Raw genomic sequence first — 54,243 nt, forward strand, 5'->3', positions numbered from 1 at the left:
CTTTCAATAAATCAGCTGAAGCCGTTCGTAATATGAATTCAGTATTAGCGACTTTGTCTATCTAATCTAGTATTCAAAAGTGTAAAAGGGCCATTTGTCAACCGACAGATGGCCCTTTTTTTATTTAGAGCGGATGGCAATAACTGGATCCATCTTAGCCGCTACCCAGGCAGGAATAATTCCGGATAAAATCCCAATAAAACTCGAAATTAATAAACCACTAAATATATTATTTGCGGTCAGTGTTAATGGTAGTGCATCTTGCGGTATGTAGGTAATCCCTACGACGAGTGTGATGCCAACAATCCCACCAATTAAACTCAAAAATACCGCCTCAAATAGAAACTGGAACAAAATAAAATAATTTTTTGCTCCTAAAGACTTTTGAATTCCAATGATATTGGTTCGCTCTTTGACCGAAACAAACATGATATTGGCAATTCCAAAACCGCCAACTAACAGTGAAAATCCAGCAATTAATGCACCAGCAATATTCAAAGCCGCAAAAATTCCGTCAAAAAACTGGTTCAAGCCATCCAGGCGATTAACCGTAAAACTATCTTCCTGCTTTGGTTTAATTGAACGCAAGCTACGCATCATGCCGGTAACCTCCCCCTCCAACTCCACTTGGCCTATATCTGAATCAAAAGCCTTAATGGCTATGTCGGGTGCTGGCTTATCCTTCTGAAAAATTGCCGAATAAGTCGTATACGGGATAATAACTTTTTCATCAGGCGATCCTCCAAAACTCAACATATCATTTCCCTTCTTCTCGATAACACCAATCACAGAAAATTTAATGCCATTAATTTTGATGATTTCACCTACGGCCGACTTCCCATCAACTAAGGCTTCAGCTACTTGGGAGCCAATAATACATACATAAATACCATTATCGGATTCGATTGGTAGGAAATAACGTCCATCGGAAATCGGAGTACTCGTAATTTGATTATACTCGTAACTAGCACCAGTCATACTCGCATCAATACTATTACTTCCACGCGTAATTGAAGCGGTACGTCCACCATCCATAATGGCAACAGTCTGAGCCATTTTTAAATTTTCTTTTAAATATTTATACTCAGCATATTTCATTTCTGGACGATTCAGATATTTCCACCACGGATAACTACTAGACATAACCCAAGGCCACTTACCTACATACATCACACCTGAACCAGCAAATGAATCAATCTCCGTACGAATTTTACCTTTCAAGGAATCTACTGCGGTAAAAACAGCTACGATAGCAAATATCCCGACACTCACGCCAAGAAGCGATAAAGTTGTGCGCAGTAAATTAGAGCGCAATGCTTGATAAGCAAACACCAAACTCTCAAAAACTTGACGTAGAAAAATCATAAATTTTAAATAGATGTCGAATTTACTAGTTAATTGTGAAAGTTCCAGATATGAAAGGATGAATAGAAAATATAAACTTTTGAATGGTCATATGGCATTAAGATTGGATTTCGTAAATTTAAAACTCAATAGCATAAATCATGTCTTGGAGTAAACACGATGCCGAAAATCTAGCCATTCATTTTGAAGGAGAATTGCATTTTAAAAATGACCTTCAATCAGACATAGCTAGAAAAATATATGCCACTGACGCATCTGTATACGAAGTACAGCCCATTGCCGTAGCCAAACCCGCTAGCTCAAAAGATATCAAAAGACTTGTTCAATTCGCCGAAAACCACCGAACAAGCGTCATACCAAGAGGAGCCGGAACGTCACTCGCCGGCCAAGTAGTAGGCGATGGAATTATCATGGAAATTGCGGCACCCATGTCCAAAGTGATTCAATTAAATATTAAAGAGAAGACGGCCTGGATTGAACCAGGTATCATTCGGGATGATTTAAACAAACAAATAGAGCCATCTGGTTTGTTTTTTGGCCCTGAAACTTCGACTGCAAACCGTGCACTATTGGGAGGTATGCTGGGAAATAATTCATGCGGATTACATTCTATTGTTTGGGGAAATGTTCGCGATCACCTGTTGGAAACACGAGCGATTCTTTCAGATGGTTCTGAGATTTACACCCATCCGTTAAGCACAGAAGAGTTTTATAAAAAAACGTCCCTACCGAATCTAGAAGGAAAAATTTATACGGAAATTCATCGCATGTTGAATAATCCTGCGGTCCAACAACTCATTCAGGATAATTTCCCAAATCCTTCAATCACCCGCAGAAACACGGGGTATGCGCTAGATGCACTGATAAGCATGCAGCCATTCAATCCTGCAGGAAAACCATTTAACCTTTCAGCCTTACTTGCGGGCTCAGAAGGAACGCTAGCTGTAGTGCATGGTATGAAAATCAACCTACTTGACCAACCAAGTAGGCACGTTGGCCTTATTTGCATACACTGCCACACGTTACAAGAATCACTTCAGGCGAATCTAATTGCCTTATCGTGTCAGCCAACTGCCTCGGAATTAGTTGACAATTTCATTTTATCATTTACTGAAAATCATCCAAATTTCATCGAAGATCGAAAATTTATTGAAGGTAAACCCGAGGCAATTTTGATGGTTGAATTCCGTGCTGATACAGAAGAACTACTACATGAAAAAGTAGACAACTGCATTCAAAAATTAAAAGAAGCGCACCTTGGTTATGCATATCCTACGTTAGTAAACGAAGATATTTCGAAAGGTTGGGATATTCGTAAAGCTGGATTAGGGTTAATTCGCAACCTACCGGGTAAGAAACAGCCCGTAAATTTGATTGAGGATTGTGCGGTGGCACCGTCAGATTTACCTGCTTATGTGGCTGAAATTCAAGCTTTGTTAGCAAAAAACCACGTCCAAGCTGCATATTATGCACATGCTGGTGCAGGAGAATTACATATTGAGCCCTTTATCGACATCCATACCCCCGAAGGTAAATCTTTATTTAGGTCTCTTTTAACGGAAACAGTTGAGATTCTGAAAAAATACCGAGGCTCCCTAAGTGGTGAACATGGTGATGGACGGCTTCGAGGTGAATTTATTCCTGCCTTGATGGGCCAAGAAATATATCAATTGTTTAAAGAGATAAAGCATGTTTTTGACCCACATAACCTATTAAATCCGGGTAAAATTGTCAATACACCGCCGATGGATGAAGCATTTCGACCACGTGTTTCACAGACAAATTTACCAACGTTCTTTCATTACGGGGATTTAACGGGCCCTTTGGCACTGGCTGAAAAATGTTCAGGCTCAGGTGATTGCAAAAAATCATCGATAAGCGGAGGTACGATGTGCCCAAGTTTCATGGCGACGCAAAATGAAAAAGACAGCACACGTGCGCGGGCAAACATGCTGCGTCAATTAATTACTTCAGAAGGTGATCAAGCCTATAACAATCCTGAATTACTCGAAGTCTTAGACTTGTGCCTTTCTTGTAAAGGATGCCAAACAGAATGCCCGTCCGGTTTAGACATGAGTAAGCTAAAAGCAGAGACATTACAACAACATTACCTCCAAAAAGGAACTCCATTTCGCACGCAATTAATTGGGCATTTTCCCAAGCTACAAGCATTAGCAAGTTACATCGCACCAGTGTACAATATGCTTGTCGCATTTCCTGGGACAAGTATTATTATCAAGACACTAATGGGTTTCTCTTGGAATCGCAGCATTCCAGAAGTACATTTCACATCACTTGAAAGTTGGTTTAAACGCTACAGTAAGCGTATTAACCAAGACGAATTCAAGCAAGGAAAAGTTTATCTATTTGCTGATGAATTTACCAATTACAACGATGTAGAGCTTGGTAAAAAAACGATCCTACTCTTAAATGAACTAGGATACGGTGTAGAAATCCCTTCTGATATCATCAGCGGACGAAGTTATATCTCCAAAGGGATGTTGGCCATTGCGCAAAACTTGGCCAACAAAAACGTCCGTAAACTCGCACCAATCATCACAAAATCAAAACCGTTGATCGGTATTGAACCAAGTGCCTTATTGAGTTTTCGTGATGAGATACCGCAGCTAGTTTCAGCAGATTTACGGGAACAAGCAAATGAGCTAAAAGAAAATTGTTTACTGATTGATGAATTTATAGCCCAAGAAATTAAAGCTAAGCGGATTGGTAAAAATGCATTTACAGCGATTAAACAAAAAATCGTTTTACACGGCCATTGTCACCAAAAATCAATCGCAGGGTTAAGTAGCACACGTCAGGTTTTAAGCTTTCCAGAAAACTATGAAGTAGAATTATTGCCAACGGGCTGTTGTGGCATGGCAGGGTCATTTGGCTATGAAAATAAGCACTACGAATTATCCCAACAAATTGCCAAATTAGTTCTTTTCCCTCGCCTACTCAGCACCAAAAGCAGCACCATTATCGCTAGTAATGGCACTTCTTGTCGGCATCAAATAAAAGATGGCATCGATAAAGAAGGAAAGCACCTTGCTGAAATCATGTATGATGCTTTAGCCAAAAAATCAATCAAGTTATGATCCAATTCAATATTTCCATTTTTGTCGAAAATGCCATTGAGACACAAGCCATAAAGGCATTGACACTGCATATTATTCCAGAATTAAATGAATGGGATTTTATTGAGCAGGCGCATGTATTTGAAATTAGTTCACATCAAGAACCTGATTCCAAGGGTTTTTCGATTCAATGCCTTATTCCTACCACGGAAGAACAACGTAAAGAGGCCATTGAAACATTGATTTCCGAATTTTTTGCACAGGAATTTCCGAATCAATTCGTCTATTTCCCGAGCCAGTTAAAGCGAATCTAGGTCCACTTTATCGCTTCAGAGCCTGTTTTCTTTAAAAAATCATTCGCACGGGAAAAGGGTTTTGTTCCAAACCATCCGCCACGATTTGCAGAAAGCGGAGAAGGGTGCGCACAGCGAATGACGAGGTGTTTTGTTTCATCTATGTGCTTGCCAACTTGTTGGGCATAATTACCCCACAGCATAAAAACCAATGGTTTTTCTCGCGAGTTTAAGGAGGCTAGAATCAAAGAGGTAAACGTTTGCCAACCGATATTTACGTGGGAGCCTGGTTGATTCGCGCGGACCGTAAGCACGGAATTCAATAACAAAACACCTTGATTGGCCCAATCTGTTAGATCGGTTTGAGTTCTTGGAACACCTACATCGGCAGTTAATTCTTTAAAAATATTTCGCAAAGAGGGTGGGATTTTAATCCCATTGGGTACAGAAAAACTAAATCCTTGCGCCTCCCCTTCTCCATGGTACGGATCTTGGCCCAAAATCACAACGCTAACATCAGAATAGGCTGTTAGTTCCAAAGCCCGAAATACTTTTGAAAACTCCGGAAAAACTTGTTGGTTCTCATATTCATCCCTAAGCCTAGCCGCCAATGTATCCATCCAAGCTTGATCGAAATGAGATTTCAAGATTAAATTCCAATCATTTTGTATTAAATCCCGTAAATTTAGGTCCTTAGTCATTAAATAAATTTTGATATGCCTCAATCCACTGAAAAAGGATTTAAGATAACTGTAAAAGTGACTCATATGCCGGATTATGAATTACAGGCACCCTATAAACACTTTTTCTCGTACCAAATTACAATCAAAAATACTGGAAATCAACCCGCTCAATTGGTAAGCCGATTTTGGAAAATCATCGACGGAAGCCAAGCGCCTGAATATGTAAAGGGATTAGGCGTCGTGGGCCTGCAACCTATTATTGAATCAGGAGAATCATTTACATATACATCTGCTTGTCCCATTGTCTCAGAGATTGGACAAATGAGTGGCTATTTTACCTTCTTAAATTTAGTTGACCAACAAACATTTCAGGTAAATACACCCGCATTTGAATTAGTTACTAATTACAGTTTAAATTAATGTTCGAACGACTACGTTTTAATTGGAAAGCACAAACGGCACATGGACTACACTCACCATTTGTCTATGATTTATACGTGTCGGTAATTAATCCGATCTACCAACAATCCAATGTAAACTTGGTAGAAAAACTTATTCATGGGGTAGGAAGCCATTTAAAGTTAGCGAAAGGAAAAATGCACGTCATCGATTTAAGTCGAATTCAAGAGATCGAATTGGAAGCAATCGAAAGCTTGTTTGAAAATACGGATAACGTAATAATTTGCTTAAATCCACATGCAAATGCGCAAACGTATTTAAAATGGCAAAGATTTTACCAAAACAAATTAGTTATTCATTCAATCGAACTATTCGAAATGGGAATTATTAGTTTAAATCCGACTGCTCCGAAACAACACTTTTGGCTCAAAAAGTCATAAAAAAAAGGAGCAACCTTTCGGCTGCCCCTCAAAAAAAAAAAAAAATACGATTAAACTGGCTTAGCGATTTCGACTAAAACGCGTTTGCCTTTAATTTGCGCACCTACCATCTTGTCGATGACCTGGTTTGCATATTCCTTTGGAACATCCACATAGGTATGCTTATTCTCAATTTGAATTTGACCTAATACATTTCCTGGAATTCCTGTTTCGCCAGCAAAAGCACCTACGATATTGGAAGGAGAAATTTTCTCATTAAAGCCAATGTTCACGAACATACGTACCATGTTTTCGTCAGTTTTGTATGGTTTTCCTTCTCGGTCAACGCGTGGTCCACGTGGGCCACTGCCGCGATCAGAACCACGTTCAAAACGACCGCCTCGATCTCCACCACGGTCTCCATAACCACCACGTGATTCACGATCAAAACGACCACCACCACGACGTTCACCACCACGCGAATCACGATCACGGAAACCTCCGCCACGCTCCTCACGACCAAACTTTCGTGATTGACGTTCGAATTCGCCTTCTAAATTTTCATCACCAAATTCATTCTTTTGGATACCCATGTTCATTTTCACCAAAGCAGCAACAATTTGCTCCGTTGAAAAACCTGCATGCTGTAAACTCTCTAATGAATCAGCAAATACCTCCAAGTCACCCTCATTGATGGTAGCAGCGACACGTTCGATAAACATGCCTTTTTTAATGCCTACTACATCAGTGAATGAAGGAATCACTCCTTTGTCAATTTTAACTTTGGTGAAATTCATAATTTCACGCAAACGATTGCGCTCAGAACCTACTACCAAGGTAAATGCTTTACCGAATTTTCCGGCACGACCTGTACGACCGATACGGTGTACGTAATATTCTTCATCTAATGGGATATCGTAATTAATTACAGCGTCCACATTATCAACATCCAAACCACGCGCAGCTACATCCGTAGCAACCAAAATACTAACATTTCCATTACGGAAACGATTCATTACTTGGGTCCGTTGGCTTTGACGTAAATCACCATGCAAACCTTCTGCAGAATAGCCACGTGCAACTAAATCTTCAACAACCTCGTCGACACGTTTCTTTTGATTACAAAAAATTAGCATCAATTTCAAAGCGTAAAAATCAATCAAACGGGTTGTTACTTCCATTTTAGCGCGACCCTTAACATCAAAATACAATTGCTCGATGTTCACATTCGTCATCTCATTCTTAACGACCTTAACTAATTTGGGATCCGTTAAATAACGACTAGTTAACGCCAAAATAGGCTTAGACATCGTCGCAGAGAATAAAACAGTTTGGCGCTCATTAGGCATTTCTTGTAAGATACTTTCAATATCCTCGCGGAATCCCATATCTAACATTTCGTCTGCCTCATCTAAAACGATCATAGATGCTTGCTGCAACTTCAAAGCGCGACGCTCGATTAGGTCAATCACACGACCAGGCGTGCCTACAACGATGTTTGCTCCCGCTTTCAATGATTTAATTTGACGATCAATTGAATCCCCGCCATAAACAGTAGTCACCCAAACACCTTTTGTGAATTTGGCCAATTTCTTCATTTCTTCAGAAACCTGAACAGCCAACTCACGCGTTGGACATAAAATTATTGCTTGTACGAATTTTTCAAAAGGAACAATGTGCTCAATCATCGGAATACCGAAGGCTGCGGTTTTACCCGTACCTGTTTGCGCTTGTCCAATGACATCGCGACCTTCTAAAACGAAGGGAATAGCTTCTGATTGGATGGGAGAAGCGAATTCAAACCCCATTTCTTTTACTGCTTCTTGGATACCTTCCGACAAAGGAAGACTATCAAAGCGAATTTTTTCACTCATGATTTTTTTGTTTAACTATGATGCCCTCACACATCCGTAATTAAACCTAATAGCCCTCTAGTCATGTAAGACAGGGTTTTACAATCTCTTGTAATCGATTTATGCGGATGCATTTGTACTAATAAGCCACAAAAGTACGCATACTTACTACAGAAAGCAAATGAATTGCACTATTTTAATAAAGGCTTTTTGGTGATCACCATGTAAACTTCAGAATCACTATCCGAAAAAGTAACGGAAGGATCATCCGATTTGACCTCTATGCGCACAGGAACTACCCCCTCACCTACCAATCGATTTTTCAAGACAAAGCCTCTTTTCAGGGACGAGCGTTCATTTTTCCCTGAGTTAACTACCAATTTCACATGCACATCTTTGAACGCATATAAGCCTTCAGCTAACCGCTTAAAAACAAGGTCATTAGAAGCTAAAAGTAGATCAGTTTGATTATCAAATTGCAATTCTTTCAAACTAAATTCAGCAGATTCAAGTTGAGTTGAATCGATTAAATACTGATGTATGGACACAAGAACTGACGATTTAGATATATCGAATGGCTTACCACTTGGCCATACTAGCGTAATTAAAGAATCGGATTTTAACCGATTCGAATCTAAAACGGCCTGAGTTAAACTGTCGTTTAATTTACTTAAACTGTCTAAGGGAATAATTTCTTCCGTTTCTGTTACATTTTCTGCATCAGTATCACTTCGAAATGTCGTATACCAAATTGCGAAAGCGCCCACTAAAACGACAGCCACCACTGAAAGTAACATGGGTAAGGTAATCCGCTGCATTAAACCCGTTGACCTATCTGCATGCGTTTCACTTTCATCCGAATACGCTAATACAATCATGGGATCGACCTTCAATATGTCTGAAAGCAATAAAATATCTGAAATTGCATATTGAATTTTACCTGAACACAAGGCATTAAAATCTGACTTCATCGCCAAAAAGAAGGCGCTATATGCTTTCCAATCTTTTAATGCTGGATAATCAGTTTGCTTTAATTTATACCCATACAAACCAAAAAATAAGGTTAACCCTTTTAGCACAGATGAACTCTTGCAACCAAGATCACGCGATAACAACATCGCAATCGCACTTTTTTTATCTGGAATCAAAATACTCATCATGCCTTCGCCAAAATGCATAATTTCATCTAAATCAAACTTAGCTTCAGAATCGCCAACATACCCCTCTATCGATTCAATAGGGATTGGTTTTTGTAAAATGAAATTATACAATGCATTGTATCGTATGCGATTGCGTACCAATTTCAATAATCCTCCCAGAATAATTGCCTCCCAAACCGGAAATAATTCAGCGACTTTTTCTTCGGTCTCTTGTAACATGACTGCAACCCTTTTCTGGATTCGCAGTTTTTCTTCCGCCGACAGTACACTAAATAATTGGGTCATATGATTAATTTCAGATGCGAAATTACCTTATTTTTATTTTTTATCCTCGTAAATAAGTACAATCATTTACCTTTGCGTTATGAAAAAAGTTTTATTTATCGATCGCGATGGAACATTGATCGTTGAACCCGTGATAGACCAACAAGTTGACAGTTTTGAAAAACTCGAATTTCTACCACATGCTATTTCGAATTTGAAGAAAATCAATGATGAATTTGATTTCGAATTGGTCATGGTGACAAATCAAGATGGTTTAGGAACTGCTTCATTTCCGGAGGAAACATTTTGGCCAGTACACAATAAAATGTTGGCAATTCTTGCGGGCGAAGGCATTAATTTTTCAAACATACACATCGACCGTAGTTTTCAAGCAGATAATCTACCTACCCGTAAACCCGGAATAGGGATGTTGTCAAACTATTTCACTTCCGAATACGACTTAGCAAATTCCTATGTATTGGGTGATCGTGAAACAGATATTCAATTAGCTAAAAATCTAGGTGCCCAAGCCATATATATTGGAAATGGCACATTGAAGGATTCGGTAGCCTTGCAATGTACGCATTGGGATGACATTTATACATTTTTAAAATTACCAGCGCGCAGCGTTACACACGAACGCAATACGCATGAAACTAAAATTGCCATCGAGTTAAATTTAGATGGATCAGGGAAAGCAAATAACCAAACTGGACTTGGATTTTTTGATCACATGTTAGACCAAATCGCAAAACATGCTAATGTGGATCTCGCTGTCCGTGTTCAAGGTGATTTACACATAGACGAACACCATACCATTGAAGACACAGGAATAGCCTTAGGTGAAGCTTTTGCTATGGCATTAGGGGATAAAAAAGGTATAAACCGGTATGGATTCTTGTTACCCATGGATGAATGTTTAGCTCAGGTAGCCATTGATTTCTCAGGAAGAAATTGGCTTGTTTGGGAAGCTTCATTCAAACGAGAAATGATTGGCGAAATGCCCACGGAGATGTTTTCGCATTTTTTCAAATCATTTTCAGATGCTGCCAAATGCAACATAAATATTCAAGCATCCGGAGAAAATGAGCACCACAAAATTGAAGCCATTTTCAAAGCCTTTGCGAAAACGATTCGCATGGCCGTGGAGCGTGACGTGAAAAATTTAAATTCTTTACCAAGTACAAAGGGATTACTTTAAACAAATTGATTATTTTTGCATAAATATTAAAAACACTATGGGATATTCAGGAGCAGCATTTTTTATCATTTTGTTCGCGATTTCAGTATTTGTGGGATCGAAACTTCAAAAAATCTATAAGGAAAGAGGCAAATAATCGCCTCTTTTTTTACATCCATCCTTCATCAGCAAAGCTGACGTACGTGTTGCCGGCCATGATCAAATGATCAGCAACCGCAATTTCAAAGAGCCTTCCCGCCTCTACTATTTTTTTCGTGATATCTCGATCGGCCTGACTTGGCTTCTTCTGCCCAGAAGGATGATTATGCGCTAAAATCAACGAAGATGCTTGTTGGCCTATTGCCGACTTAAATATCATTTTAACATCAACAACCGTTCCAGCGATTCCTCCCGTACTTATTCGCTCTATTTTAAGTAAACGAGCAGCTCGATTTAAATGGATCACCCAAAATTCCTCATGCCCCAAGTCTAAAAATTTAGGCTGAAATAAGTCAAATGCATCTTTAGAACTTCGAACAAAAGGTATGTCGTTTGGTAAATGAAATGCAGCACGCCTACGTCCAAGTTCGAGTGCAGCTATTAAAATAGAAGCCCGCGCCACACCAATACCTCGAAAATTCATAAAATCAGACGTGGTAAATTGGCCCAATCGATTTAAATCAAAATCAATCGTCTCAAGAATTGATTGCGCAATACCTAAAGCAGAAAGGCTTGGAATGCCAGAACCAATTAAAATAGCAAGCAACTCCTCCAAACGAAGAAATTCTTTGCCTTGGCTAGCTAATATTTCGCGGGGACGATCCTCCACACGCAATGCAGAAATTTTGGTTGAATACATGCCCGAAGGTAACAGGCATAAATAAGAAAACCCCGCGAGTTGCGAGGTTTTCCAAGTACTTGATAATAAAGTCTTAGGCGGCTAATTTGTTTGCCAACTTAGCTAATTTAGATTTTTGATTAGCTGCTTTATTCTTATGAATGATATTCTTCTTTGCTAACTTATCTAATGCAGAAGATACTTGCTTGAATAAGTCTGAAACCAACGCTTTATCCGTTGTAAGTCTTAATTTCTTCACCAACGTACGTGTTGATTTGTGTTGATAACGGTTACGCAAACGCTTTGATTCATTTGCACGGATACGCTTTAATGCTGATTTATGATTTGCCATCTTCTAAAAAATTCTCTTTTCTGTAAAATTGAATTGCAAAATTAAACAAAATGATTAGAAATCACAATATATCATTCAAAAAATTATTAGATAGGGTACTCCTGCTTCAAATATGCCTATTTTATACTACAAATGCCCTTTCATGGGGATTTTATGCCCATAAACGCATTAATCACCTCGCGGTATTTACCCTTCCACCCGAAATGAATCGCCTTTATAAACGGCACATACGAGAGATTGAAAATTTGGCTGTATTGCCAGATCAACGAAGACATTCGATGGATGAGGAAGCCGCCCGCCATTACATTGATTTAGACAAATATGAGCTTAAAGTCATAGCCTATCTACATTATGATAAAGCAATTCTAATGTATACCCAAGATAGTTTACAACAGCATGGCATCGTTCCATGGATTATACCGATGATGCAAAAAAGGCTAAAACAGGCCTTTTTGAACCGAGACACCCTTCAAATAATTAAAATTTCCGCTGAACTTGGCCATTATATTGCGGATGCACATGTCCCCTTACACACTACATCCAATTACGATGGCCAACAAACAAATCAAGTGGGCATCCATGCTTTTTGGGAATCCAGAATTCCCGAGATGCTACAGGCAGATCTAGAAGCGTGGGCCATGCCGGCGACTTACATCATAGATTTACAAAAAAATACGTGGGAATGGATACTAGAAGCGCATACATATGTAGGCACCTTACTACAAGTTGAGACTAAATTGAACGCGCGAACAAAGCCAGTCAATAAATATGTATTTCTAAAAAAGGGATCTATACTTACCAAAACCTATGCTCCGGCTTATGCAAAAGAATATCACAAATTACTAAATAAGCAGATTGAACATCAATTTAATCAAGCAGTTCAGCATATCGGAAATGTTTGGTATTCAGCATGGCTGGAATCTGGCCAACCCGACTTTAAATAATTTTGTGCAATTTTGCAGCATGACAGAAAAATTCATTCAACTCAAAGCAGGCAAAGACGCCCCTGTTAAACGATTTCATCCTTGGGTATTTTCAGGAGCCATTCAAAAACAAAGTCCAAATTTGCAAGATGGCGACTGGGTCGATGTTGTTTCGTCTCGAGATGAATTTTTAGGTACAGGACATTTTCATAACGGTAGTATCGCTGTCAAAATATGTTCATTCGCACCCATTACGAATAAAGCTGAATTTTGGGAAAACCGAATTCAAAATGCGTGGGATCTACGACTTTTATTGAATTTACCCAAAACCAATGCCTTTCGTCTAATTCATGGCGAAGGAGACGGATGCCCAGGGTTGATTATGGATCTTTACAAAGATGTAATCGTATTTCAAGCACACACAATCGGAATGCACCGCGATCGCGATGAAATAGTGGCAGCGATAAAAAATACCCTAGGAAAAAAAGTAAAAGCCATTTACGATAAATCGCGCGAGACGCTACCCCCAGAATATGCACAAAATTGCACAAATTCATTTGTCTTTGGGGAGGTTAAAGTTCCTTACACGGTACAAGAAAACGGACTATCATTTTCCATCAATTGGATTACAGGGCAAAAAACAGGTTTTTTCTTGGACCAACGGGACAATCGAAAATTGTTAGCACATTATGCAGAAGGAAAAGACATTTTAAATACGTTCTGCTACTCGGGTGGTTTTTCTTTGTATGCCCTACAAGCAGGTGCCAATTCAGTGATTTCGTTAGATGCTTCTGCTAAGGCAATTGATTTGGTACATGAGAATGTTCGCATCAATAAAATGGAGGCAAAAAATCATGAGGCCATTGTGGGGGAAACTCTCCCCTATTTACGGAATTGTGAAACAGATTTTGACATAATCGTACTAGACCCACCCGCATTTGCTAAATCAATGAACGCGAAGCACAAAGCGCTGCAAGGATATCAAAAAATAAATGAATTAGCGTTACGAAAAATCAAGAAAAACGGTCTTCTATTTACCTATTCTTGCTCACAAGTCATCACCCGCGAATTATTTTATAACATGCTAGTTGCCGCAGGTATCGCTGTTGGCCGTGAAATTCAAGTAATCCATCAAATGACCCAAGGGCCAGATCATCCCATCAATCTCTTTCATCCCGAAAGTAATTACTTAAAAGGATTTGTCCTCAAGGTATTGTAATCAAAAAAGGCTTCCCAAAGGAAGCCTTTTTTACTAGTCGACGAATCGGAAAATTCTACTCCAACGAATCTTTCCAGAGAACAAACCTTTATTAGGATCTAAAGACATCCAAACAAAAACTGCTTTACCTACGATATTTTCGGATGGGACAAAACCCCAAAAACGTGAATCAGCAGAATTATGTCGATTATCACCCATCATGAAATAATAATTTTGCTTGAAAGTATATGTTTTTAATACTTGACCATCTTTCACCAACTTCCCACCTTGTAATTCAATTCCAGAATTTCCTTCATATGTACGAATTGCTTCCTGATAAAAAGCAACATTCTTCGAGTCCAACGTAACAGTCATACCTTTTGCAGGTATTTTAATCGGACCAAACCAGTCACGATTAAACTTAAATTGTACCGTATCATGTGGAAAAATATCAAGAAACGTAACACCTTTGGGATCTTTAAAGGAGTCTAAATCAAATGTCTTAGCCCATGAAAGCGCTTTGATTTCGTCAATATTTTTTTTGGATGTATTCATTTTGTAACCAACCAACTGATTCGTTGAATCCGCTAAAGGCAACCAATCCGCCGAATCATAACTAGCATCAGGTGAATTGCGAATACCATAGGTATCGAAAAAAGTTTCGTCCAAATTTTCCTTCGTTTTCATGAAAACAGGGTGTTGCATGCGTTCAGGATTATCCATCGCTTTCCCATTTACATAGACTTGCTGGTCCCTAATCTCCAAAACATCACCTGGCGTTCCTACACAACGCTTCACATAAAAAGTTCGCAAATCTAGCGGCGCATCACCATCTTCCTCAAAATTGGGTGCATTAAACACGACAGCATCCCCTTTCTTTACCTCCGTAAATCCAGGTAAACGATACACCGGTAATTCGATCCAACGCAAATAAGAAGGTAAATTTGTGAACCATATTTTTTGATGCGTGAGTGGTAATTGCAACGGAGTTTTAGGTGTACGAACACCATAATGCATTTTGCTCACGAATAAAAAATCACCCACCATTCAGGAGCTCTCCATCGAAGGAGTAGGAATTGTATAAGCTTCAAATAAGAAAAATCGAATTAATGTTGCAGCGACTACGGCAAACATAACTGAATCCAACCATTCTCTAAAGGCAGATTTCTGAGTTGGTTTCTTTGTTTCTGGTGACTTCATGTCTATATAGTAAAATTTAAATCAATAAATGTAAATGCAATTATTTCAACATGTCCTCCATGCCCAAAATCCCTTTTTTACCTTGAATCCATTCGGCAGCAATAACAGCCCCAAGCGCAAATCCTTCACGACTAAACGCCTCATGCGTGATCTCTATTTGATCAACTTTAGAAATATATTTAACGGTATGCGTGCCTGGAATCGTAGATTCCCGTTGCGACCAAATCGGTACTTCATTCGATTGTGGAATTTCGTTATTTACCCATTTTGTCCGGTCCGCATACGCATCAATAATTCCTTCTGCAAGCGTAATGGCCGTACCTGAAGGCGAATCCTTTTTCTCTAAATGGTGTATTTCATTGGTGTAGATATCGTATGCTGTATGAGGAGCCATTAATTTTGCCAACGTACGATTCAATTGAAAAAATAAATTAACCCCAATCGAATAGTTGGACGCATAAAAAAATGTAGAATCATGTGCAGCAGTGGCGCGCTCAATTTCACTTTTCTTTTCAAGCCAACCAGTCGTTCCGCAAACTACAGGAATTTGTTTCTCAATACACGCAGAAATATTCGCAAAAGCAGATGCAGGATTTGAAAATTCAATCGCCACGTCTGCTTCGCTAGAAGTTAAATTCATCAGATCATGTGCATTATCAACGTCGATACGCGCAACAATTGTATGACCTCGACCGAGCGCAAGGCGTTCAATCTCTTTTCCCATCTTACCGTATCCAATTAGGACAATTCGCATAGATTTCATTTTTTAAAATTAAAGGATAAAGTCAAACTTGATACGATACCTTTTGACAAAGGGTCGAAATCAAGGATAGGTTTTACCCGTAAACTAATATCATCTGAGACATCAAATGTCTTCAAATGAGCACTTACATTTGCATCTACAACATTGAATGCCCACGCCACAAACATCCCAATGTACGTATAATCACGATTACGACGAAATCCATCGTTAATTCGCTTCAATTGATTCACGTCCAAATCACGCGCTAATCCATCCTCATAAACAACCGAAACAGTTCGGGGTGGTACGTAACTTGGATCATCAGCTCGCTGCGAAACGATGTAATAAAATGATCGGTATTTTTGATATCTGACCTGATTATAGTTAGCAATCATCCCCAGCGAAACAAATGCACCAGCTACCAAAGGTAATTTCCAATACTGTCTATTATAAGCTTGGCCCAAACCAGGAAAAATTAATGAACGGATTGTTGAAACCCGTGGAATAATCTTGTGCTTAGGCTTAGCTAAAATTGTATCCTTTTGCGACACTGAATCAACCGAAATCGCCATTAATTCAGCAGATAAACAAAACAAAACAACAAAAGGAACAACAAAATAGCGCATAAATCTAGGATTGGATCGATTCCAATAGGCGCTTTAGATCGGCAGAAGATTTAAGTAGCAACTTAACCTCCCCTTTTCCTTCAGCATTCATTTTTAAAGAGACAGGAACTTTAAAATGATCCGCTAATTGGCGTTGCCAAAGACGCATTTCTTCTGCATTAACTAACTTAGATACACCAGGTTGTTCATCTGATTTACCGGCTGCCGACTGACGAACAGCATCTTCCAACTTCCGAACAGACCATTCTTCGGCTATTGTCTTACTAAATAATTGTTGCTGCAAGGCAGGATCCTCTAACGAAATAAGACAACGGGCATGTCCCATGGATAGTTGATTTTCACGAATTGCCAATTGGATATGTACTGGCAATTTTAATAAACGCATGTAATTCGTGACTGTTGACCTATTCTTACCTACCCGAGCACCTAAATCCTCTTGTTTTAAATGGCATTCTTCCATCAAACGCTTATAAGACAATGCAATTTCAATGGCATTTAAATTTTCCCGCTGAATGTTTTCAATCAAAGCCATCTCAATCATTTGTTGGTCATCCGCCGTCCGCACATAGGCAGGAATACGGCTTAAACCAGCAAGTTTTGACGCTTGCAAACGACGCTCACCAGAAATTAATTGAAAACTACGCGCACCGATCTTACGAACAGTAATAGGTTGAATAATCCCATGAACACGAATCGAATCAGCTAAATCTTCCAAAGCCGATTGCTCAAAATATTCACGCGGCTGGTATGGGTTAGTTTCAATGTGAACTAATGGAATCTCTTCCATCAGGTTAACACCATCTAAACCTCCCATTATTGACCCTGAATGACTGGCAGAACTTTGAAGATTTTCAGAATCCTCCAACAAAGCCCCAAGACCACGTCCTAAACCCGTACGCTTTTTATTATGCTCCTGCTTTATGCTCATATTGACTAACTTATACCGTTTGAAGTAAACCATTCTTGCGAATAATCTCCTTCGCTAAATTCAAATAACTGATGGATCCTTTACTATCTGCATCGTGTAAAATGGCAGGAATCCCAAAACTAGGCGATTCTGACAATCTAATATTCCGAGGAATAATCGTCTCAAAAACCATATTTTTAAAATGGGAGTTAACTTCATTGACAACTTGATTAGATAAGCGCAAGCGCAAATCATACATGGTTAATAAAATCCCTTCAATAACTAACTCAGGATTTAAGCGCGATTGAATAATCTTTATTGTATTCAATAATTTACCTAAACCTTCTAATGCATAATATTCACATTGAACTGGAATTATTACAGAATCAGCAGCTGTAAGGCTATTAATCGTAATCAAACCTAAAGATGGCGAACAATCCATGATGATAAAATCGTAATCCTCTTTGATCGAAACCAAAGCATCCTTCATTTTACCTTCCCGATTTTTCAAATTTATCATCTCAATTTCCGCTCCCACTAAATCTATATGGGAAGGAATAATATCTAAAAATGGCACTTCAGTTGCTAATATACTCTCGTCCACTTTGGCAATCCCAACCATACATTCGTAAATACTTCGGGTAACTTCCTTCGGGTTAAAACCGAGTCCAGAGGTCGAATTTGCTTGTGGGTCCGCATCTATTATAAGAGTCTTAAATTCCAAGGCAGCAAGACTTGCAGCTAAATTAATCGCCGTAGTCGTTTTGCCCACTCCTCCCTTTTGATTTGCAATCGCGATAATCTTACCCATGAAAAAATTTCTTTTAACGAATTGAACCAACAATATTACGAAAAAGGTTTCACATCTTTTTTCAAAATTCATTCCATCAATCCTCAAATTTTATCATACGAGTTGAGAGACTTTCAAGCAAACTCTTTTAACTTGCTAGACGATTATCAATAACCAATTTTATGAGTATAAATTCGACATCACATCCTAAAGGACTCTATGTGCTCTACACCACAGAAATGTGGGAACGATTTAACTTTTATGGCATGCGTGCCATTTTATCATTATTTCTAGTAAGCGCACTTTCATTCAAACAAAATGAGGCATCTATTTTATATGGTGGATTTCTTGGCCTCAGTTACTTGACTCCAATGTTAGGTGGTTATGTTTCAGACCGCTTTTTCGGTAATCGAAATTGCATCATTTTTGGTGGTTTTGTGATGGCAATAGGCCAACTTTTCCTTTTCGGCTCGGCTAATACATTTATCACAAATTTGCCTTTGGCCAATATCCTTATGTGGTCAGGCTTATTTTTTCTGATTATCGGAAATGGATTCTTTAAGCCGAATATATCCTCTATGGTGGGACAATTATATGCCAAAGGTGATACAAAACTAGACGCGGCATTTACCATTTTTTACATGGGCATAAATACGGGCGCTTTCTTAGGTATGCTTATTTGCCCGTGGGTAGGTGATGTGAAAGTTGACGGCATACGCGTTGTTGAAGCCTTTAAATGGGGCTTTTTGGCCGCTGGGACTGCCATGATGATCGGAACCGTTTCGTTTTATTTTTTAAAAAACAAGTACATTGTCTCGCCTACGGGTGAGGCTGTGGGGCTAAAACCAAGCTTTAATTCGGCAAATGACATAACAAAAGAATCAGAAAAAGCCGAGTTTTCGACTCAATCGATAGGCATTGCGTCAATTCTGTTCGTCATACTTGTTTATGTATTTCATTCATTTATTGCAACCGCAGAGGCAAACCCAATCAAAGACTGGATTTACCCAATTATATACGCTTCTGGTCTTAGTTTAGCCTATTTAATTATGTCGGACAAAACCTTAAGCAAGGTTGAACGCGATCGCATTTGGGTGCTTTATATAATTGCTTTCTTTGTTATGTTTTTCTGGTCGGCATTCGAACAAGCCGGATCCTCATTAACTTTCATCGCTGACCAACAAACAGATCTTCATTTTTTAGGAATTGATTTACCTCCAAGTTCGGTCCAAAATGCGAATTCCATCTTCATTGTTCTTCTTGCATTCCCATTCAGTTGGCTTTGGACATGGCTTCAGAAACGTGGAATTGAACCAAATTCACCTGCAAAACAGTCAATTGGTTTATTATTGTTAGCCACTGGGTATTTTATCATTGCATCCCAAGTGAAAGATTTAGGATCAGAAAAATTAGGGGTTGCTTGGTTATTTTGTATGTATTTATTTCATACCATGGGGGAACTTTGTTTATCGCCGATTGGCCTTTCGTTAGTTGCCAAATTAGCCCCCAAGCGTTTCTCTTCCCTACTTATGGGAGTTTGGTTTATTGCCAATGCGGCAGGTTACGCCTTGGCAGGAACATTAGGCGCGTTATTGCCTTCGATTGAACCAGGAGCAGCCATGCCTAGCTTCCTAGGTTTCGAGATTCACAATTTGTACGAATTTTTCATGGTGTTTGTTTCCTTAGCAGGTGCTGCAGCTATATTACTATATGTATTGGCCGCTGGGCCGTTAAAACGAATGATGCATGGCATCAAATAAGAATATGCACGGACATGACCACCATTTACACGAAAAACATTTAAAAAGTTCTGATTTCATCACTGATATTGTTATCGGGATGTCAGATGGATTGACGGTACCTTTTGCCTTGGCAGCAGGTTTATCTGGAGCTGTAGATTCTGCTGCGATTGTGACGACAGCGGGGGTAGCTGAAATTGTTGCTGGATCTATTGCCATGGGGCTCGGTGGATTTTTAGCTGGCCAAACAGAACATGAGCATTATGAGGCCGAATTAAAACGTGAATATGAGGAGGTGGAACGTGTTCCTGAGCGCGAAAAAGATGAAATCAGAGAAGTATTTGAAGATTATGGCTTAAGTCCAGAGGCGCAAGAAATCGTGGTAGAAGCTATTTCAAAAGACAAAGATAAGTGGGTAGATTTCATGATGCGCTTTGAGTTGGGTTTAGAGCGACCACATCCCAATCGGGCACGTAATTCTGCTTTAACAATTGGTATTTCGTATATCATTGGTGGATTTATTCCTTTGGCACCCTATTTCTACGTGTCAGAACCTGTAGATGGATTAAAATATTCTGCGGGTGTAACGATACTAGCCTTACTCGTATTCGGCTATTTTAAAAGCAAAATAACCGGACAAAATCCGGTTATTGGGTCACTAAAAGTTACATCTATCGGTGCCGCTGCGGCTGCAGCTGCGTTTATGGTTGCCAAACTTTTTCAATAGGCCTTTACAGAATCATCTCCTCTTGAATCTGCGCCTCCTTGTAATCGGCCATCTGGGAGGACTAATATACCTTCGACTAATCCAATGCCTCCAGAGGTCTCAAATTCATAGCCTTTCGCTTTCAACCTAAGCATTTGCTCCTCAGAAAAACGCTTCGCTTCAACGCGTGTATTATCTGGTAACCATTGATGATGAAAACGAGGAAATTCAACAGCCTGTTGCATATTCATCCCCATTTCTAGCGTATTTAAAACTACTTGGAAAACACTTGTAATGATGGTTGAGCCACCTGGAGTGCCAACAACCATCTTTAATTGGCCATTACTTTCAATAATCGTTGGCGTCATACTAGACAACATCCGTTTTCCTGGTTGGATTTCATTGGCTTTGGAACCAACTAATCCAAATATATTAGGAACGCCAGGTTTAGAGCTAAAATCATCCATTTCGTCATTTAGTAAAAAACCTGCACCTCCGACGAAGACTTTACTTCCATACGAATTGTTTAGGGTTGTTGTAATTGAAACAGCATTTCCTTCCTTATCTACAATAGAATAATGTGTTGTTTCGGGACTTTCATAACCTGCAAAAGTACCAGCTTGAATGTCTGAACTTTTTGTTGCCTTTGTGAAATCCAAAGATTTCATTCGATTTGCTACATAGTCGGCATCCATTAATCCAGATACAGGAACCTTAAAAAAATCAGGATCACCTAACCATAAAGCACGATCCGCATAGACACGTCTTTCTGCCTCAATCATAACTTGAAGCGTAGAATCTGAACTAGGGCCCCATTTAGATAATGGAAAAGATTCAACCATTTTCATCAATTGCGCTAAGGCAATACCGCCACTAGAGGGAGGTGGCATACCAATAATTCGGTAATTTTTATAATTAGAAATAAGAGGTTTACGCCAAACTGCCTTGTATTTTCGCAAATCTTGATGCGTTATTAGTCCATTTTGTTTACGCATTTCCTCCACAATCAAATCTGCTGTTTTTCCTGCATAAAATCCTTTGTTTTTATCTTGAGCAATTCGAATAAGCGTTTGTCCTAAATCAGCCTGTTTAACGAGTTGGCCTTTAACAAACTCGTGCCCATCTAAGGAGATCAAATATGATTTACCGGGATTTTCTCTGCTAAAATCTAACCGATTCCGATTTAATCCACGCGCTTCTTTCTCGGTTAATACGACACCGTTTATGGCTAAATCAATGGCAGGCTGAAGCACTTCTGCCCAAGCTAAATGTCCAAACTTACGATGCATGGAAACCATCCCATTAACCGTTCCGGGCACTCCGGCAGAAAATATACCTATGAAACTTTTACCGGGGATTACCGCACCAGTAGAATCTAAATACATGTCACGACTAGCTTTTTGTGGAGCTTTTTCACGATAATCTAGGGTAAAAGATTTGCCTTTGGCAGTCCGATATACTAAAAAACCACCACCACCTATATTACCCGCAGCTGGGTGACAAACGGCCAAAGCAAAATTTACTGCCACGGCTGCATCAATCGCATTTCCCCCTTTTTGTAGTATTTGTAGGCCGATATCACTGGCAATGGGGTGTGTAGAAACAACCATGCCATTTTTTGATTCAATCAAAGGTTTCTGGGTGCTTTGTGCGCAAACGGTAAAGCTTACGAATAATAGAACAACTAATTTATGATACATAGCAAGTTTCAGGGTATGAAAAAATAAATGCTATAAATTTAGATAGAAAAATACAAATTTGGTGAATTCAGGTATGCCGAGAAAAGAAAAATATAAATTACCTTTGTGGCTATAACCCAAATTTTTAATTAAAACGATTAGTTAACGTGGATATTTTCGAAAAAGTAGTCAATAATATGGGGCCAATCGGTGCCCACGCACATTATTCACATCATTATTTTTCTTTCCCAAAATTAACGGGGGACTTAGGGCCTCGCATGACATTTATGGGAAAAGAAATGTTAAACTGGTCTTTAAACAACTATTTAGGTTTAGCGAATCATCCAGAAGTAAGAAAAGCAGATGCAGATGCAGCAGCTAAATACGGTTTAGCCTATCCGATGGGTGCACGAATGATGTCGGGAAATACAGATGAACATGAAGAATTTGAACGCCAATTAGCTGAGTTTGTTGGCAAAGAAGACTCCTTCTTGCTAAACTATGGATATCAGGGTATTATGTCAGTTATCGAATGTATGGTTGACCATCGTGATGTTATCGTATACGATGCAGAGTCACATGCTTGCATCATTGATGGAATTAGATTACATAAAGCCAAAATGGGTGATTACTATAAGTTTAATCACAATGATATGGATTCATTGCGTAAAAACTTAGATAGAGCTACCAAACGCACACAAGAAACAGGTGGAGGTATTTTAGTGATCACTGAAGGAGTATTTGGTATGTCGGGCAAAGTTGGATCACTCGATAAAATCGTAGAACTTAAATCAGATTACAATTTCCGTTTATTAGTAGATGATGCACATGGATTTGGTACTATGGGTGCCAATGGACGTGGTGTAGGTGAACATTTAAATTGTACCGAAGGTATTGATTTGTATTTTTCCACATTTGCTAAATCTATGGCGGCCATTGGTGGATTTGTGGCTGCGCCAAAAGACATAATTATGTACCTCAAATACAATATGCGTTCTCAAACCTATGCAAAGGCACTTCCTATGCCGTATGTCATTGGCGGAATGAAGCGTTTGGAGTTAATTAAAAAGCATCCTGAACTTCGAGATCAACTGTGGGCCAACGTGAAAGCGTTGCAAAAAGGTTTAATTGAAAAAGGATTTGATATTGGGGAAACAACTTCACCGGTGACACCTGTATTCTTGCATGGTGATTATGATATAGCATCAGTAACCTCTTTAGTTAGAGATTTACGTGAAAATATGGGAATCTTCTGTTCAATTGTCGTTTATCCAGTTGTTCCGAAAGGTCAAATTATGTTGCGTATTATACCAACGTCCTCTCATACGATAGCAGATATCAATTACACGACTACGTGTTTTGCGGAGGTTCAAAAAAGGCTCCAAGCGGGTTATTATCGTGATTTAACTAAGTAATTGATAAATTTTTAGCAGTTTTTTCACTTTTTTAACTTTTTTTTGGCTTTTTTTTGCTTAATAATTTGCAGGATATACATTTTTTGCTAAATTTCGCCTTATAAGCGCTTCAAACGGCGAATAAAGACAATCTAATTTTTTTACAACCAAAATTCAACTTATTATGAGCAGATTTGCACAAGTGAAAGATCTAATTTTATCATTAGAGTCAGATTTCGAAAAATTTTATGACAAAGGAAATCAAGCAGCTGGTACACGCGTTAGAGGTGGCTTGCAACAATTGAAGACTTTATCTCAAGAGATTCGTACTGAGGTACAAAACAAGAAAAACGCAACGAAGTAATTTTTACTTTAATGTTACTCTGTAAAAAAAGCTCGATTTATCGAGCTTTTTTTATGCCTTAAAATAAGTTTGCATGCATAACAGAAGCAACGCCGTCAACCATTATTTTTCCTCGTTCCAATTCAAAGACTTGCGTGCTTATTTCAGCTGTGTGCTTCACATCATTAATTGATACCACTTGAAAAAAGGCACGATACGTTTGTCCTACATACAAAGGACGTTTGAATTCAGATACCTGCTTTAAATAAACACTTCCGGAACCCGGAAAATCCATTCCCATGACTTTCGAGAAAACACTTGCGATTAATGCTCCGTGAATAATTGGTTTCTTAAATGGCGTAGTCGATGCAAATGACTCGTCCCAATGCAAAGGATTGAAGTCTCCCGATATTTTACAAAAATCATTTACTTGCTCTTGTGTAAATGAAAACTCAATTTCAAAACTTGCTCCCAGTTGGATCATCTCGTAAACTATTAAATTTGATAAAATGCGGGTACCTTTGTAAACAAACCGAAAAACATGATTTGTTTTATTTTAAATCCCAATTCCGGAAACAAAAGTAATAGATATCGCATGGGGATTTTGGAAAAACTACAAAAGATTCCAAATAGCCAACTGCACATAACGAAATATCCTGGACACGCTAAAGAAATTGTTCAGAACCTAATCAACGAACATAAAGCTACTCGAATCGTCGCTATTGGCGGGGATGGAACTGTCAACGAAATAGGTGCATGCGTTCAGGGAACCACTATAGCTCTAGGAATCATTCCAATTGGTTCTGGAAATGGACTAGCCAGACATTTGGGAATTTCAATGCAATTTAACAAAGCACTTAAACAAGCTCTTAAAGGAAATGAACATCTTATCGATACATTAAGTTGGAATGATAAACCATTCTTCTGTACAGCAGGAATTGGATTTGATGCGGAAGTCGCCTCCAAATTTGCACGTGGAAATGGTCGTGGGCTATTTAATTACATTAAAGCAACCTTACAAACATTCAAGACCTATCAGTCGACAAAGCTAAATCTTGCAAATGGTGAATTAGCAGATCTTTTTTCCTTGACAATTGCCAACGCAAATCAATATGGGAACAACGCGTTTATTTCGCCATTTTCCAACTTACAAGATGCTCAATTTGAAGTAGTTAAAATAAAAAAAGGTAATATTTGGCAAATAGGCCAACTTGGAATTAGTCTATTTTTGAAAACCATAAATAAGCAACATATAGTGGATATTTTCAGCACAGATTCATTTGAAATGCGTGTAGCAATCGGCACCAAATTTCACTTAGATGGAGAGAGCCTACAAACTGAAGATGAAATCATAAAAATAAAAATATTTGCAAAAAATTTAAAAATAGTTATTTAGTTAAAATAAACTAGTATTTAAATTACAATTCATTGATTTTCAATAAGTTACAATACATTATTTCGACTAAAAATTTCCGCATACCTATAATAAATACGTTTTTTATTCAAAAAAAATGTATTTTTTTTTATTTGATTTTTTAAAGGGGAAAAGCCATTAAGCGCCTATATTATTGGACATTTTTTAGTTCCAAATTTTTAGGCAATTTTATTCAAGTAAAATCAACATTTATTTATTTTTTGAAATTTGGAAGACCCCCGAATTTTACTATTTTTGTCTCCCCGCTAAAAAAACGAATTCGTTTTTCGTAGTAAATAAAACCACTTCATTGAAGTTATAAATAAACCAACTTTTGAAGGTTAACCTTTAATTAGTTGGCAAGGAATTTTTGTCTCTAAAAATACGTAAACAAATAAATGCAAACTGAATTAAAAGACTTATGGCTACGATGTTTGGAAATTATCCGAGAGGATGTTTCTAGCCAAAGTTTTTCAACTTGGTTTGCGCCAATAGTTCCTTTAAAATTTCAGCATAATACATTAACGATTCAAGTTCCTTCCCAATTCTTCTATGAGTGGTTGGAAGAAAACTATGTTGCCGTTTTACGCAAAGCTATTGACCAGACGATTGGTAAACGTGGTATGTTAGAATATTCGATCGTCATAGATAAAGGAGATCGAAAAAATCCACCAATTACGTTTAATCTACCTACTGTTTCACAAGGTTCAAATAACCTATCGAACCAGCAAAACGATCAACAGAATTCAACAAGAAATCCATTTCAATTTAAAGATTTAGATTCATTGGCATTAGATTCATATCTAATTCCAAAATATACATTTGACAAGTTTATTGAAGGAGATTGCAATCGATTAGGCCGTGCGGCAGGTATGGCTGTGGCCAATAAACCTGGTTTAACTTCATTTAATCCATTGATGATTTACGGAGGAGTAGGATTAGGTAAAACACACTTAATTCAGGCAATCGGAAATCAGATTAAAGAGGAATTCCCAGAGAAATTTGTCTTATATGTGTCAACTGAAAAATTCACAAATCAATTTGTTAATGCGATTCGGAATAATTCAATTGAGACATTTACCAACTTTTACCTTCAGGTTGATGTATTAATTATTGATGATGTACAATTTCTTTCTGGAAAAGAAAAAACACAAGAAACGTTTTTTAATATATTTAATCATTTACATCAATCAGGTAAACAAATAATTCTGTCTTCTGACCGCGCACCTCGAGATTTGGCAGGTATGGAAGACCGTTTATTAAGTCGGTTTAAATGGGGCTTGACTGCTGATTTACAACAACCTGATTTTGAAACTCGTATTGCCATTATACAAAAGAAATTGCAAGACGATGGAATTCAAATCAATTTTGATGTTTTGGAATATTTAGCGCATTCGATCCAAACGAATGTACGCGAGTTGGAGGGCGTCATCATCTCATTAATGGCGCAAGCCTCTTTAACTAGAAAAGAAATTGATCTGGAATTAGCCAAGTCAACATTAAAATCCATTGTCAACGATCAAGAAAAAGAACTTAGTGTCGACAATATCTTGGAGGCAATTACGACACACTTTGATGTAGATATGCAAACGCTTAAAGGAAAATGCAGAAAAAAACAAAATGTTTTTCCTAGACAAGTAGCCATGTACATGCTGAAGGAACTTACAAATCTACCCTTAAAATCAATTGGTTATCATTTTGGAGGCCGTGACCATAGCACGGTTATTCATGCTGTACAATCAATTTCCGAGGCAATAGAATCCGACAAGAATGTAGAGAAAACGGTTAAAAAACTCTTTAATCGCTTTAATATAGCATTAAACTAAAAAAAGAGGCTTAAGCCTCTTTTTTTAGTTTACTAGATAAATCTATTCTTCTGCAACAACATCTTTATCAATTAGAGCTTTATCGTCACCTTTGACCTTTTCTTTAATCTTTTGCTCAAGCTCATCCATCAATTCAGGATTATCCTTGATCAAATCTTTTACGGCATCACGGCCTTGTCCTAAGCGATTCCCATTATACGAAAACCAAGACCCCGACTTATCAACTACACCTAAATCTACACCCAAGTCAAGCACTTCACCAGCTTTCGAAATTCCTTCACCATACATAATATCAAACTCAACCACTTTAAAAGGAGGAGCCATTTTATTTTTCACAACTTTTACACGCGTACGATTACCTGTAATGGAATCAGCGCTTTCTTTGATTTGACCAGCCCGACGAATATCTAAACGAACAGAAGCATAAAATTTCAGAGCATTACCACCTGTAGTTGTTTCTGGACTTCCAAACATAACACCAATCTTATCACGTAGTTGATTGATGAAAATACAGCAACAACCCGTTTTGTTGATTGTACCAGTCAATTTACGTAAAGCCTGTGACATCAATCGAGCCTGAAGACCCATTTTTGAATCCCCCATCTCCCCTTCAATTTCAGCTTTAGGAACTAATGCCGCAACCGAATCAATAACAATAATATCAATAGCACCAGAGCTAATCAAATGCTCCGCAATCTCAAGTGCTTGCTCGCCATTATCTGGCTGTGAAATCAATAAATTCTCCGTATCAATACCTAGTTTTTCGGCATAAGATCGATCAAATGCATGTTCTGCATCGATAAAAGCAGCTAAACCACCCGCTTTCTGTGCCTCAGCAATACAATGTAAGGTTAATGTTGTTTTACCAGAGGATTCTGGTCCATAAATTTCAACTACACGACCACGCGGTACACCGCCAATACCTAAAGCTAAATCTAAGCCTAATGAACCTGTTGATATGACAGGAACATCCATAACCTTACTATCTGACAAACGCATCACAGTCCCTTTCCCGTAAGCCTTATCTAATTTTTCCAAAGTAGTCTGCAGTGCCTTTAATTTCTCAGCTGCAAGACCTTGTGCGCTATCCGATTGTTTTGCCATGTTATATTTATTGATAATTTTGAATGTTCCTTGTAGATTATATGTCTTTCATTTAAATCCAAACAAAAATAGGAAATACCACGTAATGAAAAAACAAATAAAATGATATTCTATCGTCAAATAAATCCTTCGTAATTAAAACCAAGCTCTTGCAATTCAAACCGTCTTTTTTCAGCAAACACTTACATGTAATTATCATATTATTGGTTACCATCCACCCAATTTTATGCCAAGAAAATTCCAGTATTTTAGCTAACGAACATTTAAAATACCGCATACATCTCGGTTTTATTAATGCCGCAGAAGCAACAATTCACACGAGTGGACAAACGCAACAAGTAAATGGCCAACAAACTCGAAAAATTGAAATAACGGGTAAAACTGTTGGTATACTAGATATCATATCGCCCGTAGTTGATTATTGGTCTGCTTACCTAGATACCGACTCCCATCTACCAATTAAAACGGAGATGCGTAAAAAGGAAGGTCGATACCGAAAAACAGAAACAGTCCTATTTGATCATGCCAATTCAGTAGCTAAAATAAACTCGCCACAAAACACGCCAACAGCCAAAAATTTAGCGATAAATCATTCCACATTAGATTTAATTGGAGGCTATTTTTTCTTACGAGATAAGCCTTTAGGTGATATGAAAATAGGCCATAAGCAAAAAGCCAATATATTAGTTGACGGTAGTATCTATGAAATTTGGTTTATCGTGAAAGGATTTGAAAAAATCGAAAGTCCTTTGGGAAATAAAAATTGTATACGAACCACCTTGGTGCTACCAAAAAATAAGATGTTTAAAGAAGAAGATGCGATTCAACTATGGATAACGAATGACACCTATCAGGTACCATTTAAAATGGAAGTAAATTTGAAAATTGGCTTTCTGACAATTGATTTGACCAACTACTCCATTGCTGGAAAAAATGTATACTAAACCTTAGCTAAAGCTTTCTTATAGGCGGCTAAAACACGTTCTCTGGCAAATTCATGATTTACAATAGGTTTAGCATAACTTAACTCTTGAAATTCTGGTACCCATTTACGAATGTATGCCAACTCACCATCAAATTTTTTAGTTTGCAGGGTGGGATTAAAAACTCGAAAATAAGGAGCCGCATCGCAACCAGAACCAGCTGCCCATTGCCAACCACCATTATTGGCAGAAAAATCAAAATCTACTAATTTGGCAGCAAAATAGGCTTCTCCCCAGCGCCAATCAATCAATAAATGTTTGACCAAAAAACTCGCAACAATCATTCGAACACGATTATGCATGAATCCGGTCGAATTCAATTCTCGCATTCCTGCATCTACAATCGGATAACCAGTTTGGCCTTGCTTCCAAGCATCAAACTCCTCTTCATTATTTCGCCATTCCATACGATCATATTCTTTGCGAAAAGCATGACCAGTGGATATATGCGGAAAATGATGTAAAATGTTAAAATAAAAGTCCCGCCAAATTAATTCATTCAACCATACTTCTGATTTTCCTATCGCTTGCAAAACAAGACTTCGAATCGAAACTGTACCAAATCGCAAATGGACAGATAACCTACTCGTCCCTGGTAATGCAGGAAAATCCCTACGCTCTCCATAATTACGAATTAAATCATCTGCAACTGTTGGCTTAGAAAAAGCCAATCCCGCCGATTCAAATCCAATTGATTCTAAACTCAAAATATCAAATTTCGCTGATAAATAGTTTTGAAGTTCTTCAGAAGGAAACTGAACGATAGGTTCTGTACGAAGGCGCTCTTTCCATTTTCGCGAATAAGGAGTAAATACGGTATAAGGAGTACCTTGGCCGCTTAAAACCTCATTTTTTTCAAAAATCGCTTGATCTTTATAGGTGTGAAATTTAATTTGCTGAGATTCAGCCCAACGCATAATGACATCATCGCGATCACATCCATACTTCTCATAATCATGATTCGCGTAAATAGCACGAATCGTATACTGAGATTGTAAATTCTTGAATGCCTCCAATGGTTGCGCATGTAACACACAAAGATCTCCACCTTGTTTCTGAATATTCGATTTTAATTCAGATAAAGAATTATGAATAAACTCAACTCGGGCATCACGGTGATCTTCCAACCGTTCTAAGATGGTGGGATCAAAAATAAATAGTGGCAATACGGGATTGTCTCCTTTCAGAGCTGCCCAAAGGCCATGATTATCCGTAATTCGTAAATCACGCCGAAACCAAAAAATAGAAACTGACTGCATAGGATAGTACTTAGTAATTTAAAACCTGACTTTTTTCAAATTGTTTAAAATATACCTTGACAAGCCCCCCTTCAAAAGTGTATATTTGTAAAATTGCAAATTTTATGCACCAATTGCGCACGCAATTGGAATCATAAATTCATTTCAAACCCCATCCGAATGAAATTATCTGAATTCAGATTTGATTTACCACAAAACTTAATTGCTTTAAACCCCACAGAAAATCGCGAAGACGCTCGCATGATGGTCATTAACCGAAAGGAAAAAACCATTGAGCATAAGAAATTTACAGATATCGTAGATTATTTTGGAGATGGAGATGTTTTAGTAACGAACAATACCAAAGTTTTCCCTGCCCGTCTTTATGGAAACAAAGAGAAAACAGGTGCTCAAATCGAAGTGTTTTTGTTACGTGAATTAAACCGCGAACACCGTTTATGGGATGTATTGGTCGACCCAGCAAGAAAAATTCGAGTAGGAAATAAATTATATTTTGGCGATTCAGATTTAGTAGCTGAGGTTATTGATAATACCACATCGCGTGGGCGTACCATTCGTTTTTTATACGATGGCGATCATGAAGCGCTCATGGCGGCAATTCACGAATTAGGTGAAACGCCACTTCCAGATGAGATTCGTCTTAAGCGCGCGGCGACAGAAGAAGATCGTGACCGTTTTCAAACAATTTATGCAGAGCACGTGGGTGCGGTAGCAGCACCAACTGCCGGATTACACTTCTCCAAAATTATCATGAAGCGTATGGAGTTAAATGGAACCCAATTTACGCCACTTACCCTTCATATCGGATTAGGAACTTTTCGCCAAGTAGATGTTGAAGATCTTACAAAACATAAAACCGATTCAGAACATTTTATGATTAACCAAGATACATGTGATTATGTCAATCAAGCTATTGATGGCAAAAAACATGTGTTGGCCGTAGGAACTACAGTTATGAAAGCCTTGGAATCATCTGTTTCAGCAAGCGGCCACTTAAAACCGATTGATTCTTGGACAGATAAATTTATCTTCCCGCCATACGAGTTTAAAATACCAACTGCCCTTTTAACAAATTTCCATTTACCTGAATCTATTTTATACATGATGTCATGTGCTTTTGGTGGATATGATTTGATTCAAGATGCATACCAACAAGCCATTAAGGAGAAATATCGCTTCTTTAGTTACGGCGACGTAATGTTAATAATTTAATTGTAAATGGGTTTATTTTGAAAAAAATAGCAATTATAGTTGCGGGAGGTAGCGGACAACGCATGAATTCGTCGGTACCGAAGCAATTTTTACTGCTTCAAAATAAACCCATTCTTTTTCATACCTTGGCAGCATTCAAAGCAGCCATTCCAGATATTGAATTAATTCTAGTCTTACCACAAGATCAATTCGATCATTGGGCCACACTAGGAAAGAAATATCCTGAAATTCTTACACAAACTCCTCACAAATTAGTTGCCGGAGGAGAAACCCGATTCCATTCTAGCTTAGCTGGTATCCAAGCCATTACCTATGGGACTGAATGTTTAGTTGCAATACATGATGGCGTGCGTCCATTGATAAGTAAACAAACGATCCAACACGCATTTGAGGAAGCATCCAAATACGGCAATGCGGTCGTTGCAATGCCATCAAAAGATTCAATTAGAATGTGGAACGAAGAAAAAAAAGCTTTTATAGCTGTAAATCGTGCGGATATACGTGTTATTCAAACACCTCAAGTTTTTAAATTAAACACGCTACGAAAAGCATACGCAAATGGATATAATTCCCATTTTACAGATGATGCGAGTGTTGTTGAAAATATAGGAGAACATATACATGTAGTAGAAGGGACATATGCCAATATTAAAATCACAACATCAGAAGATTTAGCGTTAGCTGAAATATTAAAAGGAGAAGTCAATGAATAAATCATGGAATTGGATTGGTACTCAAATCCTCAAATTCAAATTAGCCATTCTAGGTGTTTTATTTTTTACGACGATATGGTTGGCATACACAGCTAGCCAAATTCAACTTAGCTATGAATTAGCTAAAATTCTTCCTCAATCGAACGAACAATTTCAGTTGTACGAATCATTCAAGAAGAAATATGGTGAGGATGGCAATGTGATGGTCATCGGATTGGAAAATCCAAATTTGTTTAAACCAGCTGAGTTTGATGCATGGAATAACTTATTTACCGAAATAAAAAAAGAGGCAGGTATTAAATCCATGTTGGCATTACCCAATCTACCTGAAGTCTATATTGATACGACAAGAAAAATCTTTAAAACAAGACCACTGTATGCGGGATCAACAAATAGCTCGCAAGCTGAATTAGATTCATTAAAATCCAAAATCAACAAATTACCGATTTATCGAAATTTCCTTTTCACAGAAGATCTCCGGGTTCATTTGATGTTGATTACACTTGATCAAAAGACCATCAACAATAAAAATAGGATTTCACTAGTCAAAAAAATCAAATCCCTTGGTGAACACTATTCAGCTAAAACAAAAAATCAGCTGCACTATTCTGGAATGCCATTTATCCGCACAGAATATACGTCACAAGTAACGAATGAATTGGTATTATTTCTGTTGTTGGCAATCGCCGTAACTTCCCTTATTTTATTTTATTTTTTCAGGTCAATTCAAGTTGTCTTTTTTGCGCTAATCGTAATTCTAATTGGCATCGTAGCCTCACTCGCAACTATAGTTCTTTTTGGATTTAAAATCACACTTTTATCCGGACTAATTCCACCGCTTATTGTCGTTATTGGGGTTCCTAATGTCATATTTCTGTTAAATAAGTATCACGAAAACTACGCTGAAACAAAAGATAAAGAAGCCTCACTGCTGGGGAGTACAGCAACTGTGGGCCGAACGTTATTTTTAGCAAATATTACTACGTCTATTGGGTTTGGTGTATTTGCATTTACGGGTTCGGCCTTGCTTGTGGAATTTGGCATAGTCGCATCATTGAATGTCATGTTCACATTCTTATTGTCTTTGGTATTGATTCCTATCTTTTTTAGTTATTTAAATCCACCAAAGGCGAAAGATTTAGCTCATTTTGAAAGTAAGAGAATTAATCGATTTCTAACGCGCGTTGAATTTTGGGTATTTAAGCGTCGGAAAGTCATCTATAGCATCATTGGTTTTTTACTTGTTGTTTCTCTGTATGGTTTAAGCAAAATAGAGGCTGTAGGCTATATCGTTGACGATTTACCAAGAGAAAATGCTATTTATACCGATTTGAAATTTATCGAAACACACTTCAAAGGCGTTATGCCATTCGAAATTTCAATCGATGCACATGAATCAGACCGAGCACTTTCGCCAGAAATCTTGGCAAAAATTAAACGAACTGAAAAACTAATAGGTCAACACCCTGAATTTACGCAGGGTCTCTCCTTAGTTACGGCAACAAAATACCTTTATCAAGTCTATCGGGGCGGAGATCCCAAATATTTTACCTTACCGGGAATTGATGAACTTTCAAAATTAAAAGATTTCCAAGGTAGCTTACAAGGGAAACAAAATTTATTCGCAGGTTTCTTAGATAAGGAAAAACGATTTACGCGTATAAGTTTTCAAATGGCCGATATTGGAACTGTCCGTACGCAAAAACTGTACGATGAGCTTCAGCCAAAAATTGATACTATTTTTCGAACTGATAGTGAAACAGGTGATATCTTACCTGCAAGTGATGCGCGGGCCTATGGTGCAAAAATTACAGGAAACTCAGTAATTTATGCATTTCAAACAGCTTATTTGCAGACAAACCTGATAGAAAGCACAATTACGGCCATTATACTAATTTGTATTTTAATGGCACTTTTATTCCGCAGCTGGAAAATGGTCATTATTTCAACCATCCCATCCTTAATACCATTAATTATCACGGCGGGTTTGATGGGATTCTTTCACATCGCATTAAAGCCAAGTACTATTCTAATTTTCTCTATTGCCTTTGGTATTTCAAGCGATGGAACCATATATTTTTTAACGCGATACAAGGAGGAATGGTTTAAAAATTCAAATAATGTTGCCAAAGCAGTACAAATCACCATTCAAAAAACCGGTGTTTCCATGTTCTACACAGCCATGATCTTGTTTTTTGGGTTCTTTATTTTCACTGCATCAACCTTCAAAGGGACACAAGCACTTGGAATTCTCGTTTCCATCACGCTACTGATGGCTATGATTTGCAACCTTATTTTGCTACCAGCCTTTTTAATGGGTATGAATAAAAAAGAGACCAAGGCGTTCATCGAAGAAATTTAATGGAAAAACCTGCGTCAATTTATACGTTGAATTTTGTACTTCTGTGTGTAAGTAATTTCTTGTTCTCAGCTAGTTTTTCAATGATTATTCCTGAATTACCTGATTATTTAGCTAGCCTAGGTGGGAAAGAGTATATCGGATATATCATCGCATTATTTACACTGACGGCTGCATTAAGTAGGCCATTCTCAGGGAAATTGACTGATCATATCGGGAGAATTCCCGTTATGGCATTTGGTTCATTGGTATGCTTTTTATGCGGTGGACTCTACCCAATTATCCATACAGTTCAAGGGTTTCTATTTTTGCGATTTTTGCATGGCATGTCCACGGGAACAAAACCAACAGCGACAGCAGCGTATGTTGCTGATATAATTCCTGAGAATAGAAGAGGGGAAGCGCAAGGAGGATTAGGGATATTTACGGCTACCGGCATGTCTATCGGTCCTGCAATAGGCAGTTATTTAGCTAGTGAAATAGGCCTCCAAGAGATGTTCTGGATATCATCCGTTTTTGCCTTGTTATCAATTTTGATCCTATTGCGCATGAAGGAAACTCTTCCCAAATCCATGAAATCAAAATTATCAGGTAAACTATTTAAAATTGGTTGGAGCGATGTATTTGAACCTACCATACTACCCGTTTTTTGGATTATGTTATTTGTTTCCTTTTCATCTGGTGTTGTAGTTACCTTAATGCCAGACATTTCCAAAATAATTGGATGGCACAATAAAGGACTATATTTCACCATCTATACCATTTCATCCATCGTAGTCCGGATATTCTTTTCAAAAACATCAGATAAATATGGCCGTATTCCCGTCCTGCTCTATTCTGCACTCGTTTTAGCTGCAGCCATGTTTCTAATGGTTTTAGCACCTAGTCCTTTGACGGTCATTACCTCAGCTATTCTTTTCGGTTTTGCTTGGGGCTTTAACACCCCTACATTAGCAGCATGGACTACGGATTTAGCTAATAAAAACCACATGGGACGAGCCATGGCTACCATGTATATTGCATTGGAGTTAGGCATTGGGCTGGGGGCTCTTTTTGCTGGCCAAGTATATCAAGGATTCGCTAAAAATATTCCTTTGCCATTTCTAATGAGTGGAATTTTAGCTATTATCGCCTTTATTTCTCTTTTAAAATACAGACACAAACTGGCATAAAATGACATTTAGCGAATATTTGCAATCTAAAAAAATCGACGAAATAAGCTTTTCTGCTAACGATAGTAGCACTTTTCACGCATGGAAAAATCTTTTTGAACAAATAAGTGTAAGTAGCTTTACCGATCAAAAGAAATTTAAAATCAATCAGATTAGACGCAAATTTCTATTGATATCAGAAAAATAAACCTTTAAAAATAGTAAATTTTTAAAAAATCATATAACTATTTAAACTTTTACTTGTTTGCTTTGAAAGCAATGTACAAAGCGAAGAACTTTGTATTCGAAAAAAAAGATGAAGCAAATGCAAGCAAGTGAATTACAAAAGCTGTTTCCTGATGCAGCAAGTATCCCAAAAGAATTTGACCTAACTAGTCCCATTGAGCAACGTGAATACTTAGTCAATGGTGAAATGCGTCAATGGTCAGGAAAGACTCAAGATGTTTGGTCCCCTATTTATATCAAAACCGACAAAGGTTTAGAGCAAAAACGGATTGGATCTTATCCAATTACCGATGCTACAGATGCTATGGAGGTATTGTATGCAGGTGTCAAAGCCTATTCGAATGGTCGGGGCGAATGGCCGTCTATGTCGGTAAGCCAACGAATCGAGTGCGTGGAGAAATTCACGCAAAAGATGATCCAAAAACGGGATGAAGTTGTCAAATTACTCATGTGGGAAATTGGCAAATCACTTGCCGACTCTCAAAAAGAATTTGATCGGACAGTTCAATATATTTACGATACCATCGGTGCGTTAAAAGATATTGATCGTACGTCTTCTACGTTCTTAATTGAAGAAGGAATTATTGGCCAGGTAAGACGTTCGCCATTAGGCGTAGTTTTGTGTATGGGACCATTTAATTACCCCTTAAATGAGACATTTACAACGCTTATTCCAGCCCTAATAATGGGAAATACCGTTTTATTTAAACCCCCAAAACACGGCACTTTATTGCATTACCCATTATTGGAAGCATTTAAAGATTCTTTCCCTGCCGGAGTAATTAACACACTATATGGTCGTGGAAACTCAATCATACCTCAACTCATGGAATCTGGGAAAATTGACGTTTTGACGTTGATTGGATCTTCAAAAGTTGCCGATAAGCTTAAGAAAATGCATCCAAAGGTGAATCGTCTACGTGCGATTTTAGGTCTAGATGCCAAAAACGCAGCGATTGTAACCGAAAGCGCACAATTAGATGTAGCCATCAATGAGTGTTTGTTAGGATCCTTGTCATTTAATGGTCAACGATGCACTGCGATCAAAATCATATTTGTTCACAAATCATTGGCAGAAGCATTTAATAAAGGCCTTGCTGAAAAAATTGAAGCCTTAAAGTTAGGCATGATGTGGGAACCTGGTGTACAAATCACACCGCTACCCGAACCTAATAAACCTGCCTATTTGAAGGAGTTAATCGAAGATGCCAAATTACACGGTGCCACAGTTATCAATAAACATGGTGGAGAAAACTTCAAGTCAATCTTCTTCCCTGCTCTATTGTATCCTGTCAACAGTAAAATGAAAGTTTGGCATGAAGAGCAATTTGGCCCAGTGGTACCTGTTGTTCCATTTGAAGATATTTCAACGCCCATTGATTACATTCATGAGTCATCACATGGCCAGCAAGTCGCAATTTTCGGTACGGATGTGAATCAAATTTCAGCTTTAATTGACGAAACAGTCAATCAAGTATCCCGTGTAAATGTAAACGCACAATGTCAGCGTGGACCAGATTCATTCCCATTCACGGGCCGTAAGGATTCCGCCGAAGGAACACTATCCGTAACAGCGGCATTACGATCGTTCTCGATTCGTACGGTTGTGGCTACGAAAGCGAACCAACTGAATAAAGATATTGTCAATCAAATTGTTGAGAACCAACAATCAAATTTTTTATCGACACGATTTATTTTGTAGTACACACTGAATTCATAAAAAAGCCCTTGAAATTCAAGGGCTTTTTACATTATAAAACAGAGCGCTGGCCTTTAACCGCAGGGTCTGTGATGAATTCATCGTAGGTCATCAACTTATCTAAATTTGATTTAGCGCCTAACTCAATTACTCGATTAGCCACTGTATTCGTTAATTGATGATCATGACATGTAAACAACATGGTGCCAGTGAACTCAACCATACCATTATTTAAGGCAGTTATCGATTCTAGGTCTAAGTGATTTGTAGGCTCATCGAAAAGCAGCACATTGGCACCGGACAACATCATTCGCGAAAACATACACCTTTGCTTCTCTCCTCCTGATATCACCGTACATTTTTTCAAGGCTTCTTCACCAGAGAACAACATACGGCCTAAAAATCCGCGAATAAAACTCTCGTCTTTTTCAACTGAATATTGACGTAACCAATCCACTAAATTCATGGAGTCATCCTTGAAGTAGTTGGCATTATCATTCGGCAAATATGTCTGAGTAGTCGTTACTCCCCATTTAAAATCTCCAGAGCTCGCTTTACCTTCACCCATCAAAATATCAAAAAGCGCAGTAATGGCTAAAGAATCTTTTGCTAAAAATGCAACTTTATCACCCTTATTAACCGTAAAAGAAAGATTTGTAAATAAAGGAACCCCTTCCTCCGTAGTGGCCGACAAATTTTCCACACTCAATAACTGGTCTCCCGCCTCACGCTCTGGCTTAAAGTTGATGAACGGATATTTACGAGAAGACGGTTTTATATCATCTACTTGTAACTTTTCTAACATCTTTTGACGTGAAGTCGCTTGCTTAGATTTCGCCACATTAGCAGAGAACCGACGAATAAATTCTTCCAATTCTTTTCGCTTCTCATCCGTTTTTTTATTCTGATCGGTCCGTTGACGTGCAGCCAACTGAGAAGACTCGTACCAAAACGTATACGTACCTCCGTATAATTGAATCTTTCCAAAATCTAAGTCGGCAATATGTGTACACACATTATCCAAGAAATGACGATCGTGAGAAACAACAATGACGGTATTTTTGAAGTTTTGTAAAAAGCCTTCTAACCATAAAATGGAATCAATATCCAAGTTGTTAGTTGGCTCATCCAACAATAAAATATCAGGATTTCCAAAAAGTGCTTGGGCTAAAAGAACTTTCACCTTTTCAGAACCATTTAAATCACGCAACAAAGTGTAATGAATGTCTTCTTTAATACCTAAGCCACTCAATAAAGTAGCTGCTTCCGATTCGGCTTCCCAGCCATTTAATTCAGCAAACTCTGCCTCTAGATCTGCAGCTTTATTTCCATCTGCCTCAGAAAAGTCCTCCTTCATGTAAATGGCATCCTTTTCAAGCATGAGGTCATACAAGCGCTTATTTCCCATGATGACAGTTTGTAATACGGGAGATTCTTCAAACTCGAAATGATTCTGCTTCAGGATAGACATTCGCTCTCCCGGATTCATACTAATATTACCAGTTTGAGATTCAATTTCACCTGAAAGAATTTTCAAGAAAGTGGATTTCCCTGCACCATTTGCACCAATAAGACCATAACAGTTTCCTTCCGTAAACTTGATGTTTACTTCCTCAAATAAAACTCTTTTCCCAAAGCGCAGGGATACGTTAGACACAGATAACATGAAGAATGGATTAAATAGGCCGCAAAATTACTCAATTTGTACCTAGAAAAAAAGGCTAAATCATATCTTAATTGCTATTTTTTTTGCAATTTCGGGCAATTTGAAAAATCAACCTGTGAAAGGAAATACAATTCCACTTCAAGCTAAAACTCCCATTTCACTTTCGATACAACTCGAGAAAGCAGGTCTTCGTTTCAAAATTGATTCAAATGATGCCTTATTTCCTTGGAATTCTACCCAACTATCAATTAAAAATTGGCTTTTAGATCAATCAATTCAAATCCGATTGATTCAACATATTTCTGTTGAACTAACTACCGAGTTATTTTTACTTACCCCTTTGGAATTTGATTCACCTATTTACCGACTTGGCTTCTTGGAAAAAGCTCTAGGTGAAGGTGTAATCGACGGCCATGAAGTGCATGAACAGGCTGTAGATTTTGCTCAGGCCAACCTTTTATTCTTGATCCCGAGTGTTTGGAAAGATTTTTTAGTGTTGAATTTCCCCCTAGCACAGATTCACTATTCACATTTATTAGCTAATGAATTAGCTAAAACAAAGGCTTATATTTATCCGCGAATACAGCTGCATTTATTCGAAAAATCAGTGTTAGTGATTTTGATACAACAAGGCCAATTGCAACTAGCCAATGTTTTTCCATACGAATCGCCAACTGAACTTGCATTTTATCTACACTCTATTCGAGAAGCTTATGAAATTCAGTGGACAATCGAAACATTTCAATTGCGGGGTCCTGAGCACACAAATTCAATTTTAAGACAAAGCTTGATTGAGCTGGAGATTCCTATCGAATTAATTTAATATGATGCCAAAAACAGCATTTTTCCCCGGATCTTTTGATCCATTTACCAAAGGACACGAAGATATTGTCTTGAGAGCCTTAGCTTTATTTGATGAGGTTGTTATCGGTATAGGTCAAAATTCAAATAAGTCGCGCTATTTTTCATTAGACAAAATGAAACATTACATCGAGACTACGTTTAAAGATAAACCAGTTCGGGTAGTTACCTATCAAAACTTGACGGCCAATGTGGCGAAGGAAGTGGGAGCTAAATTCATCATCAGAGGACTTCGAAACACAACTGATTTCGAATATGAAAACTCAATCTCACAAGTGAACAGACATATCAACCAGGAATTAGAAACTGTATTCTTGATTACATCACCTCACTTAGCGCCAATTAGCTCAACGATTATACGTGATTTACATCGCTATGGAAGTGAAATAGGGGAATACTTACCTTATACCTTAGATGGTATTTGAGCTTGATTTACGATGAATTGTTGGATTACATAACGGATCGAACTATACGTATCCGACACGACTTTATTCATCTTATCTTGCGCAATCCATTCGACGCGTTCAATATTTTCCTCTAATTGTGGCTTTAATTTTCCCGACTGCTTGGATTCCATTACATACCACTTTGTTTTTTTCAAGATGCGTTCATTCTTAAATGAATAGGTATGATATGTGGTACATACCTTTGAAATTAGGTCTGCTGCCACATTACACTCTTCAAAAACTTCACGAACCGCTGCTTTTCTAAAATTTTCATTTTTCTCCAATTTCCCTTTAGGCAAATCCCATTTACCTAAGCGGTAAATCCAAAGAACCTCATTTTGCGGATTAAGTACGACACCACCGGCTGCTTCAATAACCTGATAAAGTGAACAAATCCGTTTCTTGAGCTCTTTCTTTTGTTCCGTCAAAATATATAAGGAATGAAAATCAAAAGGCTTGTCGGCATGCAACTCTGTAATAATTTTTTCCATCTGGTCTGGCCCCACGTTCAATAAACACGTATGCCCTTTGAAATCAGCAATTTTAATCGGCTTCAAACGCACATCTAAAATCACATCGTAATCTTCCATGGGAGGATACAAACTATTTTTTGATTTTTTGATAAGGCGTATGGGGCGATCGTTGATAAAAATGACCATGAATGGATTTTAATTTTGGCAAAAATAGAATTAAATACTGATAAGATAATCTGAATACTTATTTTTGTGAAATCAATTATTGAAGAAACTCAAGCATGCAGAATTTAACTATTTCACAAGAAGTCGCACATCATCTTTTACGCATTCAAGCGATTCGATTACGACCAGACCAGCCGTTTACTTGGGCATCAGGCTGGAAGTCACCTATTTATTGTGACAATAGAATCTCACTTTCAGATCCTGAGGCGAGAACCTACATCAAAAACAGCCTTTCGGCAGCAATTAAAGGCTATTTCAAGGACGTTGATGTCATTGCAGGGGTTGCCACAGCTGGCATTGCACAAGGTGCATTAGTGGCAGATTTATTGGATTTACCATTTTGCTATGTTCGCCCAGAGCCCAAAAAACATGGCATGGGAAACCAAATTGAAGGCAGTATTAAGCCAGGTCAAAAAGCTGTATTGATTGAAGACCTAATTTCAACCGGTGGAAGCTCACTTAAAGCAGCTGATGCCTTACGTTCGGAGGGCGTCGAAGTACTCGGTATGGTTGCCATCTTCACCTACGGTTTTGAAATTGCATCTGAAAATTTCAAACATGCGGGTGTCCCATTTTATACACTCAGCAACTACGATGTGCTTGTGGAAGAAGCTGTTAAATTAGACTACATCTCAGAAACACAATTGGTCACCCTGCAAGATTGGCGTGTGAACCCAAGCGAATGGCGTAAATAAGCTATTTTATCCGATACATATAACCAGGTAAGGCTTTCACCAACCCTTGGAACTCCAGATTTAATAAGGTAATCGCCAAATCGGTTACCTTTTTTTGTGCACGCCAGGCAAGTTGATCTAACGTACATTCCCCTTCTTTGACTAAAATTGCCATGAGTTGAGTTTCATCATCTGTCAACCTGCTCCAAGAAACCTGTTTTTTCGGCTGAACTCGATCGCCTACTTCTGCCCAATTCATCTGCAAGGCTAATGCTTCCCAACTCGTATAAATAGTCGCTTTATGTTTTTGAATTAAGGCATTGCACCCTTCTGAAAATATTTTTTCCAAATTACCTGGAACAGCAAATACCTCTCGATGATAATTATTAGCATAATCTGCGGTAATTAATGCCCCACCCTTTTCGGCTGCTTCAATCACTACAGTTGCATCTGTCATCCCGGCTATAATACGATTACGCAATGGGAAAAAACGTGGATCAGGCTTTTGATGTAAGGGATATTCTGATAAGACGCCACCACATTGTACCATTTGATCCAAAAAACGTTTATGCTTGGCCGGATACACATAATTAAATCCACCGGCCAACACAGCTATATTCTCTAGCCCTAAGTCAATGCAATGTTTATGCACTTCAATATCAATTCCATAAGCAAGCCCGCTCACAAATACGACCGGGCAACCGATAGATTGTTCAAGTAAGGATTGAGTCATACGCTTACCGTAATCAGTGGCTTTCCGTGTGCCCACGACCGCTAAACTACGCGCTTGATTTAAATCAGAACTCCCTTGATAATACAAGACCAATGGCGCATCATAAATATGTTTTAATCGATCCGGATACAAATCATCTAAGTAAAAAAGGATGGTAATTTGACTTGAGTCGCATGCACGCAAAATCGATTCTGCTTCCTGTAAGTAGGTCTTTTGAAAAACAGACTCAGCTAAAATGGGACCTATATGGGGTATTTTTTGAAGTTCAGCGCGTGAAGCTTGAAAAATTGCAGCAGCAGAGCCCGCATAAGAAACGAGCCTTCGTGCATTGACAACACCGATTTGCGGAATACGCGATAGGGCAACTTGATAGAATTTTTCGGAGGATTGCATGGACTAGGATTTCCACGAAACTACGCACCGACTATTCTAATTCCTGAGATAAAACTTGTAAAAAATCACGAATATCAGTTAACTGATTAATGACAACCTGATTGGGATTTTTGACAGCCCCTTTGTTATTTAGCGCTTGTTTAGCTCCTTCAATGGTTAGACCTTTGACATCGATCATGTCCACTAACACCTTGATTTTATCAATATCAACCTGCGTATACTTACGAATTCCAGTTCCTGTACGCTTTGGTAATAGGTGTGGAAATTGTGCTTCCCAATACCGCAACTTGGATGTATTGACTTTAAATAGCTTGGCTACTTCAGAAATCGAATAATATTGCTTATCTAAATCCATGCGAGGAATCAATAAAATCAACAAAAAAACCTAATTTTGCGATTCTTGTCTAAACAAAAATAAACAAGAGGACGCATTAAACCAATCCCTTACCAAAATTAGCCCAAATGACTTCTTCGGAGATCCGCCAACAGTTCTTAGATTTTTTTCAATCTAAAGGTCACTTAATTGTTCCTTCAGCCCCATTGGTAGCTAAGAATGACCCTACCCTATTATTTAATAATTCAGGTATGTCACAATTCAAGGATTTTTTCTTGGGTAATGGAACCCCTCCGTCGAAACGTATCGCAGACACGCAAAAATGTCTTCGCGTTTCTGGAAAGCATAACGACCTGGAAGATGTAGGATTCGATACCTACCACCACACCATGTTTGAAATGCTTGGTAATTGGTCATTTGGTGATTATTTTAAACAAGAGGCACTTACTTGGTCCTGGGAATTACTGACAGAAGTATTCAAATTACCCAAAGACCGTATCTATGTATCCGTTTTTGAAGGTGATAAAAAAGATGGTGTACCTTTCGATCAAGAGGCTTTCGATATCTGGAAAGCGATTGTGGGTGAAGACCGTATCATTTACGGAAATAAAAAAGATAACTTCTGGGAAATGGGCGAAACAGGCCCATGCGGACCATGCTCAGAAATCCATATTGATTTACGTGATGCAGACGAGGTTGCCAAAGTATCCGGAAAATCCTTAGTTAACGCAGATCATCCACAAGTCGTTGAGATTTGGAACAATGTATTCATGCAATTTGAGCGTATGTCGGACGGTTCATTAGTTCCACTACCCAACAAACATGTAGACACAGGAATGGGTTTTGAACGCCTTTGTATGGCGATTCAAGGGAAGCAATCCAATTACGATACCGACGTTTTTCAGGGAACAATTCAATATCTTGCTCAAAAAGCAGGCAAGCAATACGGGGATGAAAAATGGACAGATATCGCATTACGCGTAATTGCTGACCACATTCGTGCCATCGCTTTCTGTATTGCTGATGGCCAGTTGCCATCTAATGCCAAAGCTGGCTATGTTATCCGCCGTATATTACGTCGGGCCGTACGTTACGGTTATACCTATCTAGGCTTCAAAGAGCCATTTATGCACGAATTAGTCCCTTTATTGGCTAAACAATTCACCGGCGTATTTGATGAACTAATTGCCCAAGAAGCATTCGTTGCCAAAGTGATTTACGAAGAGGAGGTATCTTTCTTGCGTACCTTATCCACAGGTCTAATCCGACTTGATAAATTAATGGAAGACTGCTCCGGCAAAATTCTTTCAGGCGATGACGTGTTTGAACTAAATGATACCTACGGATTCCCGATAGATTTAACGGCATTAATTGCGCGTGAAAAAGGCATGGATATTGACGAAGCTGGATTCAACAAGGCTTTACAAGAACAAAAAGCACGCTCACGCAAAGACGCAGGAGCAAGTGCGGAAGATTGGATGATTGTCCGTGAAGGAGAAGAAGTTTCATTTGTAGGCTACGATGAAACCCAAACAAACACACAGGTTTTAAAATATCAAAAGATTCAAAATAAAGGTGGCGTACAATATAAAGTTGTCCTAGAAAAAACTCCATTCTATGCAGAATCAGGCGGACAGGTAGGTGATACAGGAACCTTAACATTCAAGCCTTCTGGGATTACATTACAGGTACTTGACACTAAAAAAGAGAATGACTTGATCGTCCATTTTTTAAGTGATGCACGTATCGAGCAAGTAGCTGGAGATGTCGAGGTAATCGCTGAGATAAATACCCATCGGAGAAGAACGATTACGCAAAACCACACAGCGACACATTTACTACAAGCAGCTTTACAAGAAGTATTAGGCAAGCACGTGGCACAAAAAGGCTCCCTCGTAAATGAGGCCTTGTTGCGTTTTGACTTCTCGCATTTTCAAAAAGTCACCGACGATGAAATTCTACAAATTGAACAAATCGTTAATGCCAAAATTGCCGAGAACATTCCTTTACTTGAAGAACGAAATGTTCCGATCGCACAAGCGAAAGAAAAAGGAGCTATGGCGTTGTTTGGTGAAAAATATGGCGATTTTGTCCGTGTAATCACCTTTGACAAGAACTATTCCGTTGAACTTTGTGGAGGTACACATGTGCCATCAACTGGTGAAATCGGTTTATGTAAGATCATAACTGAAACATCTGTTGCGACGGGTGTTCGTCGGATTGAGGCTATTACGTCCCAACAAGCCTATGCGCTTTTAAGCGAGCAAGAGGCTGTAATTAGTGAATTAAATGCATTGTTAAAGGCTCCAAAAGATTTGGTGAAGGCAGTGGCAAGCTTGATTGAACATGCGAATAGCTTGCAAAAAACGGTTGCCAACTACCAAGCTAAAGAAATCGGAGGTTTAAAAACTGAACTAGCTAAACAAATTAGTTCAGCTTCAGGAATACCTGCTTTAATCGCTCAGGTAAACGTACCCAATGCAGATGCATTGAAAAACGTAGCATTTGATTTGCAAACAGAAGCTGGAAGTTTATTCTGTTTACTCGTAAGTGAAATTGACGGCAAAGCCAGTTTAGCCTTAGCCATTTCGAAAGATTTAGTGGAGTCAAAATCATTAAATGCCGGTACCATTGTTCGCGAATTAGCGAAAGAAGTGCAAGGTGGTGGTGGCGGCCAAGCCTTCTTAGCCACAGCTGGAGGACAAAATCCTGCAGGATTAGCTAAAGTTCTTGAATTAGCGAATAACTATTTATAGGATGTTTCCATCCATTCCTCTCGTGCCTTTTGCGGAAGTATCTGAACAAATGGATACGTGGGGAATGCTAGGTATACCCTTCCAATTTTTCATCAGTTATGATGGGACACAGGCTTGGGCTGGATCCAAACAAGAGGCCCAAAAACTAGGTATACATATTCAAATCCGACAAAAACCAAGTGGTAGTGGGCAGTCGGTGCATTTTGCAAAATCCCCTATTCCCCTTGAAACCTATCGGCACAAATTTGAATATGTCCAACGGGAACTAAAAAAGGGAAACTCGTTTTTGGTTAATTTAACGGCTGAAACACCTATTCAAGTTAATGTGCCTCTGCAAATCATTTTTGATCAAGCACATGCGGCTTACAAAATGAAATGTGCGGAGGAATTTATCGTGTTCTCGCCTGAATGTTTCATACAAATTAAGGATCACAAAATTTATAGTTATCCAATGAAAGGAACGTCGTCTGTACGATCAAATCCATCCACGGACACCTTAATGGCAGATCAAAAAGAACAAGCGGAACATGCCACGATTGTTGACCTAATCCGCAATGATTTAAGTCGGGTGGCCTTCCCTATTCAAGTAGATTCCTATAAATACACGGAACAGGTAAAAACAAATGAAGGTGATTTGTGGCAAATGTCATCGCAAATTTCAGGGTTACTTCTTCCCGAATTGAAGGGAAAAATTGGGTCTATTTTGAGCGAATTATTACCTGCAGGCTCCATCACAGGAGCTCCAAAAGCCTCTACTATGCAAATCATCGCTGAGGCTGAGCAATATGATCGTGGGTTTTACACAGGAATCATGGGTGAATTTGATGGCCAAAATTTAGACTCTGGCGTCATGATTCGATTTATTGAACGTAAATCGGGCCAACTGATTTTCAAAAGTGGCGGTGGAATTACCGTTTTTTCAGAACTTGAAAAAGAATACAACGAACTCATTCAAAAAGTATATCTCCCCTTTTAATATGTTTTCATTTTTAGAAACTATTTGTGTGCAAAACGGTCAGGCTCTTCATCTTGACTTCCATCAAATGCGTGTCAACGAAACATTTGATACCTTTTTTCAGGAGTGGGAACCTTTTGATGTACACGAAGAGATTTCAAAAATTGTCTTACCCGAAACAGGAATACATCGCTTACGGATTACGTATACAGAGGATCCACAAACCGTGGAGCTATTTCCATATGAAGCTAAAGTGATTCAAAAATTCACCTTGGTTGATAGCGGCGAGATTGATTATGGCTTCAAATGGGCCGAAAGAGGATTTTTTCGGCATATTTTGGAGGCACACCCCTTGGCTGATGAAGTGATTTTTCATAAAGATGGAATTATTCAGGATTGTACCATCGCTAATTTAGCTTTCTTGAAGGATGGTGTTTGGTATACACCGGAAGCTCCGATGCATTGGGGAACGACACGTGCCCGCTTATTGGTTGAGGACCAAGTAGAAGAAACTGATATTTTAGTTTCTGAATTAGATCAATACGAGCGAATTTGCTTGATTAATGTTTTTCGTCCACTTTCAATCGAAAACTCCATTGCGCTACCCGGGGCTATTGTGTAAATTTACCTTATGAGTATTGCCAAAAGCCCAGCTTTCTTACTAAATCAAAAATTTCCCTTCGAACCGACGCCATCGCAGTCGGCATTATTTTCGCAATTGGATAAATTTATTGTCAACGAAGATGAGTGGTCGGCATTAACATTCATCATCAAAGGATACGCAGGAACGGGTAAAACCACCGTCATTTCAACTTTGATTAAGATTTTAGGAACCTTCAGTTATAAAACGCAGCTTTTAGCGCCTACGGGTCGTGCTGCTAAAGTGATGGCTAATTACTCGAAAAAGAAGGCATTCACCATCCATAAAAAAATTTACAGACAGGTAAGTAACCCACACTCGGGAACTTTATCCTTTCAACGCATGCCCAACTACGCCACGAATACCGTGTTTATTGTTGATGAGGCATCCATGATTACGGATGATTCTGATTTTGGCCAAAATAGTTTATTGACCGATTTGATTGAATATGTCTTTACCAATCCTGAAAATGGACATACTGGCAATAAGCTAATCTTTGTGGGTGATACGGCTCAATTACCTCCTATTGGTAAAATTCTTTCGCCTGCCCTTTCCGCGGATTACATTGCGAAAGAATTTCACATGGAAGTTAAGGAGCATGAACTAACGGATGTCATGCGTCAGGATATTCATTCTGGAATATTGTACAATGCCACAAACTTACGTGGCTTATTAGCTCAAAACTCCACGGAAATCAAGTTTAATACGGCCTCTTTTAAAGATATTTTCCGCATGACGGGAGAAAAAATGGAAGATGGCATGCAGTATGCCTACCGGAAATTTGGGAAAGAGGAAACAATCGTTTTAACGCGATCCAATAAGAGCGCGGTTCAATTCAATGAGTTTGTTCGGCGGACCATTTTGTATCAAGAGGATGAAATATCATCGGGAGATTTATTGATGATCGTGCGTAATAATTACCATTGGTTGGACGAAGATTCGCCAGCTGGATTTTTGGCCAATGGCGACTTTGTGGAAATCATGAAAATTAAGCGCGAGGAAGAAATGCATGGGATGCGATTCTTAACGGTCAGCTTACGGCTGTGTGATTATGAAGAACATCCTGAGGTGGAAGCCAAAATCATGCTCGACACCCTGCATTCATCCGAGTCAGCCTTAAGTAAGGAGGCTAATAAAAAGCTATATGATTCTGTTTGTGAGGATTATGCGCACTTACCAAAGAAAAAAGAACGGACTGAGGCAATCCGAAAGGACCCGTATTTAAATGCATTACAGGTTAAATTTGCTTATGCATTGACCACCCACAAATCACAGGGTGGCCAATGGAAAGCCGTTTTTATCGATCAAGGCTATTTAAAAGAGGAACAAGTGGATGCCGAATATATTCGTTGGCTTTACACTGCCATCACCCGTGCGACGCATGAGGTGTTTCTTGTCAACTTCCACGCCAATTTTTTCCTATAATTACAACGAGAAAGCCGCCGCTAAACCAGGATGGTATAACTTTCCATCGTAGATTGTCAAACCTTTATTTAGAGCCTCGTTGGCCGAGCAAGCATCTTGGTAACCTTGATTCGCTAATAAAAGCACGTATGGCAACGTAGCTTGCGTTAGCGCCATCGTAGACGTTTGCGGAACTGCACCTGGCATATTAGCAACACAATAGTGCAGAATTCCGTCTACTTCATAGACAGGATCTTCGTGGGTTGTTGGATGACATGTTTCAATACAACCACCTTGGTCCACAGCCACATCTACTAGCACCGTACCTGGTTGCATGCGCTTTAAATCTTCCTTTTTAATGAGGTGTGGCGCCTTAATTCCATGAAGCAGCACGGCACCTACAATTAGATCGACATGTGGCAAATGCTCTTGAATGGCATGCGGATTGGAATGTTGGGTGTGGACGTTAGCAGGCATGACATCACTCAAATAGCGTAAACGAGCTAGATTAGTATCCATGATGGTGACGTTAGCACCTAAACCAGCAGCCATACGTGCGGCTTGTGTTCCAACGACCCCACCTCCCAGAATTAATACATTGGCAGGTTTTACACCGGGCACGCCGCCAAGCATTTTTCCTTTTCCACCTTGCGGTTTACCTAAAAAATAGGCGCCTACTTGGATGGCCATCCGACCGGCTACTTCCGACATCGGAGTTAGTAAGGGCAAAGATCTGTCGGCCAATTCCACGGTTTCATAAGCGATGCACGTTGCCTTACTTTCAATCATAGCATGCGTCAGTTCTTTAGAGGCCGCAAAATGAAAGTAAGTAAATAGAATTTGCTTCGGCTTGATTAGGGGATATTCAGAAGCCAAGGGCTCCTTTACTTTAACAATCATATCCGCGATGGCATACACCTCTTGGGGAGTGCCTAAGATTTTGGCACCAACGAGATCATAGGCTGAATCGCTAAATCCGGAACCTAAACCAGCTTGGGTTTCTATGTAGACTTGGTGGCCAGCGGCAATCAAACTTTGAACACCGGCAGGCGTAAGTCCAACGCGTGATTCTTGTTTTTTAATTTCTTTGGGAACGGCTATAATCATGATTTGGTTAGGTTAAAAAAGAACAGCCAACGAAAAATTCGCTGGCCGTTACCTTTGATGAAGTATAATACATTGCAAATATATACACTGCCATAAAATTTATGGCATATAGCCGATAAATAAGGAAAATAATATAAAAAATTATACTTTTGAAGAAAATATTTCCGAAAATAGGTCATTAATTACTTGTAAACCGAAAACTTTATGGCGATTAAATCAAATTTAGATAGCCTAGATCTGCAGATTTTAAAAATTATCCAGGTGAATAGCCAAAAAACAATCAAGGAAATTGCTGAACAGGTGAATCTATCCCTTAGTCCTACGCATGACCGGTTGAAACGCTTAGAAACGGAAGGCTACATTCAAGGTTATGTAGGCATTTTGAATCGCAAAAAATTAAATCTTGGCTTATTGGTGCATTGTCAAGTTACATTAGAAAAACAAAATCGAGATAATTTTTCTTCGTTTGAAGCTTCGATTAAGGCATTCCCTGAAGTAATTTCATGTCATTTGGTTTCAGGAAATTTTGACTACTACCTGAAGGTAGTGACAGAAGATGTAGAAAGTTACAATCGATTCTACCAAGAGCATTTGGCTGTTTTGCCGTCTGTTGCCCACATTTCAAGTTTATTTGTGATGGACGAAATTAAATCAACGACCGCGCTACCGCTGAATTAATTACGTATCTTTGCAATCTTATTGGGACTGACCGGTTTTGACAGCTTAAGCAGATCGGTTGTTAGCACGTCGGGAGTTGGGGGTATTTCCTGTTTAAAAAACCTTCGAATTATAGCTGGCAATACTTCGTATGCCATGGCTGCTTAGTCTGATAGACTAACCAATTGCCATCGTTCCACCCCGGCCAAACTCTGCCGCTAGGGATCCCGGAGCGTCGACCATGCAGAGTCGATGATTGCGATTTCACTAAGCGATCATTAGTATCCAGTGAATAAGTGATCAATAAGGTCTGATCTGAACCTGTTGGCCATCGAAAATCGATCAAATCTAAACGTGTAGAAAGCTTCCGGTTTCTAGGTTTGGACGAGGGTTCGAATCCCTCCAGTTCCACTAGTATGTATTTTTCTAAAGGCCCAGTTTGTCGCTGGGCCTTTGGTATTTTGTATTGTCAACCCATTAATAGCAAGCCCTAATAAAATAGTATAGGGTAACAGCATAATTTTGAGTGATTTACCAATATATTTACAGCCATAAAAAGCAACCCTATCGCTATGAAAAAAATAATTACCTTGATACTACTCGCTGTTTCTACAGGAGTTTACGCACAGACTGACACAACTGAAGTTTTCGAAGATTACAGCCAATATGGTGAGGCTGAAGGAGTTATCAGATATTGTACGCAAAAAGTTTTAAATCAAACACCACAGCGAATCATTAGCATTGGGTATGATTACAATGCAGGATTTCACATGCCGGGTATACGTTTTAGTGAATTGAACACTTCTCCACAAGAGTTTCATGTAAACCGTGTCAATATGCTTCGCGCTCAGGTGAATGTTCCTGTCATTGCCACGAACAAATTTATATGGCAGTTGGGCGCCAATTATTGGAGCTCCAAATTTGAATTCGAGAACAATAAAGCCAATAATCCATTTGTATCCAGCCTACAATCTAATGCCTTAGTGAGCACAGGCATAAACACGACCATTTTTAAACCACTCAATGAGCGGAATTTCTTAATTCTTCAAGCGAGTGCTGATATCAATGGCGTATTCCCTAAGCTTGGCGATATTGATTCAAAAGCGTTAACCTTAAGCGCGACCGGAATTTACGGTTGGAAAACCTCCGAATCAAACATGATTGGTACAGGTATCGCCCGTACTTACCGTGCCGGAAGATTGATATATGTTCCAGTAATCCTTTGGAATAAGACATTCAATGATCGCTGGGGAATGGAGCTTTTGTTACCTGCAAAAGGATTTTTACGCTATAATTTCTCTACATCAAGTATGCTACAAGTTGGCTTTGAATTAGAAGGAAATCAATTTTATACCAAATTGCCTCAGAGTAAAAATGGCGAAGGGTTCATTCAGCGAGGAGAATTTAAACCACGTATCATGTGGGATAAAAAGATCACTGGATTCCTTTGGTTTAATGTGCAAGCCGGATTACGCTATAACTATCGATTTGATGTCATGAATAAGTATGATGGCAAGGAAGATGCCGACAGGTTTTTCACGAGCCCCATGGGCAACCCGATGTACATAAACTTTAGTTTAAACTTCGTTTCTCCCTAACAAAAAAAAGGCTTCAAAAATTTGAAGCCTTTTTTTATGTCGTAAAGAATATCGGTTTACTTAACCTGACGCGTCCAAGTATCCGTTCTACCAATTAACGAAACGCCGATGTATCCACGAACCTCTAACGTATTTGCGTTAATCAGTTTCATTGTAGATGAATAGGTATTTCCGTTCTTAGGATCATAAATATTTCCTTCGTCCCAAACATTATTTTCTTTAGGCAAAAATCCCCAAATATTAATCAAGCCTAAAACAGGTCTTTTTTTGGCGGTTTCATCCGACTGGTTTTTGTCTAATTTGGGCTTTCCCGTTTCAGGATCTATTGGCTCCTTCAACCAAACTACTTTTCCTTGGTACTTCTCACCATTCTTGTAGATACGAACCATCGCATTACCTTCACCTGTTTTCCATACACCTACAATGGCATCTGGATTATCTGGCAAGGTGATAAATGACGAAGTTGTCGTCAAAACAAGTAAACTAAATAATCCAAACATCATAGCTCGGAAATTAATCGATAATTTATTTTTCATTTGTCAATTTTTTATGATGAAATAAAATTAAGAAACTAAACTAATAACACAAATACATAAAAATATTTAATACTACTCAAAGCGACTCCGCTCCTTGATTAATTTTTCAATTTCGGCCGTAGTCCGCGGTGAACCAGCCGACAAATTTTCATTACCTGTTTCGGTAATCAAAATATCATCTTCAATTCGCACACCGATATTCCACCACTTTTTATCACAATTACTTCCAGCAGGAATATAAATCCCTGGTTCAACGGTGACAATAACACCAGGGGCCAACGTACGCGGCCCTAAATCATGCACGTCCAAACCCACATGGTGTGAAGTGCCGTGCGGAAAGTATTGTCGGGCCTCTTGTTTGGATGAGACAATACCTAGGCCAACTAAACCCGTATAGATCACCTCACGTGCTGCAGCATCTACTCGGTCATGCGGAATGCCTGTTTTACACATGGCAATCCCCGCATCTTGCGCTTTCAAGACCAAATCATAAATAAGCTTTTGTTCGGGCGAAAAACGGCCATTTGCAGGAATAGTTCGTGTTACATCAGCCGTATATCCATGATATTCAGCCGCACAATCACTCAACAAAAGATCACCCGCATTCACCTGTTTCAAATTAGTCGTATAATGTAAAACACAAGCATTTTCAGATGCTCCCACAATACTTGGATAACCTGGATATTCAG

General features: G+C 38.7%; 50 protein-coding genes, 1 other RNA gene and 1 pseudogene. 29 read left to right on the forward strand and 23 right to left on the reverse strand.

The genetic code is table 11. The features are described from left to right. Positions 1-120 precede the first annotated feature (120 nt). Entirely contained in the window at positions 121-1,365 is a 1,245-nt protein-coding gene (locus ACIQ6T_RS06705; RefSeq protein ID WP_395785139.1) for an ABC transporter permease, read from the reverse strand. Between the two features lie 140 nt (positions 1,366-1,505). Between ACIQ6T_RS06705 and ACIQ6T_RS06710 the strand changes: the two genes are divergently transcribed. Both ACIQ6T_RS06710 and ACIQ6T_RS06715 read left to right on the forward strand, forming a co-directional pair. Continuing rightward, positions 1,506-4,463, forward strand: coding sequence for an FAD-binding and (Fe-S)-binding domain-containing protein (locus tag ACIQ6T_RS06710; protein ID WP_395785140.1), 2,958 nt, complete (start codon positions 1,506-1,508; stop codon positions 4,461-4,463). Beyond that, a complete protein-coding gene (locus ACIQ6T_RS06715; RefSeq protein WP_395785141.1) occupies positions 4,460-4,756 on the forward strand; it encodes a DUF4286 family protein in 297 nt (98 codons plus the stop codon). Before ACIQ6T_RS06710 ends, ACIQ6T_RS06715 begins: the two co-directional genes overlap by 4 nt. Here ACIQ6T_RS06715 and ACIQ6T_RS06720 read toward each other — a convergent pair. Further along, on the reverse strand, positions 4,753-5,436 hold the full coding sequence (locus ACIQ6T_RS06720; RefSeq protein ID WP_395785142.1) for a uracil-DNA glycosylase: 684 nt from the start codon (positions 5,434-5,436) through the stop codon (positions 4,753-4,755). The two genes, ACIQ6T_RS06715 and ACIQ6T_RS06720, sit on opposite strands and share 4 nt — an antisense overlap. A gap of 15 nt (positions 5,437-5,451) precedes the next feature. Between ACIQ6T_RS06720 and apaG the strand changes: the two genes are divergently transcribed. Together apaG and ACIQ6T_RS06730 are read left to right on the forward strand one after the other, a co-directional pair. Continuing rightward, complete coding sequence (gene apaG, locus ACIQ6T_RS06725) at positions 5,452-5,838, forward strand: Co2+/Mg2+ efflux protein ApaG (RefSeq protein WP_395785143.1); 387 nt, start codon at positions 5,452-5,454, stop codon at positions 5,836-5,838. Further along, positions 5,838-6,257 carry a hypothetical protein gene (locus ACIQ6T_RS06730; protein ID WP_395785144.1) on the forward strand — a complete coding sequence of 140 codons (420 nt, stop codon included), beginning with the start codon at positions 5,838-5,840 and terminating at the stop codon, positions 6,255-6,257. The genes apaG and ACIQ6T_RS06730 overlap by 1 nt, the downstream gene beginning before the upstream one ends. A 50-nt stretch (positions 6,258-6,307) precedes the next feature. Here the strand turns inward: ACIQ6T_RS06730 and ACIQ6T_RS06735 are convergent, their stop codons facing one another. Both ACIQ6T_RS06735 and ACIQ6T_RS06740 read right to left on the reverse strand, forming a co-directional pair. Then, positions 6,308-8,110: a DEAD/DEAH box helicase gene (locus ACIQ6T_RS06735; RefSeq protein WP_395785145.1), complete on the reverse strand. Its 1,803-nt coding sequence runs from the start codon at positions 8,108-8,110 to the stop codon at positions 6,308-6,310. A 170-nt stretch (positions 8,111-8,280) separates the two neighbouring features. After that, complete coding sequence (locus tag ACIQ6T_RS06740; protein WP_395785146.1) at positions 8,281-9,534, reverse strand: hypothetical protein; 1,254 nt, start codon at positions 9,532-9,534, stop codon at positions 8,281-8,283. A 79-nt stretch (positions 9,535-9,613) separates the two neighbouring features. Between ACIQ6T_RS06740 and hisB the strand changes: the two genes are divergently transcribed. Next, positions 9,614-10,714, forward strand: coding sequence for a bifunctional histidinol-phosphatase/imidazoleglycerol-phosphate dehydratase HisB (hisB, locus tag ACIQ6T_RS06745; RefSeq protein ID WP_395785147.1), 1,101 nt, complete (start codon positions 9,614-9,616; stop codon positions 10,712-10,714). A 148-nt stretch (positions 10,715-10,862) separates the two neighbouring features. Here the strand turns inward: hisB and radC are convergent, their stop codons facing one another. Both radC and rpsT read right to left on the reverse strand, forming a co-directional pair. Beyond that, positions 10,863-11,552 carry a DNA repair protein RadC gene (gene radC, locus ACIQ6T_RS06750; protein ID WP_395785148.1) on the reverse strand — a complete coding sequence of 230 codons (690 nt, stop codon included), beginning with the start codon at positions 11,550-11,552 and terminating at the stop codon, positions 10,863-10,865. Between the two features lie 73 nt (positions 11,553-11,625). Further along, positions 11,626-11,883, reverse strand: a complete 258-nt coding sequence (rpsT, locus tag ACIQ6T_RS06755) for a 30S ribosomal protein S20 (protein WP_395785149.1) — start codon at positions 11,881-11,883, stop codon at positions 11,626-11,628. Between the two features lie 50 nt (positions 11,884-11,933). Here rpsT and ACIQ6T_RS06760 point away from each other — a divergent pair, with 50 nt between their 5' ends. Both ACIQ6T_RS06760 and ACIQ6T_RS06765 read left to right on the forward strand, forming a co-directional pair. Further along, positions 11,934-12,827 carry a zinc dependent phospholipase C family protein gene (locus ACIQ6T_RS06760; RefSeq protein ID WP_395785150.1) on the forward strand — a complete coding sequence of 298 codons (894 nt, stop codon included), beginning with the start codon at positions 11,934-11,936 and terminating at the stop codon, positions 12,825-12,827. Positions 12,828-12,846: 19 nt separating this feature from the next. Then, on the forward strand, positions 12,847-14,025 hold the full coding sequence (locus ACIQ6T_RS06765) for a class I SAM-dependent rRNA methyltransferase (RefSeq protein WP_395785151.1): 1,179 nt from the start codon (positions 12,847-12,849) through the stop codon (positions 14,023-14,025). Between the two features lie 33 nt (positions 14,026-14,058). Here ACIQ6T_RS06765 and lepB (ACIQ6T_RS06770) read toward each other — a convergent pair whose 3' ends face one another. The 6 genes and pseudogenes from lepB (ACIQ6T_RS06770) to ACIQ6T_RS06795 form a co-directional block, all read right to left on the reverse strand. Continuing rightward, complete coding sequence (lepB, locus tag ACIQ6T_RS06770) at positions 14,059-14,709, reverse strand: signal peptidase I (protein ID WP_395785187.1); 651 nt, start codon at positions 14,707-14,709, stop codon at positions 14,059-14,061. Beyond that, a pseudogene (gene lepB / locus ACIQ6T_RS06775) lies at positions 14,698-15,204 on the reverse strand (signal peptidase I); the annotation flags it as partial. The gene lepB (ACIQ6T_RS06770) and the pseudogene lepB (ACIQ6T_RS06775), both read right to left, overlap by 12 nt. Before the next feature lie 40 nt (positions 15,205-15,244). Further along, on the reverse strand, positions 15,245-15,958 hold the full coding sequence (dapB, locus tag ACIQ6T_RS06780) for a 4-hydroxy-tetrahydrodipicolinate reductase (protein WP_395785152.1): 714 nt from the start codon (positions 15,956-15,958) through the stop codon (positions 15,245-15,247). Between the two features lie 5 nt (positions 15,959-15,963). After that, the gene (locus ACIQ6T_RS06785; protein WP_395785153.1) at positions 15,964-16,572 is read right to left on the reverse strand and encodes a DUF5683 domain-containing protein; all 609 of its coding nucleotides are present in this window, start codon (positions 16,570-16,572) and stop codon (positions 15,964-15,966) included. A gap of 4 nt (positions 16,573-16,576) precedes the next feature. Beyond that, positions 16,577-17,500, reverse strand: a complete 924-nt coding sequence (locus ACIQ6T_RS06790) for a ParB/RepB/Spo0J family partition protein (protein WP_395785154.1) — start codon at positions 17,498-17,500, stop codon at positions 16,577-16,579. A gap of 10 nt (positions 17,501-17,510) precedes the next feature. Beyond that, complete coding sequence (locus ACIQ6T_RS06795; RefSeq protein WP_395785155.1) at positions 17,511-18,290, reverse strand: ParA family protein; 780 nt, start codon at positions 18,288-18,290, stop codon at positions 17,511-17,513. A 161-nt stretch (positions 18,291-18,451) separates the two neighbouring features. Between ACIQ6T_RS06795 and ACIQ6T_RS06800 the strand changes: the two genes are divergently transcribed. Both ACIQ6T_RS06800 and ACIQ6T_RS06805 read left to right on the forward strand, forming a co-directional pair. Further along, positions 18,452-20,029, forward strand: a complete 1,578-nt coding sequence (locus ACIQ6T_RS06800) for a peptide MFS transporter (protein ID WP_395785156.1) — start codon at positions 18,452-18,454, stop codon at positions 20,027-20,029. Continuing rightward, positions 20,016-20,735 (forward strand): VIT1/CCC1 transporter family protein, encoded by a 720-nt coding sequence (locus ACIQ6T_RS06805; RefSeq protein ID WP_395785157.1) that lies wholly within the window; start codon positions 20,016-20,018, stop codon positions 20,733-20,735. The genes ACIQ6T_RS06800 and ACIQ6T_RS06805 overlap by 14 nt, the downstream gene beginning before the upstream one ends. On the opposite strand, the gene ggt is transcribed toward ACIQ6T_RS06805, so the two are convergent. Next, positions 20,729-22,414: a gamma-glutamyltransferase gene (ggt, locus tag ACIQ6T_RS06810; RefSeq protein WP_395785158.1), complete on the reverse strand. Its 1,686-nt coding sequence runs from the start codon at positions 22,412-22,414 to the stop codon at positions 20,729-20,731. The two genes, ACIQ6T_RS06805 and ggt, sit on opposite strands and share 7 nt — an antisense overlap. Positions 22,415-22,560: 146 nt before the next feature. On the opposite strand from ggt, the gene ACIQ6T_RS06815 reads away from it, so the two are divergent. Both ACIQ6T_RS06815 and ACIQ6T_RS06820 read left to right on the forward strand, forming a co-directional pair. Next, positions 22,561-23,808, forward strand: coding sequence for an aminotransferase class I/II-fold pyridoxal phosphate-dependent enzyme (locus ACIQ6T_RS06815; protein ID WP_395785159.1), 1,248 nt, complete (start codon positions 22,561-22,563; stop codon positions 23,806-23,808). Positions 23,809-23,971: 163 nt separating this feature from the next. Continuing rightward, positions 23,972-24,151, forward strand: coding sequence for a histone H1 (locus ACIQ6T_RS06820; protein ID WP_395785160.1), 180 nt, complete (start codon positions 23,972-23,974; stop codon positions 24,149-24,151). Positions 24,152-24,209: 58 nt separating this feature from the next. Here ACIQ6T_RS06820 and ACIQ6T_RS06825 read toward each other — a convergent pair whose 3' ends face one another. Continuing rightward, entirely contained in the window at positions 24,210-24,614 is a 405-nt protein-coding gene (locus ACIQ6T_RS06825; RefSeq protein ID WP_395785161.1) for a MaoC family dehydratase, read from the reverse strand. A 57-nt stretch (positions 24,615-24,671) separates the two neighbouring features. Between ACIQ6T_RS06825 and ACIQ6T_RS06830 the strand changes: the two genes are divergently transcribed. Continuing rightward, complete coding sequence (locus ACIQ6T_RS06830; protein WP_395785162.1) at positions 24,672-25,526, forward strand: diacylglycerol/lipid kinase family protein; 855 nt, start codon at positions 24,672-24,674, stop codon at positions 25,524-25,526. A gap of 416 nt (positions 25,527-25,942) precedes the next feature. Continuing rightward, positions 25,943-27,370, forward strand: coding sequence for a chromosomal replication initiator protein DnaA (dnaA, locus tag ACIQ6T_RS06835; RefSeq protein WP_395785163.1), 1,428 nt, complete (start codon positions 25,943-25,945; stop codon positions 27,368-27,370). Between the two features lie 42 nt (positions 27,371-27,412). Here dnaA and recA read toward each other — a convergent pair whose 3' ends face one another. Then, positions 27,413-28,474, reverse strand: coding sequence for a recombinase RecA (gene recA, locus ACIQ6T_RS06840; protein ID WP_395785164.1), 1,062 nt, complete (start codon positions 28,472-28,474; stop codon positions 27,413-27,415). A 149-nt stretch (positions 28,475-28,623) separates the two neighbouring features. Here recA and ACIQ6T_RS06845 point away from each other — a divergent pair, with 149 nt between their 5' ends. Further along, a complete protein-coding gene (locus tag ACIQ6T_RS06845; protein WP_395785165.1) occupies positions 28,624-29,418 on the forward strand; it encodes a DUF3108 domain-containing protein in 795 nt (264 codons plus the stop codon). Here ACIQ6T_RS06845 and ACIQ6T_RS06850 read toward each other — a convergent pair. Further along, complete coding sequence (locus ACIQ6T_RS06850) at positions 29,415-30,716, reverse strand: cryptochrome/photolyase family protein (protein ID WP_395785166.1); 1,302 nt, start codon at positions 30,714-30,716, stop codon at positions 29,415-29,417. The genes ACIQ6T_RS06845 and ACIQ6T_RS06850 overlap by 4 nt on opposite strands. Positions 30,717-30,875: 159 nt before the next feature. Between ACIQ6T_RS06850 and queA the strand changes: the two genes are divergently transcribed. The 5 genes from queA (at position 30,876) to ACIQ6T_RS06875 (ending at position 38,099) form a co-directional block, all read left to right on the forward strand. Next, positions 30,876-31,928, forward strand: coding sequence for a tRNA preQ1(34) S-adenosylmethionine ribosyltransferase-isomerase QueA (gene queA, locus ACIQ6T_RS06855; protein ID WP_395785167.1), 1,053 nt, complete (start codon positions 30,876-30,878; stop codon positions 31,926-31,928). A 17-nt stretch (positions 31,929-31,945) separates the two neighbouring features. Then, the gene (locus tag ACIQ6T_RS06860; protein WP_395785168.1) at positions 31,946-32,641 is read left to right on the forward strand and encodes a 2-C-methyl-D-erythritol 4-phosphate cytidylyltransferase; all 696 of its coding nucleotides are present in this window, start codon (positions 31,946-31,948) and stop codon (positions 32,639-32,641) included. Further along, on the forward strand, positions 32,634-35,003 hold the full coding sequence (locus ACIQ6T_RS06865) for an RND family transporter (protein WP_395785169.1): 2,370 nt from the start codon (positions 32,634-32,636) through the stop codon (positions 35,001-35,003). The genes ACIQ6T_RS06860 and ACIQ6T_RS06865 overlap by 8 nt, the downstream gene beginning before the upstream one ends. Then, entirely contained in the window at positions 35,003-36,172 is a 1,170-nt protein-coding gene (locus ACIQ6T_RS06870) for an MFS transporter (protein ID WP_395785170.1), read from the forward strand. Before ACIQ6T_RS06865 ends, ACIQ6T_RS06870 begins: the two co-directional genes overlap by 1 nt. Before the next feature lie 295 nt (positions 36,173-36,467). After that, complete coding sequence (locus ACIQ6T_RS06875; protein ID WP_395785171.1) at positions 36,468-38,099, forward strand: NADP-dependent glyceraldehyde-3-phosphate dehydrogenase; 1,632 nt, start codon at positions 36,468-36,470, stop codon at positions 38,097-38,099. 49 nt (positions 38,100-38,148) lie between these two features. On the opposite strand, the gene ACIQ6T_RS06880 is transcribed toward ACIQ6T_RS06875, so the two are convergent. Beyond that, positions 38,149-39,762, reverse strand: a complete 1,614-nt coding sequence (locus ACIQ6T_RS06880) for an ABC-F family ATP-binding cassette domain-containing protein (RefSeq protein WP_395785172.1) — start codon at positions 39,760-39,762, stop codon at positions 38,149-38,151. A 100-nt stretch (positions 39,763-39,862) separates the two neighbouring features. On the opposite strand from ACIQ6T_RS06880, the gene ACIQ6T_RS06885 reads away from it, so the two are divergent. Then, positions 39,863-40,585: a DUF3822 family protein gene (locus ACIQ6T_RS06885; RefSeq protein WP_395785173.1), complete on the forward strand. Its 723-nt coding sequence runs from the start codon at positions 39,863-39,865 to the stop codon at positions 40,583-40,585. Between the two features lie 4 nt (positions 40,586-40,589). After that, entirely contained in the window at positions 40,590-41,048 is a 459-nt protein-coding gene (coaD, locus tag ACIQ6T_RS06890; RefSeq protein ID WP_395785188.1) for a pantetheine-phosphate adenylyltransferase, read from the forward strand. On the opposite strand, the gene ACIQ6T_RS06895 is transcribed toward coaD, so the two are convergent. Then, entirely contained in the window at positions 41,027-41,728 is a 702-nt protein-coding gene (locus ACIQ6T_RS06895; protein ID WP_395785174.1) for an NUDIX hydrolase, read from the reverse strand. The two genes, coaD and ACIQ6T_RS06895, sit on opposite strands and share 22 nt — an antisense overlap. 95 nt (positions 41,729-41,823) lie before the next feature. On the opposite strand from ACIQ6T_RS06895, the gene pyrE reads away from it, so the two are divergent. Next, positions 41,824-42,462, forward strand: coding sequence for an orotate phosphoribosyltransferase (gene pyrE, locus ACIQ6T_RS06900; protein WP_395785175.1), 639 nt, complete (start codon positions 41,824-41,826; stop codon positions 42,460-42,462). Position 42,463: 1 nt separating this feature from the next. Here pyrE and dprA read toward each other — a convergent pair whose 3' ends face one another. Both dprA and ACIQ6T_RS06910 read right to left on the reverse strand, forming a co-directional pair. After that, complete coding sequence (dprA, locus tag ACIQ6T_RS06905) at positions 42,464-43,567, reverse strand: DNA-processing protein DprA (RefSeq protein ID WP_395785176.1); 1,104 nt, start codon at positions 43,565-43,567, stop codon at positions 42,464-42,466. Positions 43,568-43,598: 31 nt separating this feature from the next. Continuing rightward, complete coding sequence (locus ACIQ6T_RS06910) at positions 43,599-43,946, reverse strand: MerR family transcriptional regulator (protein WP_395785177.1); 348 nt, start codon at positions 43,944-43,946, stop codon at positions 43,599-43,601. An 83-nt stretch (positions 43,947-44,029) separates the two neighbouring features. Between ACIQ6T_RS06910 and alaS the strand changes: the two genes are divergently transcribed. Genes alaS through ACIQ6T_RS06930 form a run of 4 tightly spaced genes read left to right on the forward strand, consistent with a single transcriptional unit; the run spans position 44,030 to position 49,677 of the window. Further along, positions 44,030-46,657, forward strand: a complete 2,628-nt coding sequence (alaS, locus tag ACIQ6T_RS06915; protein WP_395785178.1) for an alanine--tRNA ligase — start codon at positions 44,030-44,032, stop codon at positions 46,655-46,657. 1 nt (position 46,658) lies between these two features. Next, positions 46,659-47,633, forward strand: a complete 975-nt coding sequence (locus ACIQ6T_RS06920; protein WP_395785179.1) for an aminodeoxychorismate synthase component I — start codon at positions 46,659-46,661, stop codon at positions 47,631-47,633. Position 47,634: 1 nt separating this feature from the next. Further along, positions 47,635-48,234: an aminotransferase class IV gene (locus ACIQ6T_RS06925; RefSeq protein WP_395785180.1), complete on the forward strand. Its 600-nt coding sequence runs from the start codon at positions 47,635-47,637 to the stop codon at positions 48,232-48,234. Positions 48,235-48,243: 9 nt separating this feature from the next. Continuing rightward, positions 48,244-49,677 carry an ATP-dependent RecD-like DNA helicase gene (locus ACIQ6T_RS06930; protein WP_395785181.1) on the forward strand — a complete coding sequence of 478 codons (1,434 nt, stop codon included), beginning with the start codon at positions 48,244-48,246 and terminating at the stop codon, positions 49,675-49,677. Here the strand turns inward: ACIQ6T_RS06930 and ald are convergent, their stop codons facing one another. Then, positions 49,678-50,763, reverse strand: a complete 1,086-nt coding sequence (gene ald, locus ACIQ6T_RS06935; protein ID WP_395785182.1) for an alanine dehydrogenase — start codon at positions 50,761-50,763, stop codon at positions 49,678-49,680. Between the two features lie 204 nt (positions 50,764-50,967). Between ald and ACIQ6T_RS06940 the strand changes: the two genes are divergently transcribed. The 3 genes from ACIQ6T_RS06940 to ACIQ6T_RS06950 all read left to right on the forward strand — a co-directional run bounded on the left by ACIQ6T_RS06940 (position 50,968) and on the right by ACIQ6T_RS06950 (position 53,018). Continuing rightward, a complete protein-coding gene (locus ACIQ6T_RS06940) occupies positions 50,968-51,441 on the forward strand; it encodes an Lrp/AsnC family transcriptional regulator (RefSeq protein ID WP_395785183.1) in 474 nt (157 codons plus the stop codon). A 23-nt stretch (positions 51,442-51,464) separates the two neighbouring features. Next, positions 51,465-51,834, forward strand: a transfer-messenger RNA (tmRNA) gene (gene ssrA, locus ACIQ6T_RS06945). A gap of 158 nt (positions 51,835-51,992) precedes the next feature. Continuing rightward, positions 51,993-53,018, forward strand: a complete 1,026-nt coding sequence (locus ACIQ6T_RS06950) for a DUF6268 family outer membrane beta-barrel protein (protein WP_395785184.1) — start codon at positions 51,993-51,995, stop codon at positions 53,016-53,018. A gap of 56 nt (positions 53,019-53,074) precedes the next feature. Here the strand turns inward: ACIQ6T_RS06950 and ACIQ6T_RS06955 are convergent, their stop codons facing one another. Next, positions 53,075-53,554 carry a DUF2147 domain-containing protein gene (locus ACIQ6T_RS06955; RefSeq protein WP_395785185.1) on the reverse strand — a complete coding sequence of 160 codons (480 nt, stop codon included), beginning with the start codon at positions 53,552-53,554 and terminating at the stop codon, positions 53,075-53,077. Between the two features lie 72 nt (positions 53,555-53,626). Beyond that, positions 53,627-54,243, reverse strand: a 617-nt coding sequence (locus tag ACIQ6T_RS06960; RefSeq protein WP_395785186.1) for a M24 family metallopeptidase, incomplete at its 5' end; no start/stop codon positions are given.

Origin of the sequence: Aquirufa sp., assembly GCF_044377215.1 — a bacterium.
Classification (GTDB): Bacteria; Bacteroidota; Bacteroidia; order Cytophagales; family Spirosomataceae; genus Aquirufa.

Coding starts and splice junctions, on each gene's coding strand:
- ACIQ6T_RS06705 (WP_395785139.1), bottom strand. CDS start 1,365: ATGATTTTTCTACGTCAAGTTTTTGAGAGTTTGGTGTTTGCTTATCAA.
- ACIQ6T_RS06710 (WP_395785140.1), top strand. CDS start 1,506: ATGTCTTGGAGTAAACACGATGCCGAAAATCTAGCCATTCATTTTGAA.
- ACIQ6T_RS06715 (WP_395785141.1), top strand. CDS start 4,460: ATGATCCAATTCAATATTTCCATTTTTGTCGAAAATGCCATTGAGACA.
- ACIQ6T_RS06720 (WP_395785142.1), bottom strand. CDS start 5,436: ATGACTAAGGACCTAAATTTACGGGATTTAATACAAAATGATTGGAAT.
- apaG (WP_395785143.1), top strand. CDS start 5,452: ATGCCTCAATCCACTGAAAAAGGATTTAAGATAACTGTAAAAGTGACT.
- ACIQ6T_RS06730 (WP_395785144.1), top strand. CDS start 5,838: ATGTTCGAACGACTACGTTTTAATTGGAAAGCACAAACGGCACATGGA.
- ACIQ6T_RS06735 (WP_395785145.1), bottom strand. CDS start 8,110: ATGAGTGAAAAAATTCGCTTTGATAGTCTTCCTTTGTCGGAAGGTATC.
- ACIQ6T_RS06740 (WP_395785146.1), bottom strand. CDS start 9,534: ATGACCCAATTATTTAGTGTACTGTCGGCGGAAGAAAAACTGCGAATC.
- hisB (WP_395785147.1), top strand. CDS start 9,614: ATGAAAAAAGTTTTATTTATCGATCGCGATGGAACATTGATCGTTGAA.
- radC (WP_395785148.1), bottom strand. CDS start 11,552: ATGTATTCAACCAAAATTTCTGCATTGCGTGTGGAGGATCGTCCCCGC.
- rpsT (WP_395785149.1), bottom strand. CDS start 11,883: ATGGCAAATCATAAATCAGCATTAAAGCGTATCCGTGCAAATGAATCA.
- ACIQ6T_RS06760 (WP_395785150.1), top strand. CDS start 11,934: ATGATTAGAAATCACAATATATCATTCAAAAAATTATTAGATAGGGTA.
- ACIQ6T_RS06765 (WP_395785151.1), top strand. CDS start 12,847: ATGACAGAAAAATTCATTCAACTCAAAGCAGGCAAAGACGCCCCTGTT.
- lepB (WP_395785187.1), bottom strand. CDS start 14,709: ATGCAACACCCTGTTTTCATGAAAACGAAGGAAAATTTGGACGAAACT.
- dapB (WP_395785152.1), bottom strand. CDS start 15,958: ATGCGAATTGTCCTAATTGGATACGGTAAGATGGGAAAAGAGATTGAA.
- ACIQ6T_RS06785 (WP_395785153.1), bottom strand. CDS start 16,572: ATGCGCTATTTTGTTGTTCCTTTTGTTGTTTTGTTTTGTTTATCTGCT.
- ACIQ6T_RS06790 (WP_395785154.1), bottom strand. CDS start 17,500: ATGAGCATAAAGCAGGAGCATAATAAAAAGCGTACGGGTTTAGGACGT.
- ACIQ6T_RS06795 (WP_395785155.1), bottom strand. CDS start 18,290: ATGGGTAAGATTATCGCGATTGCAAATCAAAAGGGAGGAGTGGGCAAA.
- ACIQ6T_RS06800 (WP_395785156.1), top strand. CDS start 18,452: ATGAGTATAAATTCGACATCACATCCTAAAGGACTCTATGTGCTCTAC.
- ACIQ6T_RS06805 (WP_395785157.1), top strand. CDS start 20,016: ATGGCATCAAATAAGAATATGCACGGACATGACCACCATTTACACGAA.
- ggt (WP_395785158.1), bottom strand. CDS start 22,414: ATGTATCATAAATTAGTTGTTCTATTATTCGTAAGCTTTACCGTTTGC.
- ACIQ6T_RS06820 (WP_395785160.1), top strand. CDS start 23,972: ATGAGCAGATTTGCACAAGTGAAAGATCTAATTTTATCATTAGAGTCA.
- ACIQ6T_RS06825 (WP_395785161.1), bottom strand. CDS start 24,614: ATGATCCAACTGGGAGCAAGTTTTGAAATTGAGTTTTCATTTACACAA.
- ACIQ6T_RS06830 (WP_395785162.1), top strand. CDS start 24,672: ATGATTTGTTTTATTTTAAATCCCAATTCCGGAAACAAAAGTAATAGA.
- dnaA (WP_395785163.1), top strand. CDS start 25,943: ATGCAAACTGAATTAAAAGACTTATGGCTACGATGTTTGGAAATTATC.
- recA (WP_395785164.1), bottom strand. CDS start 28,474: ATGGCAAAACAATCGGATAGCGCACAAGGTCTTGCAGCTGAGAAATTA.
- ACIQ6T_RS06850 (WP_395785166.1), bottom strand. CDS start 30,716: ATGCAGTCAGTTTCTATTTTTTGGTTTCGGCGTGATTTACGAATTACG.
- queA (WP_395785167.1), top strand. CDS start 30,876: ATGAAATTATCTGAATTCAGATTTGATTTACCACAAAACTTAATTGCT.
- ACIQ6T_RS06865 (WP_395785169.1), top strand. CDS start 32,634: ATGAATAAATCATGGAATTGGATTGGTACTCAAATCCTCAAATTCAAA.
- ACIQ6T_RS06870 (WP_395785170.1), top strand. CDS start 35,003: ATGGAAAAACCTGCGTCAATTTATACGTTGAATTTTGTACTTCTGTGT.
- ACIQ6T_RS06875 (WP_395785171.1), top strand. CDS start 36,468: ATGAAGCAAATGCAAGCAAGTGAATTACAAAAGCTGTTTCCTGATGCA.
- ACIQ6T_RS06880 (WP_395785172.1), bottom strand. CDS start 39,762: ATGTTATCTGTGTCTAACGTATCCCTGCGCTTTGGGAAAAGAGTTTTA.
- coaD (WP_395785188.1), top strand. CDS start 40,590: ATGCCAAAAACAGCATTTTTCCCCGGATCTTTTGATCCATTTACCAAA.
- ACIQ6T_RS06895 (WP_395785174.1), bottom strand. CDS start 41,728: ATGGTCATTTTTATCAACGATCGCCCCATACGCCTTATCAAAAAATCA.
- pyrE (WP_395785175.1), top strand. CDS start 41,824: ATGCAGAATTTAACTATTTCACAAGAAGTCGCACATCATCTTTTACGC.
- dprA (WP_395785176.1), bottom strand. CDS start 43,567: ATGCAATCCTCCGAAAAATTCTATCAAGTTGCCCTATCGCGTATTCCG.
- alaS (WP_395785178.1), top strand. CDS start 44,030: ATGACTTCTTCGGAGATCCGCCAACAGTTCTTAGATTTTTTTCAATCT.
- ACIQ6T_RS06920 (WP_395785179.1), top strand. CDS start 46,659: ATGTTTCCATCCATTCCTCTCGTGCCTTTTGCGGAAGTATCTGAACAA.
- ACIQ6T_RS06925 (WP_395785180.1), top strand. CDS start 47,635: ATGTTTTCATTTTTAGAAACTATTTGTGTGCAAAACGGTCAGGCTCTT.
- ACIQ6T_RS06930 (WP_395785181.1), top strand. CDS start 48,244: ATGAGTATTGCCAAAAGCCCAGCTTTCTTACTAAATCAAAAATTTCCC.
- ald (WP_395785182.1), bottom strand. CDS start 50,763: ATGATTATAGCCGTTCCCAAAGAAATTAAAAAACAAGAATCACGCGTT.
- ACIQ6T_RS06940 (WP_395785183.1), top strand. CDS start 50,968: ATGGCGATTAAATCAAATTTAGATAGCCTAGATCTGCAGATTTTAAAA.
- ACIQ6T_RS06950 (WP_395785184.1), top strand. CDS start 51,993: ATGAAAAAAATAATTACCTTGATACTACTCGCTGTTTCTACAGGAGTT.
- ACIQ6T_RS06955 (WP_395785185.1), bottom strand. CDS start 53,554: ATGAAAAATAAATTATCGATTAATTTCCGAGCTATGATGTTTGGATTA.